Raw genomic sequence first — 57,671 nt, forward strand, 5'->3', positions numbered from 1 at the left:
GCCCACCAGTGGTGGCTCGGACAGCTAGATGATCGGGGTGGCCTCGGTGGCGGTGTCGGTGGGTGGGGTGGCGGTGGACTCGTCGACGGTGATGCGGGTGGTCCAGCGGGCGTCGGGGTCGGGTTGCGGGATGGAGTCGAGCAGGAGGCGGGTGTAGGGGTGGGTCGGGGTGTGCATGACCTCGGTGACCGGGCCGCGCTCGACGATCTCGCCCTTGTTGATGACCATCACCTGGCCGCCGAGGTAGTACACGGTGGACAGGTCGTGGGTGATGAACAGCGTCGTCATGCCGTGGGCGCGCTGGAAGTCGAGCAGGATGTCCAGGAACATCTTGCGGATCTGGGCGTCGAGCATGGAGACCGGCTCGTCGGCGATCACGAAGGCCGGGCGGAGCATGTGGATGCGGGCCAGCATGATCCGTTGCCGCTGCCCGCCGGAGAGCTGGTGCGGGTAGCGGCCCAGCACCCGGTCGGGGTCGAGGCTGACCGCGCGGAGCGACTCCTCGATCAGGGCGAGGCCGGCTTCGCGGGTCGTGGCGAGGGAGAACTTCTTCACCGCTTTCCAGAGCACCCGGTCGACCCGGTAGAACGGGTTGAAGATCGAGTACGGATCCTGGAACACGGGTTGCACGTTGCGGCGGTAGTCGTCGTACTCGCTGCGGCTGAGCTTGAAGATGTCCTTGCCGCCGTACGTGATGGTGCCGTCGGTCGGCTTCTGCAGGCCGAGGATGTTGCGGGCGATCGTGCTCTTCCCGCTGCCGCTCTGGCCGACCAGGCTGACCACCTGCGGCGGGTGCGCGTCGAGCCGGAAGCTCGCGTCCGCGACCGCGGTCAGGTAGCCGTCCGGCGTACCGCGCGCATGGAACCGCTGCTGTACGCCGCGCAGCTCGATCACCTTGTCGGTCGTCATGACGCCCTCCGTCCGAGCCGCGGGATCGACTCGATCAGCTGCCGGGTGTACTCGTGCTGCGGGTCCTTGAAGACCTGGTGGACGCCGCCGACCTCGACCAGCCGGCCTTCGTACATCACCGCGACCCGGTCGACCAGCTGGGCGTGGACTCCCATGTCGTGCGAGATCACCATCAGCGTCACGCCGAAGTCGCGGCGCAGGTCGGCGAGGCTCTGCAGGATCACCCGCTGGATCGTCACGTCCAGCGCGGTGGTCGGTTCGTCGGCGATCACCAGGTCGGGTTCGAGGGCGACGCAGATCGCCATCAGCACGCGCTGCTTCATTCCGCCGGACAGTTCGTGCGGGTACATCCGGGCGACCCGTGGCTCCAGCCCGACCTGCTCGAGCAGGCGGCCGATCAGCTCGGTGAGTCCTTCCTTGCGGCCGGGCGCGTGCTCGAGGATGACGTCCTTGAACTGGTCCTCGACGCGCATGACCGGGTTGAGCGAGCTCTGCGAGCCCTGTGGCAGATAGGAGAGCGCGCTCCAGCGCAGTACCCGGAGCTCCTCGCCTTCGACCTTCATCAGGTCGACCGGTGAGCCGCCCTTGCGGTGGAAGATCGCCGAGCCGGCCGTCACCTTGCCCGGTGGTTTGAGCAGTCGCAGCAGGGCGACCGCCAGGGTCGACTTGCCGCTGCCGGACTCCCCCGCGATCCCGAGGATCTCGCCGCGGCGGACCGACAGGTCGAGGTCCTGCACGGCCTTCACGTCGCCGCGGTTGGTCGAGTAGACGACCTCGAGGCCTTTCACCTCCAGTACGGTCTCCTCACTCACCGGCCACTCCTCTCAGCCGTGGGTTGTAGACCTCTTCGAGGCCGATGTTGATCATGTTCAGCGCCGCGAACAGCAGCGTCAGCAAGACGATCGGCACCACGAACATCGGCCAGGCGCCGAGCGTCAGCGCGCCGGTGTTGATCGCGTTGAAGATGATCTGGCCGAGATCGATCACGCCGCCGGGCCCGAGCCCGATCACCTCCAGCCCGACCAGCCCGAAGATCGCGCCGAGCGCCGACGAGGCGAAGCCGACCCCGATGAACGGGAGCAGGTTCGGCAGCAGCTCGGTGCCGATGATCTCGAGATCTCTCGCCTTGCTGACCCGGGCCAGATCGACGTACGGACGAGAACGCAGGCTCAGCACCTGGGAGCGGATCGTCTTGGCCGCGAACGGCCAGGAGAAGATCGAGATCATCACGCCGACCTGGAACAGACTCACGTTCTTCGCGTACGCCGAGAGCGCGATCAGCAGCGGGAACGTCGGGATCACCAGCAGGATCCCGGTGAACGTCGAGAGAATGTTGTCGATCCAGCCACCCTTGTAGCCGGCCACGAACGCCACGATCACCCCGACGACCGTCGAGATCACCCCGGCGATCGCGCCGATCTGCAGCGACACCGACAACGCCTTCATCACCATCGCCAGCACGTCCCGGCCGAACTGGTCGGTCCCGAGAACGTGCGCCCCCGATGGCACCAGCCACTTCTCGTAGGCCGCCACCTCGACCGGGTCCTTGCCGCCACCGATCGCGTTCACGATCAGCGGGCTCAGGATCGCCAGCAACGCCATCGCGGCGATGATCACCAGGCCGATCGCCAGTCGCCGGCTGTTGCGGACGGTTCGCAGTACCGCGTGCAGGATTCTCATCTTCATTTCCAATACTTGACGCGCGGATCAAGCAGCGGGAGGAGGAGGTCGAGCAGGAGCACGGCGGTCAGGACGGAGAAGATCGCCATGTCCGTGACGCCGAGGATGGTGTTGAAGTCGAGTTGCTGGATGGCGGTCACCAGGGTGGTGCCGAGGCCCGGGTAGTTGAAGAGCTGTTCGACCAGGACGTTGCCGTTGAAGATGAAGCCCAGGGAGATACCGAAGGCGGTCACCTGGGGCAGGTAGCAGTTGCGCAGGGCGTAGCGGGTGAGGATCCGCCAGGGTTTGAGGCCCTTCGCTTCGGCGTACACGAGGTAGTCCTCACCCAGTACCGGGACCATCAGCATCCGGGTGGACAGGATCCAGCCCATCGCACCGATCCCGACAATCGACAAGCCCGGTAAGAACCCGTACTTGAGCACGCTGCCGATGAAGTCGAGGGAGAAGCCGGGATTGATGTTGGAGTCGTACGCCGAGCGCGCCGGCAGCCAGCCAAGGGTGTAGGCGAAGACGTAGACCAGGATCAGTGCGACGAAGAAGAACGGGACATGGGCCAGCGCGATCGACAGGTTGGTGATGATCGCCGAGCCTGCCTTGCCGCGCCGCCAGCCGGCGATCGCGCCGACCACGATGCCGATCAGCCAGGACAGTACGGCGGAGATGCCGAGCAGACCGATTGTCCAGGGCAACGATCGGAGGATCACGTCCTGGGCGGGTGTCGGGTAGTTGATCAGGGATGGGCCGAGATCGCCGTGCAGGATCAGTTTCTCCATGTACTTCAGGTACTGGGAGAAGATGTTCCCGTCGAGGCCGAACTCGTGCTGGTACCGGGCGATGATCTCGGCGCTGGCCTGCGCGTTGTAGATGTAGTTCTGCTGCAGGCTCTGGATCAGAGTGTTGATCGGGTCGCCGGGCATCATCCGGAAGAAGAAGAACGCGATCGTGAGCGCTCCCCACAGCTCGATCAGGTAGAGCCCGAAGCGGCGCAGCGCGTACGCCGCCAGCGGGTGCCGCGATAGCCACGCCCGTGGCCCGGTCCGGGCCACGGCTTCCTCAGGCTTGTCCACGACGGCCACCGGCGGCGCCTCAGCGGTCACGCCGGCCCTTTCTGCCCGGTGGCCTTGATCTTGGCGAGCACGAAGGTGAAGTGCGGCCACCAGTTCAGCGGCACCTCGTACAGGTTGTCGTCGGTCGGCCAGTCGGTCCAGAACGCGGTGTTGAAGAACTGCGGGTAGCCGGTCTGGATCACCGGCAGCAGCGGCAGCTTCTGGAAGTAGATCTCCAAAGCCTGCGCGAGCAGCGGCTTGGCTTCCTCGCTGTCGGGGTCCATCCCGGCCAGCTTCTTGGAGATCTCGTCGAACGCCGGATCGCGGAACCGCATCTTGTTCTTGCCGGCCGCGTTCTTGCCGACCGGTTGCGCGTCGGTGCTCTCCCAGTCGGTATACAGCTGCTCGGGATCGATCGCGAACCCCGCCCAGCTGGAGTCGATGTCGTACTCGCCGCGCTGGAACTTCTCGTCGTGCACGCTGCCGGACAGGCTGCGCAGGGTGCACGGCACGCCGACCTTGGCCAGGTCGGTCTTCAGCACGTTGGCGATCGCGTACTCGTCCTTGTCGACCTGGGCCGGCGTGATGATCTCCAGATTGACCTCTTTGCCCTTGTACGTCCGCTTGCCGGCCGAGTTCTTCGGGCAGACCTCGTCCAGCAGCGCGGTCGCCTTCTCCAGGCTGTACTCGAACTTGTACTTGTTCGCCAGCTCGTCGTTCTTCCACTTGTCGTTGGTCGGATAGTCGGCCCACGGGTAGACCGCGGCCGGAACCTCGACCTGCCAGACCGACTTGCCGATCTTGTCCCGGTCCAGGCAGTAGTTGATCGCCCAATGCATCTTCTCCTCGGCCATCACGCCGCGGACCGGGTCGCAGTTCAGCCACAGCACCCGTGGGTTCGGGTCGTGGAACTGCGTCGTCAGCAGGTTCGGGTAGCCGGAGTTGGCGAGCTGTTTGGCGTGCTGGGCGTCGATCGAGCCGACGTCGAACTCGACCCGCTCGAACGCCAGCGACGCCTGGTCGCCCTGCTTCGACATGCTCTGGAAGATCGCGTACTGCGGCTTCACGTCGAGCTTGTCCTTGTTCCAGTAGTTCGGGTCCTTCTCCCAGACGAACATCTTCTGGTTCCGGATCGCCTGCTTCAGCTTGTACGGGCCGGAGCGGACCGGCGGATTGTCCTTGAACTTGGTCGGGTCCTGCGACTTCCAGATGTGCTCGGGCATCAGGTTGACCGGCGCGCCGGCGATCGCCGCGATGAAGTTGTAGTGCAACCGCGGTGTCGGCTTGAGCAGCTTGACCACCGCGGTGTGGGCGTCGGGGACCTCGACGCTCTTCACGAACTCCTTCAGCTCACCACCGCCGCCGAACAGATCGGGACGGTCCTTCAGCAGCATCACGGTGAACTTGAAGTCGTTGGCGCCCAGCGGCTGGCCGTCGTTCCAATGAGCTTTGGGATCGAACTTCAGCGTCAGCTCGGTGTGGTCGTCGTTGTACTTGTACTCCGTGGCCAGCCACGGCGTCAGCTTGCCGGTGGCGAAACTGAGGAAGAACAACGGCTCGGTGGCCAGCTCGACGCCGGCGCCACCGGGTGAGCCGTTGGGGATCATCCCGTTGAAGCTGTCGAACACGGTGTACTCGACCTGGCCGACGATCACCGACTGGTCCCGTGGGACCGGGATGTTCGCCTTGCCGATCTGGATCGACTTGGTCGCGGCGGGCTTGTTGCCGGCGGGCTTGTCGGAGTACGAGCCACCGCCGCCGGAACAGGCGGCCAGGAACGTGGCCAGTGCCGCCGCTCCCCCTCCCATCACGGATCGTCGGCTCAGCTGGTGGCGGACGACATCGGCGACGTCTTCGAACTGCGGGCGCGGCGCTTCGTTCACGAGATGGTTCCCTTCGATCCGAGTCCTGACCGGACTCTCCTCACCCGGCACCCAGGCCGGACCGATGTGACGGAAGCCACCTCCGTTTCACTTGCCTCAGGGCGGTTGTGACGGTTGGAAACGTTTCTCGGACTATAAGTAGCGTTGACAACGTTGGCAAGACTTTGCGTGTGGCCGACAGCGGACGACCCGAATGCGCTGATCAGTAGATATATCAACCTCTGACAACGAAGGCGCTGTGCTGATTCAGCATCTGCGTCACCTGCTGGACCAGATAGCAGGACCGCAGAATCGCCACCGCCGGCTCGGCACCGGTCGCGTCGCCGGTGGCCGGGTCCGGGAAGATGGCGAAGCCGGCCTCCCGGGCCGCCCGGTGCCGGCTCGCCAGCTCGGCGAGCACGGCGCTCCCGGCTCCAGCACCGGTCCCCCGCTCCGCTCGCCTGACCAGCCATCCGCGCAGCTCTTCGAGAACGGGCGGCAACCATTCCACCGGGACGTCGTCCGCCGGCGGCCTCACCTTGCGACCGGCCGGCTGCTTCGCAGGCGCGACACCGAAGTGAAGTGGATCGACCGCAATACCAGCGGATCGGCCGGGGTGGATCAGGCTCATCGGCTCGCCGGACAGGCCGTTGCGGGCCGGTCGCAGTTGGGCCGTCAGCAGGGTTTCCGGGCCGAGGTCCTCGTCGGTGAGTGCCTCGATCCGGCTGATCGCGTGCGCGTTCTCGGCGGTGTAGGGCAGGACGAGAGTGAGCGTTTCGCCTTGCTCGTCGAGGATTCCCCAGGACAGTGACTGCGAGTTCGGGTCGAAGCGCGGCCGCTGGAAGACGGCGGGGCGTAGTACGAACCAGTCTTCCAACGGCGCCGGTACGTCGAGCAGGCTCCGGGGTTGGCGGGCGAGGTCGGCCCATCGCGTCACCACCGGCAAAGCGGCAGCCAGCGCCTCGCCGGTCAGCGGTACGACGGCTGCCCGGGTCCCCTCCGCGCCCGACAGCCGTCCCGACGAGCTGAGCTTCGCGTCGCTGAGCCGCACCTCGGCGCCGGTGGCGTCGGCCGGCGAGGCCATCCCGTCCCAGTTCGCCACACCCTGGTACCGGCCGCGCGGTTCGAAACCTGGCATCGACTCCGGCCGCGCGTCGGTCCAGGCCACGAAACGGTTCTCGGCCGGCCACCAGAACAGCGCGGTCAGCCCGTGATAGCCAGACGCGGCACGCCATGGATAGGCTCCGAGCCCCAGCAGGTCCATCCGGCGGACCGAGTCATAGCGGCCCCGCGCCTGACCCATGAGCCGCGGCTGCTCCGATCCTTCCAGCGCGCACACCAATGCATACGCGAGCGCGGCCTCGTCGAGCAGGCGGTGCTCGTCGGCGCGGGCGGATCGGTCGAGCAGCATCTCCACGTGATCGGCGATCCTGCTCAGTGCTCGCGCCAACCGGTGGTACTCCGCGCCTTGCGCCCACACAGCAAGTGTTTCGTACCGCTGATGGATCGAAGCCGACGAGTGCGCGATGCCCAGCCGGACCGTGTCCGTCAGCAGTTGCGTGGCCGCCGATCGCAACCGCGCCCGGCTGTCGGTCAACTGGTGTGACGAACGGGCCTGTTCGTCTCGTGCGGCCGGCGGTGGACCTACTCCCGCGAGTCGTTGATACGCGAGCACGACAGCGACCTGGAACCTCTCCGGCGCCGCGAGCTCGGTGTCGGGCATGAGACCGGCCGGCCCGCCGCCCACGTAGCGGTAGGTGACTCGCGGGCTCGACAGCGTCAGGACCACCTGGCGCCCGAGCTCCACCCGGACAGCGGACTCGATCTCATCGACGTACCGCAGGGCCCAGCGATAGCCCGCCTTGCCGGCGTACTCCGTCAACTGCTCGACGGTGATGGCCAGAAGTTCCTGCTCCGGGCCGTCATCGGGCGAGCTGTCGGCAGTTGAGGCCAGCCAGAGTCCGGCGGCGATGATGTGCTGACAGATGCGCCCGCTAGGGCAGTCACATGTTGCCGAGGCCGGGCCACGTTCGTCGAAACGGACCAGCGCTGATCCGACCCGGATCTCCAGTCCTGCCGAGGAATCCGCGACGATCTCCGGTACGCAGGCGGTGAGGTCTTTGCCTGCCCGCCGGAGCAGTCCCCGGTTGGCCAGCGCTGCCCAGGCATCGTCGTCGAACCGGCGGAGTTGAGCGATCAGGCTGCTCTTCAGGCTCACGAGGTCACCTCGACCAGCCAGTTCGCCAGCTCGGCCGGGGTGAGCGCGGCGATCTTCATGTCGTGCTGGGCGAGGCGCTGCGCCAGTGCCCGGTCGTACGACGGGTGCGCGTCGCCGTCGAGCGCGGCCAGGCCGAGCATGGTGACTCGCGCCCCGGCCAGCTCTTCGACCGTCCGGACCAGGTCCGACGGCGAGCCGCCTTCGAAGAAGTCGGTGACGAGCACGAGCACGGTCCGGGCCGGGTTCTCCACCAGCTGGGCGCAGTACTGGACGGCTTTGGCGATGTCCGTGCCGCCACCGAGCTGCACGCTCATCAGCACCTCGACCGGGTCGTCGGCGTACTCGGTGAGGTCGACGATGTCGGTGTCGAAGACGACCAGCCGGATCCGGAACGCGGGCAGACCGGACAGGATTCCGGCCATCACGGCGCTGTGGATCACCGATCCGGCCATGCTGGCGCTCTGGTCGACGCAGACGATGATGTCCCACGGGAGCCGCCGGGTGTTGCGCTCGAAGAACAGCACCCGCTCGAGGATCAGCTTCCCGGTCTCCGGATCGTAGTTCTTCAGGTTGCGGCGAATGGTGCCGACGGCATCGAAGTTCGCGGCGAGCTTCATCGGCGAGTGCCGGTGCAGGCTGCGCCGGCCGGACAGAGCCGGACGCACCTCGGCCTCGAGCCTGCGGCGCAGCTCGTCGACGACCTGCTGGATGATCCGGCGGGCGATCACCAGCACGTCGGGATTGAGCATCCCCTTCAGAGCGAGCAGGGTCTTCAGGAGTTGCTCGTTGGGTTCGAGCCGTTCGAGCGCGCGCGGATCGGTGACCAGCTCGGTCAGGCCGTAGCGGTCGAGGGCGTGCTGCTCGACCCGCTCGGCGGTCTCCCGCGGGAACAGCTCCCGGACCTCACCAAGCCAGTCGACGAGGGTCGGGAGCGAGTCGCCCAGGCCGCCGGAGCGATCCGCGGAGCCGCCGGTCTCCCCGTCCCCGGGACGCACGCCACGGCCGCTGTACTCCCGGCCGTACAGATACTCCAGCGCAGCGTCCATCCGTTCTTCGCTGCTTCCGCCTCTGGGTGAGCCCAATCGCTGGTCGGCGTACCGGCCGAGGACGAGGCGCCAGCGCTCTACCTGGTTCATGTTTGGCTCCAGGCGGCCAGACCGTCACCGGCAAGCAACATGGCCACCTGGGCAGCGACCTCCAGGTTTCGCTGGACCTCGTGGTCGCTGACATCGCGCTTGATCATCGGGCCGAGATCGGCGCGACCGTGCAGGAGCGCGACGGCCGAAGCGACCCGGTCGGTCTCCATCGGGGTCAGCTCGGCGAAGGCGAGGCGGAGCTCCGGGAGATGCGCGACGAACGTCCGCAGGTCCCAGTCGGCCAGCCTGCGATCGAGGCCGGCCAGCAACTCGTCTTCTTGCCAGGCTGCCTCGCGCGCAGTGGAGAGGAGTCCGGTGAGGAAGCCGACCGCATCGGCCGGGGCGACACCGCCGGCCAGATGTCCGGAGACTTGCTCGACCAGTTGTGCCGACCCGATGCGGCCGGCGGAGTACAGCAGGCCGGTCGCTGCGCCGCGGACGAGTGGTACGCCGTACTCATGCTGGAGGCGGTCGACGAGATCCCAGTAGAGGTCCGCGTCAAGATCGGCGCCCAGACCGGAGCCGAGGAGTTCTCTCAACTTGACAAGGGCTTTCACGATCTCGGTCGCCTCGGCCGCCTGACCGCCTTGCAGCTCGCGGCCGAGATAGATGACCCGCCGGTACGCCGTCCGCAGCAGCGCGGGCAGGTCGTCGATGAAGCGGGCTTCGAGTGGTTCACGGGCTTCCCAGAGCAGTGCGAGACGGGCCGTCGCGGTGGCCGTGTTGGTGAAGGACGCGTCTTCGACGATGGTCGTGTGGACCAGGTCGAGGGCGCTGGGGGTCAGGGTGTGAAGGCCGAGAACACAAGCGTGTGAGAGCAGGGCGACCGCGGCGGTGGCGTCGGATCGCCGGCTGGATTCGCGATGGTCCGCGAGGATGCCGGAGAACTTCGCCAGCACGGCCGCCGGGAGGGTCGAGCCGAAAACCGAGGCTTCGACCAGTGCGCCTTCGGTCAGTGGGGACCAGCTGTAGTCCCAGCGCTCGTGGAGGCGGCCGAGACCCGCGCCGCGAACGAAGTCCGGGCCTGCCGTCTTGGTGGCGAAGGGGACGTTCAGCAGGTTCAGACCGTGCAGGAGGCGGCTGGTCCGGCGGTGGGCCGCGCTGCGGTAGATGTCCAGGCTGGTGGTCTGGCGAATGGACGAGTCGACCTTGAGTCGTTGCCGGTGCAGTCGCTCGAAGGTGTCGTTGACCAGGGGTGGCGTACCAGTGCCTGGTGGGAGGGTGCCGATCGCGTCGCCGGTGAGCGTGCGGTTGCAGGCAGCGGTGATGCGTAGACCCTCGACATCGGCGTCGCCTTTGACGAAGCAGCTGGTGACGGCGTCCAGAAGGTCGCTGCGCAGTGGAGCCGGATGGTCGCGCAACTCGGCGAGCCGCAGTGCTTGCTCGAATGCGGCTCCCACCGAGGCGACCGAGAGCGAGAGCTTCTGGTCGACTCGCAGATCGCGGGAGATGTCGAGGAGGGCGGTGAGCAGGGCAGCCGTCCGCGGGTCTTCGTCGTCGGTCTGATCGTCGGTGAGTCGCTCCCACAGATGCTGATGCCAGGCCGGCGAGGTCATGCCGGCGGCGTATCCGTTGAGCCGCTCGAGGCGCTGGAACGAGTACCGGATGAGAGCGGCGTCCGCGGTGATGCCCTTGGCCGGGAACTCCGGTCGCGGTGGTGGAGCTTCGAGCAACTCCGGTACGGCGACCGCGTGGAACCCACCCAGCACAACGAGGACCGGGCCGTCGCCGGGTTTGCGCTCGGCCAGGGCCGCCCCGATGTGCCAGACCATCTCCGCTTCACGCGCCGTCGTGCCGTCGGCCGCCAGCTCGGCCGCCGAACTGTCCGTCCGAGCCAACGAGCAGTAGGCCGCCATCCGCTCGACGTGTTCGATCGTGCTCGTGGTGCCGGCGTCCGCCTCGAACAGCAGCTCCCAGAGATCCTCGTCATCGCGGCATCCCAGCCGCTCCCCCAGCAACCGGAGCGCCGCGCTGTGCCGGTAGTACCGCTCGTCGAGCAACGACTCAGGCTGCCGCTCATCACCTGGCCGCTCGGCCGCTCGGTGCTCAGCGAGTCTTTGTTCGGCCAGATCGAGGTCGATGAACCGGGCCGGAATCCGTTGTTCCACAGCCCCTCTGAGCGCGACCAGCTCCGGTGAATAGTCGCAGAACGGGTAGTACCCGGCCCATCTGTCCTGCTCCTGTCCAGCCTCTCGGCGCGCGTAACTGTAGACAGCCAACGGCATCCTCGCGTCGGCATGGGTGAGCAACGGCACCAACTCGTCGAAGGCCCGCGGCCCCTCCACCAGCACGACACTTGGCCGCTGCTCCGCCAGTACCCGCCGCACCACCAACGCGCAGGCCGGACTGTGATGCCGCACCGGCAGCACCACCAAATCGTCCGTCACCAACGCGCCTGCCAACCCCCGCGCGCCTGCGGAAGTCAGCAACTCACTTGCCCGCGCCAAACCCGGCACCCCCGCTGCAGTCAGCAACTCCGTCGCCTTCGCGTTGCTCATCGATCGGTCAGCGGTCCAGCTCTTGGCGGGCGCCCAGGACCTGCCGCCAGTGGGGGTTGTGGCGTGAGCGCTCCTTGACGACGACGTCGAAGTAGTGGCGGAGCTTCTTGCCGTCGTCCGGGTTGTCCTTCAGGACCGTTCCGATCAGTTGGCGCGCGATGTGGCCGCCGCCGACCTCACCGCCGTCGAAGTAGTGCGCGTCGAGCGTGGCCGCATAGCCGACCGCGACCGCCTCGGCCGAGGACATCACCGCGCTGGTCCGCTCGACCACGGTGCCCTCCGCCGTCACTCCGTCGCGCAGATCATGGAATGCCGTCACCAGCAGCTCGACGACGTCCTCCTTCATCCGGGTCTGGACCCCGGACCGCTCCAGCAACGCCGCTGTCTGCTCCTTGATCAGGCGTGCCTCGAGCCGCCGGTCCGAGATCGGCCGCACCGTCTCGAAGTTGAACCGGCGCTTCAGCGCACTCGACATCTCGTGCACGCCGCGATCACGCAGGTTCGCGGTCGCCAGCACGTTGAAGCCGTGGCCGGCGAACACCGTCGCCTCGTCACCGGCCAGCTCCGGCACCTGCAGCACCTTGTCCGACAGCAACCCGATCAGCACGTCCTGGATCTCCGGCTGCACCCGGGTGACCTCCTCGAACCGGCAGACCAGCCCCTGCTCGATCGCCTGATACATCGGCCCCTTGACGAGAGCCCGCTGCGAGGGCCCTTCGGCGAGTAGCAGCGCGTAGTTCCACGAGTAGGTGATCTGATCCTCGGTCGTTCCCGAGGTCCCTTGCACCGTGCAGGTCGAGCTCCCACCGATCGCCGCTGCGAGCAGTTCCGACAGCATCGACTTCGCCGTACCGGGCTCTCCGACCAGCAGCAGGCCGCGGTTGCTCATCAACGTGACCACACAACGGTCGACCAGTGCGTCGTCGCCGTAGAACTTCTTCCGGACGCCGGCCTCCTCGGCGCCCAGGACGAAGCTCCGCACGGCCCGGGGCGACAGCCGCCATCCGGCCGGCCTCGGATGTCTGTCGGCCGCGGCGAGCCGGCCGAGCTCGTCGGCGTACACCAGCTCGGCCGGCGCGCGGAGGATGCGATCAGCGTCCATCAGTACTCACTCTTCTTCTTCCAGTCGGGGTCGAAGCCGGTCCCGTCCGACGCCATCAACCGCAGGTCGTTGTATGCCTCGGACAGCAACACGGCCGGTACCTGCCCCAGCGGCAGCCGCACGGGCGGACCATCCGGCACGGCCCGGGTGAAGCTGAGCGACTCCAGCGCGACCGTCCGGTTCTCCTCCGGCAGGGTGTTGCCGGTGAAGCTGACGACCGTGGTCAGCCCGAGAGTCGGGAATCGCTTCTCGTACTCGTAGAACCAGCCGGCGTCCTGTGCCTCGCCGCGGGTGTAACCGAGCTTCCCGGCTCTTCCTCGCAAGGCGAACGACTCGAGCAGATGGCCCTCGAAGTCCGGTACGGCGAACTCGGTCGAGGCCTTCGCCGGCAAGACGAACGTCCCCTTGCCGAACTGCTGGAACAACGAGCTGACCTCGTAGTCGACGAGGTGCTGCTGCCAGGCCTTGACGACACCGGGGTCCAGCAGACTGTCGTGCGCGATCGCGATCACCGCGTCCGCGGGCGGTTCGACCTCGTTGTCGTCGACATCAGTGAGTGTCCCGTCGTCCAACGGCCGGAACACGGTCACCTCACCGTCGGCGATCGCCACCCACGCGAGCCGCCCGGTCAGGTACCGGACGACCGGGTGCAGATTGAGGTAGGTCTGCCAGTCGTCCAGCGGCCAGGTCCGTTCCGTGCAGAGCGCTTCGTACAACCGCTGGCTCTGCAGCTGAACGATCGCCTTCAGTTCCTTCTTCGTCAGGGTCAAGGACTTCTTGGCCGCCTTGACCGTCTCCGGGTCCTCCGATTGCCGCGCAGCCGGCAGCGAAGCGATCTTCTTGCCCTCCGGCGAGCGCAGCTCGACGGTGACGTCGGGTCGCAGTACCGCGGTGAAGACCCGCTCGCCGTAGCTGAGCTCGATCACCCCGTCATCGCCGAAACCGGCCGTCGGGATGGTCCGGTCAGCCAGTTCGTTCAAGGACCAGCCCTTGCGCTCGGCCAGCGCCTGGGCCTGCTTGGCCGCCTCCTCCTGGAAGCTCTTGGTCCGGAACCGCGAACCGATCGACAGCATCAACTGGGTCGCGCTGGGATGATCGATCCAGCCGAGCATGGCGATCAACGCCTTGCCCTGCGCGGCCCGCTGGCCGTACCACTCCTTCAGATAGCGAGCCACCGGCTCGGCGGCCCGCTCCCGCGCGCACACCGCGATCAGTGCCAGTAGTCCCTTCGCGCCTGCCACGGACCCGGCCGGTCTGCCCAGATGCCCGGCCAGGTAGTACTCCTCAGCCAGCTCTTCGAGGGTCATGCCGTTCATCGGGTGCCCCGAATACGCCTGCGGGTACTGGGTCATATGGCGATGCAGGCCGGCGGCATCCCGCAGCGCCAGCGCGTGAGCCTCTTCAGGCGTGGCGGTCCGGACGTCCTCGGCCAGCCACGCCTCCAGCAGATACTGACCGAAGACCTCGCGGTCCACCGGATCGAGCATCGAACAGTACTTGCGCAGGATCACGTTGGGCTCAGGTGACCTGGCCTTCACCGCCAGGATCACGAACCAGCGCAGGATGTCGCCCGGAACTGTCTCGCCGGTGTCCGCCCAGCGCACCGCCGGTACCGAATCCCACGGAAGCCAGGTGAGCTCCTTCGGAGTTCCCTTGCCCAACGTCGCCGCGGCGTCCTTCGCCATCGCCTCACGGCTGAGGTACTTCTCCACCGCGAACCCGAAGCTCTCCAGCGCGTCCAGCAGGGCGCCTTTCGGCACGTCGTTCTTCTCCCGCCGCACCGCGGCCTCCAGCGCCGGCACCGCCGTCCGATCCGCCAGCCGGGCCAGCCACTGCGCGGCAGCCACCCGGATCTCTGCCTTGCCGTCCTTGAGGCCGGCCGCTGCTCGTTCGCTGATACCGGGCACTGCGGCCAGCGCCTGCTGAGCTGGTTCGCGGGCGGTCTTGCGGCTGCCCAGCGCAACAGCGACGAGCGCGTCGACAACGGCCGGCGGCAGCTCCGGCAGCGTGGCCAGCGCTCGGTACGGCGCTTCCTCGTCGTGGTTCCACCTGGTCGGCTCGCAGATCACGTCGGTGACGAGCTTCAGGTTGGACCGGACGAAGGGAGCGACGTCCTCGGCCGCCCAGGATCGCCCGAGCTCACCGTCCCACGAGCTGCAGTAGCTCTCGAAGACCAGCTTCGGTCCGTCGAGGCCGAGCTCGTCCAGGATCGTCGATACCTCCAGCAGGCTCGGCTTGCCGGTCCTCGAGTAGAGGCTGTTGTAGACCCTGGCGGCCAGGCCGCTGAGGGATCGGCTGTGGTCGAGCAGGACGCCGAAGTGATTCAGCATGATGGTGGCGCCGGCCGGCCCCAGCTTGGAGAAGGCGAAACCCTCACCATGCTGCATCGAGTGCCACAAGAGGTCGCCTGACCGCGTTGTCCGCGGCTGGGAGAGGGTCGGTCGTTCGCCGGACCGCAGCTCGTCGAACAGCGAGGTCAAGTCCACGGCGGACGGCAGCTCCGACCTGTCCTGGTTGTGCCCTGGCTGCCAGCTCCGCACCAGTTTCCACTGCTCCTGGAGCGACGCGGCCAGTTCGTCGCTCAACGGCACGGCCCAGTCGATCACCGGCTTCTCGATGGCCGCAACCGGCTGCTCCTCAGCAGCGCTGGACCGGCCCCACTCATCCAGGAGCGCGCTCACCTTGGGCGCCCGGTCTGCCGCAGCCAGCTCGCGCAGCCGTGCACGCAACGCAGGGTCCGCATCAGGCCACAGCAACTGCAGAGCGCGCAGACGTTCGTCCGGTTTTCCTGCGGTCGCGATGCGCTTCAACGGCTCGACCGCGTCGACCCTGCCCAGGAGCGGCGCGGCCTTGGCTCGGAGTTGGCTACTGCTCGAGGTCGCCAGCTCCGCCAGTTCTGTGCTGAATACCAGCAGGTCGTCCGCGCCGACCTCCGCCAGCATCTCCAAGGCCACCAACTGCCGCTCGAGGTCACGAGTGCCCAGGAACGGGCGTAGTGACTCGGCGTGCCGGTTGACTGCGGGGCCGAAGCCGGCCAGGAGTCGTACCTTGTCTCTGTTGCTGCTCCCGCCCCACGGAGCACTGTGGCCGAAGGCAGCCACCAACAGATCCGACGGGTCCGCGCCCGCCGCCTCCAGCATTGCCTCGACCGCCACGTGGTCGAAGGGCAGGGATTCGAGAACCGCGTGTGATGCGCCGCCGCCGATGCTGATCAGGTATCCCAGCAGAGCCTCCGCGAGGGGCGCGCCACCGATGGCGTGGAACGCGAAGTAGTTGGAGTTGCCTGCCCGCTGCACCCCCTCCATCAGCCGTGCCCAGCGAACCAGCACCTCGGGTGGCAGTGTTCTCAGCCCTTGCCAGACCTGCCGGTCGACGTCCTCAACACTCACCTGTGTGCGAGTGCTCCAGAGGCGGAATGCCGCAGGTGCCTCGGCACTGCCGATCACCATCGCCAGAGCGGACTGCGGCTCCCCGGTCAGCACGTAGCTCTCAGCTGCGCCGGAGATGCCGGCCGGACCAGCGTCGAGACGCTTCAGCACCACCTTCAACGCCCCGCGCCACTGCGCCGTCACTCCAGCGCCGGCATCATCCCCCTGACGGCCCAGCAGCCGACCGATCACACTCATTCCCCAGCCTCCCCGATCGTCTTCTCCCAGGCCGGATCGAACCCGGTCCCGGCTGCAGCCATCAGCCGCAGGTCGTTGTATGCCTCCGACAACAACACCGCTGGTACGTCGGCCAGCCGCGGCGTCGACTGCGATCCGCCCTCCCCGGCCTGCCGGAACGACAGCGTCGTCAACGCCACCGTCTTGTCCCGCTCCGGCAACTGGTTACCGGTGAACCCGACGATCGCGGTCAGCCCGAGCGTCGGGAACCGCTTCTCGTAGTCCCAGAACGTGGCGCCGTCCTGCCCCTGCCCGCGCGCGTAGCCGAGCTTGCCGGCCTTGGCCCGCAGGGCGAAAGCCGTCAGCAGATGGCCCCCGAAGTCCGTCACCTCCGCCTGCGCCGACAACTCCTCGGGCAGCACGTAGACCCCCTTGCCGAACTGCTGGAACAGCGGCACCACCTCGTAGTCGGCCAGGTGATCCTGCCAGGCCTTGACCGTGCCTTGGTCCAGCAAGCTGTCGTGCGCGATCGCGATGACCGCATCCGCCGGGAGGTCGACCGCGTTGTCGTCGACGTCGGTCAGCGTGCCGTCGTCGAGCGGCCGGAAGACGACGACCAGCTCGCCGGCCGTCGCCACCCAGGCGAGTCGCTGAGTCAGGTACCGGACGACCGGATGTCCGTTGAGATAGCGCTGCCAGTCGTCGGCCGGCCAGGTGCGCTGGGTGCACAGCGCTTCGTACAGGCGCTGTCCCTGGAGCTGGACGATCGCCTTCAGCTCCTTACGGGCCTGGGTCAGTGCTTTCTTGGCCGCCTTGACCAGTTCCTCGTCCTCGGACTGTCGCGCCGCCGGCAGCGAGCTGATCTTCTTGCCCTCGGCTGATCGCAGCTCGATCGTGAGGTCAGGCCGCAGTACCGCGGTGAAGACCCGCTCGCCGTAGCTGAGCTCGATCACTCCGTCGTCCTCGAACCCGGCGGCCGGGATCGTTCGGTCGGCCAGCTCCCCGACCGACCAGCCCTTGCGCTCGGCCAGCGCCTGGGCCTGCTTGGCCGCCTCCTCCTGGAAGCTCTTGGTCCGGAACCGCGAACCGATCGACAGCATCAGCTGCGTCGCGTTCGGCTCGTCGATCCAGCCGAGCATGGCGATCAACGCCTTGCCCTGCGCGGCCCGCTGGCCGTACCACTGCTTGAGGTACGCTCCGGCCAGGCCGGCCAGCTGCTCTCCGCCACACGCCGCCACCACGGCTAGCAGTCCCTTCGTCCCGACCGCGGAACCACCCGGCTGACGCTGGTAGTGCGGTAGGTACTCCGCGGTCAGCTCGGGCAGGCTCGTCCCACCTTGGTAGGACATCGCGTACCGAGCGGCTTCCTCGGCCAGTTCGAGCGCTCGCTCCGGCGAGTTCGGAGCCAGGTCCTCAGCGATCCAGGCCTCGAACAACCGCAGGCCGAGCGCCTCCCGGTCGGTCACGCCGAACAGCGCGCAGTACTTGCGCAGCATGACGTTCGGCTCCGGCGATTTCGCCTTCACTCCTTGCCCGACCAGCCACTTGATCACCTCGACGGGGACCGGATCGCCGGAATCGGCCCACCGCACGGTCGGCAACGCGTCCCAGCGCAGCCAGTCGAGGCTTTTCGGCAGTGCCTTGGCGGCGAGCGCCTGCTCGACGATCGCCGCGTGTCCGAAGTACTTCTCGATCGGCTGGCCAAGAACCTGCATCGCGTCCAGCAGAGCGCCTTTGGTGACGTCGTGTCTCTCCCGCTGCAGGGCAGCCTCGAGAGCAGGCACGACTGCCGGATCCCCCACCCGCCCCAACCACTGCGCCGCCGCGCTGCGAACGTCCGCCTTGCCGTCTTTCAGCGCGGCCACGATCCGGTCGCTCAGGCCGGGCATCTTGGCCAGAGCCTGCTGGGCCGGCTCGTGATCGGTCGTGCGGCTTCCTACGGCCAGCGCGAACAGCTTGTCGACCACGACGGGCGGCATCGGCGACAACGTCCCCAACGCCTGGTACGCCAGCAGAGGATCGCGTTTGTCCAGATAGGAGTGAACGATCGGTACCCCGGTGAGGATCAGATCCAGGTTGGCCAGGACGAAGGGCGCAACACTCTCGTCCGGCCAGGTCACGCCCATCGGCTCTCCCCACCGCTTGGCCAGCCGGTACTGAGCGAACACCAGCTCCGGACCGTCGAAGCCGATCTCGTCGAGCATCGTCGACACCTCGAGCAAGGTCGGGCGGCCGGTCCGACGGTGGCTCTCCTCGTACAGCGGGGCGGCTCGCAGCGGCAGCCACGGCCGATCATCGACCAGCAGGCCGAAATGATGGGCCAGGATGGTGAGTCCGGCCGGACCCAGCTCGGCGAACAGCGAGCCGGCCAGCAGATCCCGCTCGATGATGACCTGCGGCCTTGCGCCTCTACTCGCGGCGCCCCGGCGGATCCTGGCCGGCGGTGTCGCTGCCTCGAAGGCCCGGACCAGCTCGTCCAACTCGTCCGGATCAGCCTGCACCTGATGCCAGAACTCCCGCAGCGCTGTCATCAGCTTGTCGGTGACCGGCACGGCCCAGTCGATCACCGGACGCTCGGATGCCTTGACCGACCGCTGGTACTCCTGGTCGGCGGACTCCGCGTCGGCTGTCTCCGTTTCCCACCGCTCGACCAGCCCCCGGACCCGGGCCGAGCGATCGCCGGCCGCCTGGGCCAAGGCCCATTCGCGGGCTTCGGCGTCGCCGACCGACCAGAGCTGTTCGAGGGCGCGGAACCGCCGAGCCGGATCGCCCTCGGTCACCAACGGCTTGAGCAAGTCGGCCCCGGCGACCCTGGCGAACGGCTTCCTGGCGTGGTTGCGCAACTGCTGGAGAGGTGCCGTGGCCAACCCGGCCAGCTCCGCCGCGAAGGGTCGCAGTACGTCAGCATCGAGCGGCTCCAGCATCTTGAGCGCGACCACCTGCTGCTCGACGTCATCGGCGGTCAATGCGGCATGCACCACCTCGGGGTACCGGCCGATCGCCGCCGGATACCCCTCGAGGGCGCGGACACTGAATCGGCTGAGCCTCGTACTGGACGGGTGGAACGCATCGGCCAGCAGCTGTGCGGGCGGCGCTCCCCCGGCCGCCAGCATCCCCTCCATCAGCTCGTGGTCGACCGGCAGAGCGGCCGTCACAGAGGTCTCCGATCCACCGTTCAGGTGGGTCAGGTGGATCAGCAGGGACTCCGCCACCTGGGTCGCACCCGCTACCTCGAGGTCGAACGGACGCGGGGCGCCAGGCCACAGGAGGGCGTAGGCGAGCAGCGCCCAGCGATAGAGCACCTCCAGAGGCAAGGCGGCCGCGTGAGCCACCAGCGGATGATCGGCGCCCATCAGCGTCGCGCTCGAGAAAGGCATGCCCTGGACGTAGAGAATCTGCCCTGCCCCGGGTTCGGCCACGACCAGGTCGACCGCCGACTCCGGTGAGCCGGTCAGGAGGTACTCCTCGACCGGAACCGCGATGCGTCCGGAACCGCCGTCCAGCCCGGCAAGCAGCTCGCGAAGCGCGGCCAGCCATTTGCCAGGCACCCGCATGGCCGGCTCGGCCACGGTGCCCCCACCGGTGTCGTTCATCCCCAGACCCCTCCCCGATCGCGCCGTCCCCCGGTCCGGAGGCTGGCAGGGAAATAAGTACCAGGAGCGCCGGACAGTTTTTGTGATCGTCCTTTGCCTCAGGGTCACCGGGGGCTTCACACGGGCCGTCACACGGTGGGTTGGTGTGATCGGAGGACACCGCGAAGGGCGGTGGCGTCGCTGGGGGGCGCGGTTTCGTTTTTTCTGAGGAGCTGTGGATGAGTACGGAAGTTTCGGGGACGGCGGTTGATTTCGGGGCGATCAAGGCCAAGCAGCGGGCTGGCTGGGAGACCGGGGACTATCCCCGGGTCGGCAACACGCTGCAGATCATCGCCGAGCTGCTCGTCGAGGCGGCGGACGTGCGGGCCGGTCAGACGGTTCTCGATGTCGCTTGTGGGCAAGGGAATGTGGCGCTCGCGGCGGCCCGGCGGTTCGCTGACGCGACGGGGGTCGACTACGCGGTGAACCTGCTCGAGCAGGGGCGGGAGCGGGCGGAGGCCGAGCACCTGCCGGTGATCTTCCTGGAGGGTGACGCGGAGGAGCTGCCGGTGCCGGACTCGGCGTTCGACCTGGTGGGGAGCACGGTTGGGGTGATGTTCGCGCCGGATCATCAGCGGGCAGCGGACGAGCTGTGCCGGGTGACGAAGCCGGGCGGCAAGATCGCGCTGGCCAGCTGGACGCCGACGGGGATGATCGGGGATCTGTTCCGTACGGTCGGCAAGTGGGCGCCGCCGCCGGCCGGAGTCAAGCCGGCGACGCTGTGGGGTGACGAGGAGTACCTGAGCGGGCTGTTCGGAGATCGGGTCGAGTGGGCCGGGCTGACCAAGCGGTCGTTCGTGTTCCGGTATCACTCGCCTGAGCACTTCTCGGAGTGGTTCCGGCTGTACTACGGCCCGATCACCAAGCTGGCCGGGACGCTGTCCGAAGCCGACCTGGCAGCCTTCGCGGCTGACCTGGCCGAGGTGGCGCGCAAGTTCAACCAGGCCGAGGACGGCACGGTCGCGGCCTACGCGGAGTACCTGGAAGCAGTCGGCATCAGGCACTGAGGTGACTCTTGTGGCGCATCGGCTGGGCACTCGCCCGAGGGCGGCCGGTGCGCCACACTGAGGTTCGGGGAGGGGGTGTGCAGGGATGAGCAAGATCAGGTTGCTGGGGGCACCCGCGATCGAGCAGGCCGGTGGCGTTGTGCGTCCGCCGCGCGGGCGGAAGACCTGGGCTCTGCTTGCCTACCTCCTACTCGCCGACCGGCCGCCGAGCCGCAAGCGGTTGGCGGAGCTGCTGTTCGCTGACGCGGACGACCCGCTCGGCGCCTTGCGCTGGTCGTTGGCGGAGCTGCGGCGAGCACTGGGCGGCGGGGACGTCATCACTGGCGATCCGCTGGTGCTGACGCTCGGACTGGACACATCTGCGGACGTCCTTGTGGTCACTGAGGACTCGGCGGATCCGGCGCCGTTGCTGGACTTCAATGGTGAGCTGCTTGATGGGGTGGAGCTTCCTTCCTGCCCGGAGTTCGAGTCCTGGTTGCTGGTCGAGCGGCACCGGCTCTCTGCTGCGATCGAGGGACGACTGCGGGAGACCGCTGTGTCACTGGTGGCCGGCGGCCGAGCGGGTGACGCCATCGCCTATGCGTCAAAAGCTGTGGCACTGAATCCGCTGGAGCAGGGCAACCACGAACTCCTGGTGCGCAGCCTCGTAATCTCGGGGAACCGGACGGCCGCACTCCGGCAGATCGCCGTCTGCGAAGACCTTCTCCGGCGTGAGCTCGGATTGGAAGCGTCCGCCGCATTGCGAGAGGCGTCCGAGGTCGGGCCCGGCCGGATCGCTGGTCCGGCCCTGGGCGGACGGGCGGCAGCGGCGAGCCAGCTGGAAGCAGGTCGGGCGGCGATCGCTGCAGGGGCGGTAGATGCCGGTATCCAGTGTCTTCGGAGAGCGGTCTCTGAGGCTGAACACTGTCGCGACGACGCCTTGCGAGGTCGCGCTCTCGCGGCACTCGGCGGCGCTCTCGTGCACGCCATCCGCGGCCACGACGAGGAAGGCGCGATCGTCTTGCACGAGGCGATCCTGGTCGCCGAGCAAGCGGGTGACCGGAGTACGTCGGTGCTCGCTCATCGACAGCTCGGGTTCGTCGAAGTACAGGCTGGTCGGCGGCAGACGGCTCGCAGTTGGCTGGCTCGCGCACAGCGGCTGGCTGAGACCGATGAGGAGCACGCGGCGATTCTCGGCGTACTGGGAATGAACTCGTCGGATCAGGGCGACTATCCGGCCGCCTTCGCGCATTTGGGAGAGTCGGTCGAAACGGCCGCGCGGTGTGGGGATCGGCGGCAGCAGGCTTGGTCGTTGTCGATCATGGGCCGGGCGCGGCTGCTGCGCGCGGAGTACAGCCAGGCCGCTTCGATCGTGCAGGAGTCGCTCGACCTGGTCCGGCAGGAACGCTGGATCGCCTTCCTGCCTTGGCCGCAGGCGCTCAACGCCGAACTTGACCTGTACGCCGGTGATCTCGACGCAGCCGCCGATGGGTTCGAGCAGGCGTGGGTGCTCGGGTGCCAGCTCAACGACCCTTGCTGGGAAGGGATGGCGGGGCGCGGACTCGGGCTACTGAGCGCCGATCGTGGCGATCATGCAGGGGCGACCGAGTGGCTCGCGCAGGCGGCGAGCCGGGCGGCACGCGAACCTGATCGCTATCAATGGGTCCATGGCCATGTGCTCGATGCAGCCTGTACGACGGCGTTGGCGCGCGACGATGCCGAGCGTGCCCGGCCGTTGGTGGCGCAACTGGCTGCCCTGGCGGCACGCTGCGATATGCGAGAGCTGATGGTGCGCGCCAAGCTGCACCAGGCCCGACTCGGCGACTCGTCGGCGGCCGCTTCGGCGCGCTTGCTGAGCGCGGAGATCGACAATCCCGCCCTGACTGATCTGCTGATCCACTAGTCGAAGGTTGCGTCGAGGCGGAGTTCGCTGGAGCGGTCCGGTTCGGAGAGGACTGCTCGGATGACGTGGCGTTGGTCCCAGCGGCCGGAGGACCAGGCGAGGGCTTTGGCCAGGCCGTCGAAAGTGGCGGCGTGCGGGTTCTTGTCCTCGTCGACCCACCAGGAGACGTCGACGCCGTCGACGGTCAGCTCCTCGTGTTCCCACCAGGTGTCCGGCGCTTCGGGGACGAGCTCGCGTACGAGGTCCGGTACGTCGGCCTCGGTCCCTTCGCTGTCGATCTTGCCGTCAGCGACCTCGCCGGCCATCGGTACGTCGAGCAGATCGCTCAACCCATCCGCGGCAGCTCCGGAAGCGACCACGAAACCGCCCAGATCCCCACGCTGCAACCACATCGGCGCATCGGCGACGACCGCGTCACCGGCGTTCATCACGGTGGTGACCCCGCTGCCGTCCAGTACGCGAACGTCGTCCGGCGTCTCCCCCGGATAGGCCTCATGAAGGCCAAGCTGACTCCACAGCCGCAAGATCGCGCTCTCTTCGACCTCACGCCCGGGATCCGCGAGCCGGTCCAGCAACAGCTCGACGCCGGCTGCATCCAGGTCACTGACCACGCGGACCAGACCGACCGCGGTCCGCACCTCTGGGTCCAGCCGAGCCGTCCACTCAGGTGCGGCATCGAGGAAGCTCGCGAGGATCGGGTCGGCGGCCGGATCTGCCCGGCCCGCCAATGGCTCGCCGTCTTCGAGCAGAACGCGCTCTCTGATCCACCAGGCCGGGTAGGACAACGCGCCATGCGGGCGATCGTCCGGTCCGACGACACGCACCGTCTCGACCAGTGCGCGGCGAAGGCCGGGCGACGAGCCGAAGAGTTCGAGCACGCGCGGCCAGGCATCGTCGACGATCCAGTCCAGGTCGCGTACCGCGAGCAACTCCCCCACAGTCGCCCCGAATCGCGAGCCGTCCGGCGCCACGTCGTCGGCCCAGTCCTCGATCCCGTCGAGATCGGCCAGCGCCTCGGGCAGCTCGTCGAGCGTGACGTCGGCGGCCGAGACGGTCCCGAGCGAACTCAAGACGCCGATCGCCTGCAACGCGGGCAGTCCGAAACGCTCGACGAGCGCGTTGTCGATCGGTGCGACCTCTTCGTCGTCGAGTACTGCGGCCGCGTCGGAGCCGGCGACGACGAGCGCGTTGGCGGGGACCAGCTCGCCGGTGGCGTCTCGTAGTACGAGGTCGGACAGCCACCACAGGCCCTCGGCCTGCGAGACGTCTGCCGCGACGACGGTGAGCACGGCCTCGGCGATGACGTCGGGGTCATCGGCTTCGGCGGAGTGTTCGACGGCGGCTCGGACGGCGTTGTCCTCCAGCAGGGCGCGCGGCGACATGGACAGCGCTCCGAGGCGTTCCAGCGACGGGTGCACTGCCTCGGGGTGCACGACGCGTACGCCGTACTCGCCGAAGATCGCCAGTACGTCGGCCGTCAGCTCGTTGCCGGGCAGGAGCAGGCCGCGGACTCCGCGGACCAATCGACCGTCGGCCAGTGGGACGGGAAGGGTGCCGAGGGACTCGCGGAGCAACGGCTCGGTGACCATCGCGGAGAGCGCTCCATAGACGTTGTGCCACCACGCCGGAGACTCCGTCGCAGCAGCCGAGCCGAGCTGGTCGACGAGATCGGCGAGGTCGAGCCGACGAACACCGAGGGCGTCGAGTGCGGCCCGGTCCTGACGCGGTGCGGCGATCAGGCCGGGCACGATCGGCGCGAGCACGACATTGAAGGCATCGTCCGAGCCCTCGACGACGACGGCTTCGCGAGGTTGCAGCAAAGTGCCGTCCTCGACGGCGCGGACGAGCGGCGTGCCGGGCAGAGCCTTGAGGATCGCCTCCCGGACAGCGCGGTCCAGCGCTCCGGCGGCAAGGCCGATCGGGACCAGCGGGAGGACGTTCGCTCCGTCCTCGGCGCGGGCGCGGAGGAGTTCCGCGTAGGCCGTCGCTGCCTCCGCCACGAGGCGGTCGGTCAACGGACCGGCGGCAACGTGCCGTCGCGAGGGGTCCAGCGGAAAGGTTGCCAACAGCAACGCAGGAAGAGAGAGCGCTTCATCCGTCGGGGTCGGCGCATGCACGACACCAGGTAGTTCAGCAGCCTCCCTCGGCAGCGCCCAGAGGACTGACCAGTACGGGCGGGAGCGTTCCTCGGTGGGGCGGTCCGCGAGTAAGCGCTCTCTGTCCTCGTCACCGAGGACACCGGATGCTCGCTGGACGTGCCAGCGGGACTCGGCGTCGGTGAGGACGCGGACCGAGCCTTCGATGTCGAGTTCGATCCGTTCCAGGCCGGGCAAGGCGAGCAGCAGGGCATCGTCGGCTTCGCCGAGCAGGCGGCGTACGAGTTCGATCGCTGCTTCGTCGCGGAGCGGGAGGATTACGGCGGTGTCGTAGCCCGCGGGCGGTTCGCCTTCCGCTTCGAACGGCAGCCGCAGTACGGGCACTTGACCATCGCGCCGGCGGACCTCGGTCGCCAATCCGGGCTCACCGGTCGCGGCGACGGCGGCCGCGGTGTAGGCGCGGGAGAAACGGACGCCGCCGGTGCGCGACAGGATCACCGGCTCGTCGGTCACCGCCAGGACGGCCGAGAAGCCGACTCCGAACCGCCCGACAGCGCTGTCCGAGTCGTCCCTCTTGGCCGACGCGCGCAGGGTCGCCAGCGACTCGACACCTTCGGCGCTCAACGGCGTACCGGTGTTGGAAACGACCAGCGTCCCAGCACTCAGAGAGAACTGAACTCGCCCCGGCACACCCGCCCGGGCCGCCGCATCCGCCGCGTTCTGGGCGAGCTCGACCACCACTCGATCGAGGTATCCGCCGAGCGCCAGATCCTCCTCGGCGTTGGCATCCTCCCTGAACCGAACCGGTGCCGCCGCCCACGCAGCCAGCACGCGCTCTCTGATCCCGCCAACCCCGAACTCGTCATTCACCCGGAGGAGTATGCCGGTGGACAATCCCGTCGCAGCAGCGGGACCGGGCCACTGGGTTCGCTGGATGGAATTTCAAGAGGTGGTCAGGCGGCGGATGGTCCGGCGGTACGACGGGAGCGGCCGGTTCGACAACTGCCCGGGCGGATCGCGAAAAGGTCCCGGAAGGGCAGGGATCGCCTGCCCTTCCGGGTCACCTAGCTAGAAGTCGCAGCCCGGGTCGGGGGCGTCTTCGGAGAGCGGAGCGCCGTGCGGGAGGACGTACAGGACCTCCAGGACGACGGGCTTCTTGCCGAGGTTCAGGCCGATGTGGGTGTGGTCCGCACCGCTGGGTTCGACGAAGGCGGCGCCGGTCTTGTAGACGGTCGGCGCACAGGACGCGTCCGGGTGAGTGAGCGTGCCCTGGGCAACGAAGGCGTACAGCGTGCCGTCGTGGAAGTGCCAGCCCGTCTTGCCGCCGGGCTGAATGGTGACCTCACGCAGGATGTAGTCGGTGTCGCCGACCGTGGTCTGGCTGATGATCTTGCCGGTCACGCCCGAGCCGGGGGTGGCGTCCGCGACGGCGGGCACCAGGGCCAGGCCGGCCGCGGCGATGCCGGCCAGCGCGGTCCGGCGGATTCCCCGAGTGGCTCCACGCATGGGTGTGTTTCCTTTCTTCGCAGGGGTTGGTCACAACAGTGACAGCACAGCCGGACAGGCTGTGACAATTCATCGTGCCAGGTATCGTCGGCGCGTGATCACCGCTGGCAGTCGCTATGTCGCTTTGGGCAGTTCGTTCGCCGCCGGCCCCGGAATCAAGCCGATCGTGGACAAAGCTGCTGGGCGTTCCGGCCGGAACTACCCGCAGCTGGTGGCCGAGGCGCTGGGTCTGGAGCTGACCGACGTCACCTACTCCGGCGCGACGACGGCGCACATCCTGCGCGAACGGCAGGACGAGGCGCCGCCGCAGATCGATGCCGTCGGCCCCGATACGGCACTCGTCACGATCACGGCCGGAGGCAATGATCTGGAGTACATCGGTACCTTCATCCGGGGCAGCATGATGAACACGCTGGCCAAGCCGGCGACCCTGCTCGGCCGGCGAGTGGCCAACCGGATCCGGGCGCGGGTCAGCTACCTCAAGGAGCCGGGCGAGTACGCCGCGGTCGCCGCGTCGCTCACCGAGATCGTCAACACGGTCCGGGAACGCGCTCCCCGGAGTCGCGTCGTGCTGGTCGACTACCTGACCGTGGTCGGACCGGGTACGCGGGCGCGTCTCGACGTACCGCTGAATGAAGAGCAGTTGCCGAGCATCGTGATGATGGCGGACGGGCTGGCTGGTGCGTTCGCGACCGCCGCGGAGGCGACCGGCGCCGACCTCGTCGAGGCGTCGGCGGCCGGGCGCTCACATGCGGTGGGATCGGCGGAGCCGTGGACCACCGGCTTTCGCTTCGGCCCGGGCAGGGGTGTCCCCTACCACCCGACGGCGGCCGGCATGGCCGACGTCGCCGACCTGGTCGTCGCCAAACTCCGCTGACCTTCGGCAACTCCGCTGCCTCTGGGCCAACTCCGCTGCCGCTCGGTCAGCCCAGGGTGCAGGCGGCGCCGGTCACGCCGGGGCGACGCCCTCGGGGTGGATCTCCACTGCCTGGTAGACCGGTAGGCCGCCCGGGCCGGGGCAGACGGAGATGCGATCGACGATCTCCAGCAGGCGCTCGTCGGTGGCCATGTCGACGACCCAGTAGCCCGCCAGCACCTCCTTCGTCTCGCTGAAGGGACCGTCGGTGATGATCGGCTCGCCGTCCGGCTGCGCTTGATAGGTCCGCATCTTGTCCGGACCCTCGAGCCCGCGCGCCTCGACCAGTTCGCCGGCTGCCTGCAGCTCCCGGTTCAGCTCGTGCATGTACTCGACCATCACCTTGAGGTCGTCCTGCGACCAGGTCTTCGGCATGTCGTCCCAGCCCTGCTTGTTCGAGTGCATCAGCAGCATGTACTTCATCGGTCCCACTCCTTGTCGTCCGTCCCCGTACCGGGGTCGCTCAGCAGCTACGTCGGAACCGATCTCGCGTTCTCGACAGGGTTCTGGTCCAGACAGGTTTCCGGCCTAGAGAAGTTTCCGGGCTAGAGAAGTTTCTGGCGCGACGCCTGTACGCCGAGCTGGAACCGGGTCTGTGCTCCCAGCGTCTCCTGGAGCCGGCTGATCCGGCGAGCGATGGTTCTCTCGCTGACGCCGAACTCGCGAGCGATCGACTCGTCGGTGAGACCAGCGCTCAGATACGTGAGCAACCGTTTCGTCTCCAGCGACGGCGCTCCGACCGCGTCGCTCGTGTCGGTCCCGCTGGTGATCGGCACCGCCATCCGCCAGAACGCGTCGAACACCCCGACCAGACCGGTCAGGAACGGCGAGTGATGCACGACCATCGCCGCGGTACTCGTGATCTCGCCGGCCGTGGTCCGCGCCGAGAGCAGCGCCCAGCGGTCGTCGACGATGGTCAGATTGAGCGGCACCTGCGGAAACACCCGCGCCTGCTCGCCCGCGTCGACGCACAGCTGGACCATCCGGAGCGCGGCCGGATCCTGCAGCACCCGCGTCCCGTAGATCACCTCGTACGAGACTCCGCGCCCGAGCGCATCGAAGAGCCCGTCGACGATCTGATGATCCGGCGACGCGAGATTGCCCACGGTCATCGCCCGGACCTGCTGCTGGACGTCGACCTGCACGTGGTTGAGCACGGCCCGCGCAGTCTCGGCAGACGGCAGCAACTCGACGTACGTCTGCTGCCCGATCCCCGCGGTCCACAGGTCGGAGAGCAAGGCGGCGCTCTCGCGCGCGAGATCCGCCTCTCTCGTACGCCGCTGCGCCAGCGCCTCCATCGCGAGGTGCGGCGGTTGCGGCAACACCTTGCCATCGGCCCGCTCGATCAGCCCGATCGCGGCCAGCTCCCCCAACGGCCCTTCCACCGCCGCGCAATCGCCACCCGGGGTGAGCTCCTCGACACTCAACGCACCACGCGTCATCAGATCGAGGTAGATCGCCTCGGCCTCGGCGGAGATGCCCAATGCGCGAAGTTGGTGCATCCCTCCTGTGTATCAGTTCTTCGCGGTATAGACGTACGGAGTCGTGGTGGTGACCGCGAGGAATCCGAGTCGCTGGAGGATCGGGGAGCTGTCGTCGGAGGCGTCGACCTGGAGGTAGCGGTAGCCGAGTTCGACCGCCCGGGCGGCGCGGACGGCGACGAGTGCCTTGTAGATGCCCCTGCCCCGCCACTCGGCGAGCGTCGAGCCACCCCAGAGACCGGTGAAGTCGGTGTTCTTCTTGTAGACCGCCCAGGCTGCCGAGACGACCTCGCCGGTCGTGTCCGCTTCCGCTACGAAGATGTCGGTCAGTCCGGTGGCGTGCCGGCGTACCAGGTCGTCGGTGAGCCAGGACCAGTCCTGGTCCCAGACGGTCGACTCCATCGCGGCGATCCGCTCGAAGTCGGCCTTGTCCTCGGTACGCCGAATCGTCACGCCGTCGACCGTGTCACGACCCGACAGCCGCTCGACGATGTCGGCGCTCTCGGCGATGACGACGGTCTCGCGCTCCTCCGGCACGAACCCCGCCGCGGTCAGTCGCTCGGTCAGGTCGGCCGGCAGGTCGTGCCCGCGGGTCTTCCACTCGACGGGCTGGCCCTTCGCGGCGAAGTACTCGCGCTGGCGGGCGATCAGCGCATCCAGCTCGGCGCCGTCGAGCCCGGCGAGGGAGCGGTAGCTGACGAATCCGCGGTTCGGGTACTCGACCCGGATGACGGGTCCGTCCGTGCTCGTCGGTACGTCGGCCGACTCGGCGCCGCCGCGCAGCTGGTCGTCGTACGCCGCCAGCAGCTTCGCGGCCCGGTCCGTCTTGAGTTCAGCGTTGATTCCTTCAGTCACCCGAGGACTGTGCCACGAGACGAGGTCCACGCGTGGACACATTGCGCCAAACTGCACTCCACAGTCGCCGGCGAACCGGGCGGACCCGCAGCGCTTCCTCCGCAGTACGCCGTACTTCGTCATACCCGCTCGTAGAACACCGCACATCGTCGGCGATGATCTTGCTGTTCACGACCAGACTCAACGCTTCCATCTCTTCACGCTCCTGCTCCGGGCTCCCTGTTCGGGTGCCTTCACAACACAGGTCGGAGCCGTCGCGTGGATCTATACATTTTCTTGCTGCTCAGTTGAGAGAACGAGAATCCGGAGCAAGCCGGTCAACTGATCTTGGTCGGCCGGGGACAGCTGGTTGACCAGATCGACCTCGACCTGGGTGATGTCACCGAGGGCCTGTTGCCAGATCTTGAGCCCGGAGTCGGTGAGGGTGGCGACGACCTTGCGGCGGTCGTCGCGGTCGTGGTGGCGGGCGACGTACGTCATCCGCTCGAGCGCATCCAGCCGGTTCGTCATCGCGGCCGGGGACAGGCCGAGCTGGGTGGCCAGTCGTCCGGGCGTCGATTGGTACGGCGCTCCGCCGCGGCGCAGCATGTGGAGTGTCTTGAAGCCCCACCACTGCAGGCCGTGCTCAGCCAGTACTGCGTCGCGCCGGCGGTCGAGGTAGCGCCCGAGCGCCTGCAACCGGGTGGCGATCCCCTCCACTCGGAGGTCCATGTCCGGGAGCTCTCGGCTCCACAACTCCACGTGCGTGTCGATCGAGTCCTTCACCAGCCGAATGATTCAGCGACTGAAGCTCTGTTGTCAAACCTTTTGATGTCGAAATACTCTCCGTCGCATGACACAGATCGCGCTCTCTCCGCTCATCCGGTCCGGTCTCTGCCTGATGCGGGCAGGACGCTGGGACGACGCCACCCAACTCCTCGCGGCCGCTCGAGCGGACACCGGCGAGGAACGCCTCGCGCTGGCGGCCGCCTTGGCCGAGGTGGCGGTCGACCAGGACTTCGCTCAGCAGACCGACGACGCCGGCGCGCGTCTCGTAGTACTGGCGGAAGCGCTCTCCGAGACGCCGGATGCCTTTATTGCTTGGGATTTCGCGTTCCTGCAGCTGCGGAAGGAGTACGGCGTAGCTCTCTTGGCTACTGACCGCGACTCCGGCGCCGACCTCGCGGAGCGAGCCGCTCACCTCGCCAAAACCGCTCCCGACGACAGCCGCTCCGGCCACGCCCACTTCTATGCAGGCGTCATCGCCGACAACCTCCTGGAACAACCCGAGGCCGCCTTCGCCGCCTACACAACCGCACTCGACCTGGGCGAGCGCTCCGCCGACGACCTCCTGATCTCCCTGGCCCTCCGTCACCTGGGCGACCACGCCCACACCGCCGGCGACCTCCCGTTGGCCCGAATCCACTGGGAGCGCTCAACCGAACTCCGCCAGAAGATCGGCCACCTCCTCGGCACCCTCGCCCAGCAGACCCTCCTAGCAGTACTAGCCCGCGACGAAGGCAACCCAGCCGCCTCCAAGGCCCTAGCCACCGAGGTAAACCGCTGGTCCCACCAAGCATCCCTCCCCTGGCTCCAAGCCCAATCCGCCGCCCTCACCAACGATCAGAAGCGTTCGAGTTCGTAGAGTTTCCGGCCGGCGGAGTCGAAGACCGTGGCGTGGTCCTTGGAGTCGAAGCGGAGTTTGTAGGTGGCCTTGTTCATGCTCTGGGTCACCCGCAGGGTGTAGAGGCCGTTGCTGTCCGGTTTCTCGGACAGGGCGCAGGACATCGGTCCGCCGATGTCGAGCGGCTTGCCCTGGTCGTAGAAGACGCCGTCGCACTGACCGTCCGCGCTGAAGGATTTGTTGCCGGTACCGTCGGACGCGGTCCAGTTGCCGACGACCGTGCTCGCGTCAGCCTGGGCAGGTCCGCCGAACGCCGACGAGAGTCCCCAGACGACCAGGGCAAGCACCGCCAGCGCGAGGATGGCGTAGAACGGGTTCTGCCGGACCTTGTTGACGAACGTACTGCTGTTGTCGATCTTCAGGTTCCGGCCGACTGTGTTACCCGTCGCGATGACGCCGGAGTGCGACGGCGTGCTCGCAGAGCGCTCCGCCGCCGGCAACGCGGCTGCCAACTCGGCCGCGAAGTGCGGGTCGGCAGCAGCTGCCGCCTGCAACGCCCGTACTGCGTCCGCGCGGGCGCCCGGCGTCGCCTCGCCCGCGTCGCGCGCCTCGGCAGTGAGTCGCTGGATCGACGGATCGACACCCAACTTGGGTGCCACCACCTTCCAGACCCGTTCGCCCGCCGCGTCCAGCGCGTCGTCGGTCAACCCGTCGACGATCTTCGCCACCCGCCGCGCCTTTCCCGCCGCCCAGGCAACGAGAAAGCCAACCACTACATCCATTCCCAACCCCATCTCTCTGCTCATGAACGCCCCGGCAAGGCAGGTCGTCGGGGGACCTGCCTTGCCTCCCCCCGGGTCTCCAGGGTGAAGGGGGCGACAGGTCGGCTGGGGTGGTTGTGCGTGGGCGGCTGGTTGCGCACAGGCCGTTGCAGAACGTTATGGGACGTGCTAGTCCTTAGGCTGGTTTACGAGGGGGCCTCTATGCCGAGCGACCGATCCGCTGGATCTGCGCCGACTCCGCGACTGACACTGCGTCATCGGCTTGCCTGGCTTCTGCGGGTCAATCGCTTGCTGGGTACGCAGCAGGAGTTCACCGTACGGACCAAGTTCGCCGCTGCCTGGCCGAGTGGCCGGGATCCGCGATCGATCAACCCGTCGACCATCTACCGGTGGGAAGCCGGCGGCTCGGCGATCCCGCACTCGGCCGTTCGGCGGTACGAGGAGTTACTGGAGCTCTCCCCAGGCCGCCTGGTCGCCGCCTTCGACTACGAGATCCGGGCGAACCGGCCGGTGATCGAGTCCGCTCCGGCGCTGACCCGGGACCATCGCGTCGAGCCCCGCACCCTCGATCGGCGGCTGGACGCCTACCTGGATCGCGTCTGCGCCCCGGCCGTGATGAGTGGCTCCGACTGGGACGGCTTCACCGAACTGCTGGCGACGCGGCCGGCGGCGTACCTGCCTGGCCGCACCTGGCGGGAGATCGCCCAGCGCCTGCTCGCAGAGATGCTCGTCGCCTGTGGGCAGTCATGGCTACAGCGGTACGAAGCGGTGAACCGGCTTCTTGCTCATCCGGCGGCGCAGGGCGAACTGATCGACGCCTGCGCGGTCGCAGCGGCCGATCGCAACAACCAGGTGATGATCTCGACCGTGGCCGCGCTGGGGCATAGCAATCACCGCGACTCCATCTCCGTCCTCCTGCGCCAGTTGGCGAATCCGACCGATGATCGCGCGCTGTGGGGCACCTTGTCCGCACTCTTCGAGGCCGCCACCCTGAAGCAGCTCAACCCCGATCAACGCCATCAAGCCACCCGGACGCTGCGCGAGATCGCTGCCGCCGGTGGCCCGCTCGGGTTGATGGCGGAAGACATCCTGCAGGCGTTGTGGACGCTGGCCGGGCCGGTCGCGATCGGCTACGGCGGTCGGCAGTACGGCATCCGCGAACCTGTTTCGCTGGCGGCTCAGCGCGTCGCGCATGCGTCCGCGGCGGCCCTGCCGACTGCTCCTGAGAGCTTTACCGATGACGTGTTTCCGCAGCTGGTCGAGGAGTTGCTGTTCGACCCGTCGGAGGAGGCCCGGCTCGAAGTCTCCATGCTGATCGCCGCCAGTCCTTATCGCGCGGGGATCGCTCGAGCCCTGTCGGCGGAACTCAGGCGCGGCCGTACGCTCACGGGCGACCCTGAGCGGTCCGGCACGCTGCTGTCCGCGCTACGCATGATGGGCGGCCGCCCGGAACGCGGGCTGATCGAACGAATCGTGCTGGCCGATGGCCTGCCCGGACCGACAGTCTCCGCTGCCGCTTACGCCCTCGGCCACCTGGCCGGTCTCCCACCGAACTCCTGGTGGGACAGCGCCATCAGTAAGCACCTGGCCGACTGGCGCCGCACCAGAAGCAAGACCAGCGTCGCCGCCCTCCGCGGCCTCGCCTACAGCGCCGGCGTCACCGGAAACCAATCCCCCCTCCGCCGCCTGAAAACCGACCCCACCACCCCGTCCCCCGTCCGAGCCGCCGCCACCTGGTGGCAGAACCAACCAGCTCACATCACCGCCAGCGCCCAACTCTGAGAGCACTCAGGCTGATTCTCGGGGGACGAGGTGGGGGTCGAAGATCACGGAGGTCGGCGGGAGGGTTGGGTCTTCGATGTGGGTCAGGAGGATTCGGGCCATTTCGGCGGCCATTTCTTCTACTGGTTGGGCGACTGTGGTCAGTTGGGGGCGGGTGGAGTGGGCTGGTTCGCTGTCGTCGAAGCCGACTACGGCTACGTCGGCGGGGATGGAGCGGTGGTGGGACTGGAGGATCTTCAGGGCGCCGGTGGCCATCAGGTCGTTGGCGGCGAAGACTCCGTCGAGGTCGGGGTGGGCGGCCAGGAGTTCCAGCATTGCCTGTTCGCCGCTTTCGCGGGTGAAGTTGCCTTTGGCAACGGGGACGTAGGCCTGGCCGTGCCGGGCCATGGCGTGGCGGAAGCCGGTGAGGCGGTCTTGCGCGGCGGGGACGTCGCTGGGACCGGCGATGGTGGCTACTCGGCGGCAGCCACGGGCGACCAGGTGGTCGGCGGCCAGTGCGGCGCCGCGCTCGTGGGCTAGGTCTACATAGCTGATCGGTACGTCACGGCCGGGGCGGGCGAAGAGGACGGCTGGGATGCCGGCGTCGACGAACAGGCCGGGCAGGGTGTCGTCGGAGTGGGTGGAGACGAGCAGGGCGCCATCGGCCTTGCCCTGGCGGACGTAGGCGACCGCGTCCGCGCGAGCCGCGTCCGAGTCGGCAAGTACCAGCGTCGGGTGGACCTTCTGCGGCAGCAAACTCTTCACCACCCCAGACGTGATCCGGCCGAAGAACGGGTCGCCCAGGACCTGTTCGGCCGAGCCGTCCGAGCCGGAGATCACCAGGGCGATCGCGCCTGCCTTCCGGGTGACCAGCGACCGGGCCGCGGTGTTCGGGACGTACCCGGTGGTCCGCACCGCCGCCTCGACCTTCGACTGCATCGCGGGATCGACGGTCAGCACGCCGTTGATCACCCGCGACGCGGTGGCACGGGAGACGCCTGCCGCCTTGGCGACGTCTTCCAGAGTCGGCCGATTGCTGTTCATGGCACCGGATCGTAGCTGCGTCAAGCTCTCCCCCTCATCGAGATATCCACAGGTACGGCGGCCCGCTGCCCACAGGCCGCCGTACCCGAGCCAATCGGTCAGTTGCGATAGATCCCGAACTCGAACAACGAGTAGCCCCAGCCGGTACCACGCTGGGTCCCGGTCATCCGGACATACCGCCCGGACCCACCGGAGGCGATGCTGTCGACATCGCCGTTGCCGTCACCTGTCGCATAGACCTGACGCCAGTTGTTGCCGTCGTCGGAGGCCTCGATCCGGTACGCCCGGGCGAAGCTCGCCTCCCAGATCAGCTGGATCCGGTCGAACGACTGCACCGACCCGAGATCCACCTGCACCCACTGCGGATCCGACCAGTCACTCGCCCAGCGGGTCGTGTTGTTCCCGTCCGTCACGTTCGACGGCGGGTACGGCGCGCCGTTCCCGACCTGCTGGTACGACGAAGCCGTCGCCGGCTTGCCCCGCGCGATGTTCGTGCCCTGGACCGGCGGAGCGACCACCCGGAAGGACCTCGTCTCGATCCCGACGTTGCCCTTGCCGTCGCGGACATAGTCGTACAGCTTCCACACCCCGAGCCGCTCGGGCACCGTGACGGTGAACGGCCCGTTCCCGCTGAACGGCGTACCGACCAGAGCGCCGCTGCCGTCGATGTACTTGCCGCCGACCTTGAACTCGTGCGTCAGCGCGTCCCCGTCAGGGTCGGACACGTTCACGGTCACCGAGATCGTGCCGCCGGCCGGGACGTCCGTCGTACGGCTCAGCGTCATGTTGCTGATCACCGGAGCCGTGTTGCCACCACCGGCACCGCCGAAGGCCTGCCGCACGGCGTAGTACGAGAGCCGCTTCTCACCACCAGGCGTCAGGTTGAACCACACGGCGCCGAAGTCGTTCTCAACCCCGTAGTGGAACAGGGTGGCGCCCAGCGCGACCCCGCTGTGCCCGGTGATGCAGTTCCACGCCTGCAGATACCCGTCACGCTTCTGGATGTCAGTGGGCTCGTTCGGTACGCCGTTCGCGTCGTTCGGCACCTCCCACTCACCAGCGGGCCCGGCCTCGGTCACGATGTACGGCTTGTTGTAGCCGCCGTTGATCCAGTCCTGCTTGACCTGGCAGATGTGCCCGTACGAGTTGACCGCGAGCAGATCCAGGTCAGGCGTGTACTGCTTGAAGTACGGCCAGGCACCTGTCCACGCGTCGGTCGAGGTGACCGGGTGGTTGGGGTCGATCGCGTGGATCGCCTGCGTCGCCTCGTTCACGAAGCGCGCATACGCGATCCGCTGGTTCTCCAGCTCCGTACCGGAGAAGCAGTTCTGCATGCCGAGCACGGACTCGTTGCCGACGTTCCACATCAGCACGCCCTGGTTGTCCTTGTACTCCGTCGTCCAGCGGCGGATCTCGGCGAGCATGTTCGCCTTGTACGTCCCGTCCGTCACGTAGTTGACGCAACCGCCGCTGCCGGGTCCACCACCAGGTTGGAGCCAGTAGCCGGCGATGACTCGCATGCCGTTCGCGGCTGCCGCGTCGAAGAGCGGCTTGGAGGAGGCGTCGGTCCCCCAGGTACGCACGGTGTTGACGCCGATCGCCTTCAACGCAGGCAGTCGGGCACCGGCCTCCGAGGCGGGCGGACCCCAGGTCAGGCCCTTGACCTGCCAGGGCGCGTTGTTGACGACCAGCTGCCAGTTCCCTTGGCTACCAGAGACATGGACGGTGCCAGTGCCTTGCGGCGGACCGTTGTCCCCGCCGGTACCGAGCACCTGGAACTCGTACAGGGACATGCCGTAGCCGTTGGCGCGCTTGACGCCGTACATCCGGACGTACCGGCCACTGCCGTTGACGTTGAGGGTCTCGTTGCCGCCGGGGCCGGCGACCGTGCTGTAGATCGGGTTCCAGTCCTGGCCGTTGCCGGAGACCTCGATCCGGTACTCCTTCGCGTAGGCCGCTTCCCAGCGCAGTACGACCTGGCTGATGCTCGCGGTGGCGCCGAGGTCGACCTGGAGCCACTGGTTGTCCTGCCAGACGCTGGACCATCTGCTGTTCAGGTCGCCGTCCACTGCGGCGGTGGCCGGCGTACCGGCGCCTTCCGATGACGAGGCCGTCACCGGGCGCCCTTGGGACAGCAGGGTGGCCGCTTGCGCGGGTTGAGCCAGTAGTACGACGTTGCCGAGCAGCACAACGGCTGCTGCGACAGTGGCGGCGATCGCCGATCGGCCGCGATGGCTGCGCCGGGAGGGCTGCAGCCGCACGCGGCGGGTCGCGAAGTCCATTCGGGTACTCCTTCGCTGGAGTGCGAGAGCGGGGCGGGTGGTATCAGAGAGCGCTCTCTCGCGGTCCGATGGTTGCCCGCGTGTTAGCGCCTTGTCAACGGCTCGTCACGCTCAGGCGGTTCCGGAACCAACAAGCACTTGACAGCTGGACAGCCCCGGCAGAGGCTGTCTCAGAGAGCGCTCTCCCGCGATGTCCCACCGCGGGTTGCCTGAACTACCGCCCCCGCGGAATCCCCCGACCAGGAGGAGATCCGTGTTCACCAGAAGAAAAACAGCCCTGTCCGCAGGCGGCATCGCCGCCGTCCTGATCGCCTCGGCGCTCGCTGCCGTGGCCGGTTCCGAGGCCCAGGCCGACGATCTGGTCACCCACCACGAGTTCCAGGTCAACTGCAACGTGCACCACCGCGCCACCAACGACCCGATCGTGTTCCCGAACATGCCGGGCGCGTCCCACGAGCACAGCTTCGTCGGCAACACCACGACGAACGCGGCCACCACCCTCAACAGCCTCCAGGCGGCCGGCGCGGGTCAGACCACCTGCCTCAACCCCGACGACCTGTCGGCGTACTGGTGGCCGACGATGTTCCGCAACAACGACCCGGTGCCGCAGACCTGGCGGCAGACCATCTACTACAAGTCGGGCATCCTGCGGTACCAGGACGTCCGTCCGTTCCCGCCGGGCATCCGGTTCGTCGTCGGCAGCCCGAGCGCCACGCTGGACCAGTTCAAGAACTCCCCCGGCGCGGTCGAGGGCTTCGAGTGCGGCGACATCTCGAAGAGCTGGGACATTCCGGCGTACTGCACCCCCGGCACCCAGGTCAACGTCCGGTACCAGGCCCCGAGCTGCTGGGACGGCGTGAACCTGGACTCGGCCGACCACAAGAGCCACATGGCCTACCCGGTCAACCTGGTCTGCCCGGCCGACCACCCGGTCGCCGTACCGATGCTCGAGTTCAAGATCTCGTTCGAGGCCAGTGGTGACATGGCCGGAACCAGGTTCGCCAGCGGTCGGGGCTACACCTGGCACTACGACTTCTTCAACGCGTGGGACCCGCCCACGCTGGCTGCCCTGGTGAGCCACTGCATCAACGGTGGCCTGCAGTGCAACGGCAAGGGCTTCGACCTCTACAAGCCCGACCGCGGCCAGGTCCTCGGCGACAACTACCGCCTCCCCGGCCGCCCAACCATCCCGACCGTCTAACCCCGAAACTCCCTGCGGTGCCGGCGACTGGGGAAAGGGACCGGCGCCGCAGGGTACGGCGGGCGACTGCCCGAAGAGGCAATTGGTTGCCTTGACGCCGTACCAGGCCTTGACAGCCCTGGGGAGTGCGAGCACCGTCGAAAACATCTGAGTCTGGGGGACCCGGGGAACAGGTGCTTGGGGAAGCACAGGGGCTGGAGACACAGGGGGAAAAACCGATGAGCTACTACAGTCATGCCCGGACGCGACGAGCAGTCGCCGCGACCGGGCTCTTCGCATTCATGATCCTCGGATCGGGCACTGCGCTGGCTCAGCCCTCCGCGACCGCCGCGCCGAGCGGTACGGCGGCCGCGCCCGCCTCGAAGATTCCGTCGATCGTCAGTCAGCGGATCGCCAGTGTCGGCAAGGCCGCTGGCGGCTCCCATCGGCTCGATGCCGGCCAGCGCGCCAAACTCAGCGACCCGCTGATGACCGTGGACACCGACGCGAACCTCGACCTCGAGGTCCACGCGATGGGCCGGGTGAGCGGGAACGAACGCGCTGAGCTACAGCGGCTGGGCGTACGCATCCTCAGCGGCTCCGACCAGTGGGTCAAACCCCAGCGAATGAAGGCACTTCTCAACGCCGGTGTCTTCCGTGCCCTGGTCCCCTACGACCGGGTGGACCAGGTCGCGGCTCTCGGCTGGGTCGCCGCGATCCGGCCGACGGAGAGCCTGCCGCCCGACGCGGGCAGCTTCCTCAGCGAAGGCGTCGCGCTGCACCGCGCGGACGCCACCCAGGCGCTCGGATTCGACGGCGGCGGGATCTCCGTCGGTGTCATCTCGGACGGTGTCAGCAACCTCGCCGCTGCCCAGGCGCTCGGCGACCTTCCGGCCGGCGTCACCGTACAGGCCGTCGGTTCCGGCGACGAGGGCACCTCGATGCTGGAGATCGTGCACGACATGGCGCCCGGCGCCGACCTGTTCTTCCGCGCCACCGGTGGCGGCGTGACCAACCACGTCGCGGCCCAGAACGCGCTGGCCGCGGCCGGGATCGACATCCTGACCGAGGACATCCCGTTCGACAGCGAGCCCGCCTTCCAGAAGGGCATCGCCGCGGTGAACGGTGAGATCCTCGCCGCTTCGGGCGTCTGGGTCAGCTCGTCGGCCGGAAACCTGAACAGCACGCACGCTCCGCGGGTCCTCGCGACCGGTACCGGCACCGGGCCGGACGGCGGATCGCCCACCGGCTGCGGCGTGGCACCGACGAACACCGTCGCCTTCAACGGCGCGGACACCACCTTCGACGTCACGGTCGGCGCCGGCGCGACCATCGGCACGACGCTGCAATGGAGCGAGCCGCGGGCGATCTTCCCGACCGCCGGCGCCGGCGGCTTCACGAATCTCGATCTGTACATCCTCAACGCGGCCGGCACGAACTGCCTGGCCACCAGCACCGGCGCACAGGGCGGCGGTAGCGGTGACACGATCGAGCAAGCGTCCTGGACGAACCCCAGCGCCACCACCGCCGCCACCGTCAAGCTGGCCGTCAACGTGACCGGCTCGGCCGGCGCCAAGGGCACGCCCACGATCGACCTCCGCTGGCGTGGCGCCGGCGCCGTCGACGCCACCGGGAACGCCGGATCGCTCAACCCCGACAGCAACTACACCGATCTGGCCACCTCGGCCGGCGCAGTCAACGCTGGTGCGGACCAGAACCCGACCACCGTCGGCCTGGAGAACTTCAGCGGTCAAGGCCCGGTGTCGCTGGTCAGTACGACGGTCTGCTCGACCTCGTACCCGTGTCCCGCATCCGGTCCGCCCGGCAGCAACCAGAGTGTGGCCGGTGGCGGTGGCCGGACAGCGATCGCACCGACCTACTCCGCGGGTGACGGTGTCTCCGTCAGCGGCGTCGGAAACTTCGGCGCCGGAAGTTGCCCGGCCACGACCCAGGGCGACTGCAGGTTCTTCGGAACCTCGGCGGCCACGCCGAGCTCGGCAGGTGTCGCCGCTCTGGTACTCGACGCGGCCGGCGGACCCGGCACGCTGACGCCCTCCGCGCTGACCGCCGTACTCAACGCCAATGCCACCGACCGGGCAGCCCCCGGTCCTGACAACGCCTTCGGTTCTGGGGTTCTGGACGCCTTCTCCTCGGCGACCGGACGTGCTGACCTGGCGGTGACGAAGAACTGTCTGCCGGACGGCCCGGCAGCCGCCGGTACGTCGTACCCGTGCACCATCACCGTGACGAACAACGGTCCGGCCATCGCTCGGGCGGTCAAGGTGACCGACACCGTGACGTCGAGCGGGACGTTCCAGCTGTCCACCACCTCGCCCGGCTGCACCGCGCCCGCGGGCGACCAGGCGGGCAACGCCCAAGCCACCTGTACGCTCGGCGACCTCACTTCGGGTCAGCAGGTCAGTGTCGTGGTGCGCGAGGGTGCGAACGAGGCGCAGGACATCGCCGACACCGCGACTGTCAGCGGTGGCACGGTCGATCCCAACGGCTCCAACAACTCCGCCTCCGACACGCTGCACCTGGTCGGCTCGGCGGACGTGAGCATCGACAAGACCGCTCCGGCCACGGCGACCGCGGGTGGCCAGATCACCTGGTCGAGCACGATCTCCAACTCGGGCCCGTCCACGGCGGCCGGCGTGGTCGTCCGGGACGTGCTGCCGGCCCAGGTCACGGTGGTCTCCGTCACCGCCACCGGCGGCAGCTGTACTGCGGGAGTACCAGGCAACCCGTCCCTGCCCACCACCTGCTCGCTGGGCAATCTCGCGGCCGGCGGCAACCGGACGATGACGGTCGTCGCCACGATCGACTCCTCGTTCACCGGCGCGATGCACAACGACGCGAGTGTGTCCTCCGCGACGGCTGATCCGGATCTGGGCAACAACACCGACACCGTCACCACCCAGGTCGGAGCACAGGCCGATCTGTCGGTCACCTCGACCGACAGCCCGGACCCGGTACTGGCCGGGCGGCCGTTGACCTACACGGTCAGGGTCAGCAATGCGGGACCATCCACGGCGACCGGGGTCAAGCTGGTCGACGTACTGCCGGGCGCGGTCGACTTCACCTCCGCAACGGTGACGACAGGATCCGGTAGTTGTGTGCTGGTGACGATTCCGGTGGATCCGCCGTCCAAGCAGGTCGAGTGTGAGCTGGGCACGATGGCTCCGGCCGGCGGTCCGACCACCGTGGTCATCCTGACCCGGGTGTCGTCCGGTACTCCGGCCGGCTCCATCTCGGACAACGCGACGGTGACGTCGCCGACCTCCGACCCGGTACCGGCCAACAACACCGCGTCGGCCTCGACCACGGTCGGCACCTCGGCCGATCTGCGGATGGCGCTGGTGGCCGACAAGGACGTCTACAAGCCGTCGGCGACGATCATCTACACGGCGACGGTGACCGACCTCGGTCCGTCCGACGCCCAGCCGCCGAAGGTGACGATCGGGCTGCCGGACATCAAGGCGGCGGTGTACGTGTTCGACACGGCCGGCTGCAGCAAGGTGGGCCAGGCGCTGACCTGCCAACGGCCGACGTCTCTGGCCTCCGGAGCGGCTTGGTCGTTCAACGTCCACCTGCTGGTGAAGGGCAACAAGGGCGTGGTCACCACGTCAGCGGCAGTCAGTTCGACCACCGCTGATCCGGTGGCTGCCAACAACAGCACCACCTTGTCGGTCAAGATCGGCAAGTAGCGGACAGCACTGCGCGCCGTGGCCCGGGACGCCGGCCACGGCGCGCAGTACTGCTCGGTCAGGAAGAGAAGGCCGCGTCGAAAGAAGCGGTCGGTGGGTCGAAGGCCAGGGACTTCACGAACTGGAGGGCTTCGGCGGCGCCGACGAGGCGGTCCATGCCGGCGTCTTCCCATTCGACTGAGATGGGGCCGGTGTAGCCGATCGTGTTGAGCATGCGGAAGCAGGCTTCCCAGGGGACGTCGCCGTGGCCGGTGGAGACGAAGTCCCAGCCTCGGCGGGGGTCGCCCCAAGCGAGGTGGGAGCCCATTCGGCCGTTGCGGCCGTTGCCGACCTGGCGCTTCGCGTCCTTGCAGTCGACGTGGTAGATGCGGTCCTTGAAGTCCCAGAGGAAGCCGACCGGGTCGAGGTCCTGCCAGACGAAGTGCGACGGGTCCCAGTTGAGGCCGAAGGCTTCGCGGTGGCCGATCGCTTCCAGGGTCGCGGTCGTCGACCAGTAGTCGTAGGCGATCTCGGACGGATGTACTTCGTGCGCGAACTTGACGCCCACCTCGTCGAACACGTCGAGGATCGGGTTCCAGCGATCGGCGAAGTCCCGGTAGCCGGCGTCGACCATCGACTGCGGCACCGGCGGGAACATCGCCACGGTCTTCCAGATCGACGACCCGGTGAAGCCGACCACTACGTCGACGCCCAGCGCGCGAGCCGCCCGTGCGGTGGTGGCCATCTCCTCGGCCGCCCGCTGCCGGACGCCCTCGGGATCGCCGTCGCCCCAGATGTGTCCGGGCAGGATCGCCTGGTGGCGCTGGTCGATCGGGTCGTCGCAGACCGCCTGGCCGAGCAGGTGGTTCGAGATCGTCCAGACCTTCAGGTTGTACTTCTCCAGGATGTCCAGCCGGTTGCGGACGTAGCCGTCGTCCTCGGCCGCCTTGCGGACGTCCAGGTGGTCGCCCCAGCAAGCGATCTCGAGTCCTTCGTAGCCCCACTCGGAGGCAAGCCGAGCCACTTCTTCGAACGGCAAGTCGGCCCACTGGCCGGTGAACAAGGTGATCGGTCGAGCCATCACAAACTCCTTAAAACACTACGGATATTGGAGGGGTGTCCCGCGGCGCCGCGGCCGGAGCGCTGGTCGCGGCGCCGGGGACAGGAACCGGACGAGCCGGTCCCCCGCCGACCGTGCGGCACCGCTCCCCCGCGACCCGGGACGGGGCCGAACCACCCCGGGTCGTGAGAGTTCCTGTCCGCCTCTCCGCGTCGGACAGGGTGCGGTGCCACACGGCGACGAGCATGGGGTCAGATCCTCCGCTTGAGGTCCTGGCCGATGGCGACGAGCAGCGTCCTGGCCGGTACGTCGGCGACCTGGGCCGCCTCCGCCAGGTAGTTGTCCATCGCCGTACGTGCGGCGTCGAGCCGGCCCTTGCTGTGTTCACGCTGGGCCGCCCGCAACTGCACCTTCATCACCACGGTCGGGTCCAACGGCAGCGTCCTGACGTCGCGGTACCGCTTGACCACCTCGATGGCCTCGTCGTACGTCGCGATCACCGTGAACGGAACCTTCGTCACCGACACGTTGCCGGCCTTGTCGGTGGCCCGGGCGATCACCTCGTGCGCGCCCAGACCGAGCAGCATGCCGTCGATCTTGCCGCCGGCCGCCAACGGTTGCCCGTCGATGGTCAGCGTCACGCCTACCAGACCGGAGAGCGCGTCGGTCGCCGTCGCCCCGATCGTGGCCAGCTTCGACACCCCGAGCTCAGCACCCGCCGCCAGGCCCGTGACCGTCGTCGCCGGAGCGGTCTTGTCGATCTTGACCGTCACCGACTTCGGCTCGGACACGTTGCCCGCGGTGTCGCTGGCCCGCACCTGGACGGTGTGGGTGCCATCGGCGGTCAGGTTGATCGCGTGGGTGTACTCGGCCCAGGCGCCGTCATCGACCTTCTGTTCGATGTACAGCTGGCCCGGCTGGTTGTCGGTCGCCATCGCGGTGGCGACGACCGCGTCGTTCCACCACCCGTTGTCTCCCGAGGGAGTGGACGGGTTGACTGAGAGGGTGACCTCCGGCGCGACGTTGTCTTTGACCAGCTTGAAGTAGTCGAACTTCGCCGTCTTCGACGCGACCTGGTCGACCCCGAAGGCGTAGATCCCGAAGCTCGCCGAGCTCAGCGCGGTGTTGGTGACGGGCGGCAGTGCCGTCCACTCCAGTCCGTCCGAGCTGTACGAACCGGTGTACTTCGTCCCGGCCTTGGCCAGCCGCAGGTACCAGACACCCTGGGTGGGTGCCGGCGATGCGTTCGGCTGCGGATCGAGGACGACGTTGTTCGCCTCGCTGCGCAGCTCGATCCCCCGGGTCACCGTGCCGCCCGAGGCGTTGCTGGTCAGGAAGTCGAACTTCACGTAGTTCGCGTCGTCGCCGTAGACCATCAGGCCGCCCTGCTGGTAGGCCTCGTTGAACGCGGACCCGTCCACCTTGGTCTCGATCGTCCAGTCACCGTCGGGAGCCGGCTGCAGCAGCAGGTTCTTCGGGTTCGTGGCGGTCGTACCGTAGATGTCGCCCTTGCTCGTGTCGATCTCGAGGTTGCCACCGGTCACCCGGTACGCCGCGGCGTCCGGCCGCACGCTCGCCGTCCAGCGGCAGGCGTTCAGGGTGGATCCGTCGAACGCGTCGTCCGGGGTGGGTACCTCGGCGGTGTCGTCCGGCGTGATGGTGAAGTAGTCGAACTGCGCGGTGATCGGCAGCGCGGCCGCCTGGTTGGCGAGGCCGAACAGCCCGATCTTCGGGTTGTTGATGCCGGCCAGCAGCTTGGTCTCCGGCATGTCCACGAACGTCGCGCCGTCAGCGCTGTACGACGCCCGCAGGTTCTGGCCGTTGCTGGTGAACCGGACCCAGACCGTGTCCGGGTACGCCGCACCCAGGTTGGCCGTGTTCGATGCCGCTACCTCGTTCGGCGCACCGGCTTCTTCGCGGATGAACTGGAAGATCCGGTCCGCCGCCGAAGGCCCGCTCGTGTTGCGGCCCTGCAGCACCATCTTCGCGTAGTTGTCGTCGTCTCCGTAGATGATCAACCCGGCCTGCTGGTAGGCACGTCGGGCCGGCAACGTCATCTTGGCGGTCGCCTGCCACGCGCCGGCCGGCAACGGCTGGAGCACGATGTTCGGCGTACCGGTGTTCCCGGTGCCGTAGATGTCGGTCGCCGTCAGCGGGATCTGCAGGTTGCCGTTGCTCACGGCAAGTTCCTGGTTGCCTCTGACAATGGAGTTCCAGCGGCCGGTGTCGACGGTGGTGCCGTCGAAGCCGTCCGAGCGACCGGTCAGACAGGTCGGCGGAGCGCTCGCGTCCACCTTGACCTGTACGTGCGACGTACCGGCCGCGCCCTTGGCGTCCGTCACCGTGACGGTCGCGTCGAAGGTGCCGGAGGTCGTGTAGGTGTGGCTGATCGTCGCGCCGGTGCCGGTCGAACCGTCACCGAAGCTCCACTCGTACGACAGCGGCAGGTCCCCTTCGGGGTCGGTCGCGGTCGCCGTGAAGTCGACCTTCAGCGGCGCCTTGCCCTGCAGGGTGGACGCGCCGATCGACACGCTCGGGCGCTGGTTCTCGGTGACGCCCTTGCCGATGAACTTCACCCAGTTGACGTTCAGCTGACCCGTTGTCTTGACGAAGTACAGCGGACCGCTGGTCAGCGACGCCCCGGACACGTCCGCGGTGAAGTTGCCGTAGGTCTGCCAGGCACCGGTCGGCGTCACCGTGATGGTGGCGACGATCGGGCCGTCCGTCGGTGAGCCCTGCCGGACCTGGACCGTCGCGCCCGCGTCCGGAGACGCCGCCCGCAACTGGATCTGGTTGATCCCGGTCAGGTTGGTCGGCTTCCAGCCCCACCAGTCACCGTCTTCGATGAAGCCGATGTTCTTGCCGCCACCGGCGACGTCACCGGTGTCCTCGGTCTGCACACCACCGCTGGACCCCGGACCGCCGGTCTCGTCGAAGTACTCCGCCTCACGCGTCTTCGGCTGGAGCTGGACCACCTTCTGGGTGGTGATCCGGCCGGTGCCCGGCGCGCCCTTGTCGGTGTACGTCACCGTCACGATGCCGAAGATGTTCGCCCCGACGTGCCCGTCGTCACCCGGCAGCGGGAAGGTTCCGGTGCAGCCGTGGTACTGCTCGTACGGGTGGGCGTGCTCGTCATGCCCGAGGGCCGGCTGGGTGATCACGTCGTTGCAGTCGATCGTGCCGTCTTCGGGATCGGTGACGGTGACCTTGTACTTGATCGTGTCGCCGAAGTCGAAGAACCCACCGTCGACCGGCCCCTCCACGGTGATCGTCGGCGCCGTGTTGCCCGCCGTGATCGTCTTGTTGGAGACCGCCGACCGGCCGTCCGGATCCGTCACCGTCAACCGGGCGGTGAAGACGCCGGCCGTGGTGTAGGTGTACGACGGCTTGGCCTCGGTGCTGTCCGTCGTCCCGTTGCCGTCGAAGTCCCAGGCGAGCGTGACCGCCTGGCCGTCCGGATCACGCGACCCGGTCGAGTCGAACGCGACCGTCAGCGGCACCGGCCCGGACGTCTTGTCCGTCGTGAACTGAGCGAGTGGCGCCCGGTTGCCTTGCACGTAGTCGATCCGGTAGATGCCGGAGTCGGCGTTGTTGCCACCGAACCCGCTACCCCACTCGATCACATAGAGCGCGCCGTCCGGTCCGAACTGCAACGCGTGCGGCCGGATGAAGTTCAGCTTCGACAGCATCCGCGACACGTCCGCGACACCAGCGCGGTCGTCCTTCAGCTGGACCGAGAACAACCGGCTGTCGTTCCAGTCGGCGAACACGGCCTTGCCGTCGAAGTACTTCGGCCACTTGCGCGGCGAGTCGCTGTCCGGGTCGAACTTGTACGCGCCGCTCGTCATCGGCGCGCCGCTGCCGCCGATCTCCGGTACGCCGGTGGTCGACTTGCCCATCCACATCGTCGCCGGAATCGCAGCGGGCAACTGAGCGATACCCGTGTTGTTCGGCGAGTTGTTGACCGGGGCCGCGCAGTTGAAGACGGGTCCCGAAGTGTTGGTGGCGAAGTCGAAGTCGTTGTACGGCGTGTTGTTGCCCACGCAGTACGGCCAGCCGTAGAAGCCCGGCTTGTCGAGGATGTTCCACTCCACCCGGCCGTCCGGACCGCGGGTCGGCGAGGTCTGGCCGGCGTCCGGGCCGTAGTCGGCGACGAAGAGGTGGTTGGTGGTCGGGTCGATGCCGATCCGGAAGGGGTTCCGGAAGCCCATCGCGTAGATCTCCGGCCGCGTCTTCGCGGTACCGGCCGGGAACAGGTTGCCGGCCGGGATCGTGTAGCTGCCGTCGGCCTCCGGGTGGATCTTGAGTACCTTGCCGTTCAGGGCGTTGCTGTTGGCCGCGCTGCCCTGGGAGTCCCAGGCCGACCGGCCGGCCCGCTCGTCGATCGGCGAGTAGCCGTCGGAGTCGAACGGGTTCCGGTTGTCACCGGTGGCGATGTAGAGGTTGCCGTCGCCGTCGAACTCGAGCGCTCCACCGGCATGGCAGCACTCGTTGCGTTGCGTGTTGATCTGGAGCACCTGTTTGGCGCTCGACATGTCGAGCGAGTCGCCGGTGACCTTGTAGCGCGAGACCTGGTCGAAGGACCCACTGCCGGCCGGTGAGTTGTAGAGATAGATGAAGCCGTTCTGGTCGAAGGCCGGGTCGAGCGCGATGCCCAGCAACCCGAACTCTTGTCCGGTGTAGACGTCGAGGGTTCCCGCGGTGACCACCGAGCCGTCGGTCTTGATGATCTTCACGGCGCCGTTGCGGTCGATGTAGAAGACCCGGCCGTCCTTGGCGATCGACAGCTCCATCGGGTTGGCGGTGTCGTCGTCGAGAGTGACCTTCTCGTAGCTGTTGCTCAGCGACGCACCACAGTCCGCGGGCTGCACACCGGCCGCGGTCTTGATGCCGCCGAGCAGTTCCTTGCGGAAGGTCGGGTCGGCGTACGACTCGATCGTGTGACCCATACCGGTGTACCAGGCACGACCACCGTCGTAGTCCTGACACCACACGATCGGGTGCTCGACGCCCATGTTGCCGCCGGTGTACGACGTCTCGTCGAGCGAGGCGAGCACATGCACGGTGTCGCGCGGATTGGTCCGGTAGTTGTACCACTCGTCCGTGCGAGGCCACAGCGTCGGAGCGTCAGCCGTCGACGGGTGCGCGTGGTCCTCCACCTTCACGGTCGCGTTCGGCGTACCGGCCGGGTGGCTGTCGAAGTACGCGCCGACCAGCTTGCCGTACCAGGGCCAGTCGTACTCCGTGTCCGACGCCGCGTGGATGCCGGCGTAGCCGCCTCCGTTGCGGATGTACCGCTCGAAGGCGGCCTGCTGGTCCGCGTTCAGCACGTCGCCGGTGGTCGACAGCCAGATGACGACCTCGTACTTCGCCAGCTCGGTGTCGTTGAACATCGCCGCATCCTCGGTCGCGGTGACGGTGAAGCCGTTCTCCGTCGCGAGGTCCTTGATCGCCTGGATCCCGGCCGGGATCGAGTCGTGCCGGAACCCGGCCGTCTTGCTGAAGATCAACGCGTTGAAGGTGTCGTCGCCGTGCCCCGGATGGGCTTGGGCGGTGATCGCCGACAACGGGATCGCCACCGCGGCGATCAGGGCGAGCACGAGGGCACGCACAAGCGTGCCGTGCCTGCGTAGCTGGATCATGGGTGTGCTCCTCATGGGTCGGATAAGGCGCGCGCTCCATCTGGTTCCAAGGCGGGTCCCTGGATTTTTCGGCCCTGGTACTACGGAAGTTCAGCTACTGCTTTCCCCGTGCTCAGCCCTGCGCTTCTCAGCGAACGCCGAGCAGATGATCCATCGCGAGCTGGTCGAGCTTCTCGAAACCGAGCCCACGCTGAGCCAGCGCGTCCGGATCGAAGGTTGCCTTCCGCAACTCGGCCAGCGACTCGCCCTCACCGAGGGTCGGCTGGGTGATCTCGGTGATCCGCGCCTCGGCCAGCACCGCGGCGACCTCGGGGTCGGCGCGGAAGGCCTGCACCTTCTCCCGCAGGATCAGGTAGTTGCGCATGCAGCCGCGTGCGGTCTCCCAGACGCCTTCGAGGTCCTCGGTACGCGGCGGCTTGTAGTCGAAGTGGACATAACCGTCGTACCCAGGTCCGCCGGCCGTGCCCTGCAGGACATCGACCGTCCAGAAGGCCTCGCGCAGGTTGCCGGCGCCGAAACGCAGGTCCTGGTCGAAGCGCGGACCGTGCTGGCCGTTGAGGTCGATGTGGTAGAGCTTGCCGTGCCACAGCGCCTGGGCGATGCCGTGCGCGTAGTTGAGCCCGGCCATCTGCTCATGGCCGACCTCGGGGTTGATGCCGACCAGGTCAGGGTGCTCCAGGTCGTTGATGAAGGCGAGCGCGTGGCCGATCGTCGGCAGCAAGATGTCACCGCGCGGCTCGTTCGGCTTCGGCTCGAGGGCGAACCGGATGTCGTAGCCCTGCTCCTGCACATAGCTGGTGAGCAGGTCCATCGATTCCTTGTACCGGTCCAGCGCGGCGTGGACGTCCTTGGAGCCGCCGGACTCGGCGCCTTCCCGGCCACCCCACAACACGTAGGTCTTCGCGCCGAGCTCGGCCGCGAGGTCGACGTTGCGCAGGATCTTGGCCAGCGCGTACCGGCGTACGTCGCGGTCGTTGGCGGTGAGGCCGCCGTCCTTGAAGACCGGGTGGCTGAACAGGTTGGTGGTGGCCATCTCGACGACCATGTCGTGGTCGGCCAATGCCTTGGTGAACCGCTCGAGCACCTGCTGGCGGGTGCTGTCGTCGGGGACCAGGTCGTCGTCGTGGAAGGACACCGCGGAGGCGCCCAGCTCGGCGAGCTTCTCGACCGCGAGCACCGGGTCGAGCGGGGCGCGGACGGCGGTACCGAAGACGTCCACGCCCTCCCAGCCGACGGTCCACAGGCCGAACGAGAACTTGTCGTCCTTGGAGGGGGTATATGAGGTCATGAGGGGATCTCCTGCCATTGTCGGGAGGCCGAGCTGTCCTCGACCGCGGCCAGCACACGCTGGACCTGCAGGCCGTCCGCGAACGAGGGCGCGGGGTCGGTGCCCTCGGCGATCGCGGTGATCAGATCGACCACTTGGTGGGTGAAACCGTGTTCGTAACCGAGCAGGTGACCCGGCGGCCACCAGGCCGCGACGTACGGGTGCACCGGCTCGGTGACCAGGATGCGGCGGAAGCCGGCGGTCTCGGCCGGCTCGGTCGCATCGTAGAAGTGCAGCTCGTTGAGGTCCTCGAAGTCGAAGGCCAGACTGCCGTTGCTGCCATTGATCTCGATCCGGATCGCGTTCTTCCGGCCGGTCGCGAACCTGGTCGCCTCGAAGACGCCGAGGGCGCCTTCGGTGAAGCGGGCCAGGAAGATCGCGGCGTCGTCGACGGTGACCGGGCCGCGCTCGACGCCTGCGGTTCCGGCCAGTCCGCTGTGCTCGGCCGCGACCGGGCGCTCCTTGACGAAGGTCTCCAGCTGCCCGCTCACCTCGGTGATCAGGTCGCCGGTGATGTACTGCGTCAGGTCGACGATGTGCGCCCCGATGTCGCCGAGCGCACCTGAGCCGGCTTTCTCCTTGTCGAGCCGCCAGGACAACGGCGCCTCGGGGTCGGCGATCCAGTCCTGCAGGTACTGCGCCCGCACGTGCCGGATCGTACCGAGCTTGCCCTCAGCAACGAGTTTGCGGGCCAGCCCGATGGCCGGAACCCGGCGATAGGTGAACCCGACCATCGACCTGATCCCGTTGGCCGCTGCCTCGGCGGCCGCGGCAGCCATCTGCTCGGCCTCCGCGACGGTGTTGGCCAGCGGCTTCTCACAGAGCACGTGCTTGCCCGCCTGCAGCGCGGCGATCGCGATCTCGGCGTGGCTGTCGCCCGGAGTACAGACGTCGATCAGCTGCACGTCGTCTCGGGTCAGCAGCTTGCGCCAGTCCGTCTCGGTCTGGTTCCAGCCGAGCTTGGTCGCGGCCTTGTTCAGTGCTTCCGCGTTGCGGCCGCACAGAACCGTCATCTCCGGCTGCAGTGGCAGGTCGAAGAAGCGTGGTGCGCTGCGCCAGGCCTGTGAGTGGGCGGCGCCCATGAAGGCGTACCCGACCAGGCCGATGCCCAGGTTCGTCATTCTTGGTGCTCCTAATCAGCTTTCGAAGGCGGTCGGCAGGTACTGGTCGACGTTGTCCTTGGTGACGACCGGGGCGTACAGCTGGACGACGCGCGGCACCTCGACCTCCACCAGGTCGCCGAGGGCCTTCTTCTGGACCAGCAGGCGGGCCAGCCGGATGCCGTCCGCGCCCTGGGTGGACGGGTAGATAACGGTGGCCTTCAGCAACGAGTTGCCGGACTTGATGTCCCGCATCACGTTCGCCGAGCCGGCGCCGCCGACGACGAAGAACTCCTTGCGGCCGGAGTTCTTGATCGCGGCCATCACGCCGACACCCTGGTCGTCGTCGTGGTTCCAGATCGCGTCGATCTTCGGGGCCGCCTGCAGCAGGTTGGTGGCCGCCTTCTCGCCGGACTCGACGGTGAACTCGGCCGCGACCCGGTTGTTGACCTTCAGCCCGCAGTCGGCGAGTGCTTCCTTGAAGCCCTTGCTGCGTTCCTGGGTCAGCGGCAGCGAGTCGATGCCGGCGATCTCCGCGACCACGGCGTCCTTCTTGCCCTTGAGCTGCTCGCAGATGTAGGTGCCGGCCGACACACCCATGCCGTGGTTGTCACCGAGCACCGTGGTCCGGGCGGCGAACGAGCTGTCGAACTCGCGGTCCACGTTGATCACGGTGATCCCGGCCTGCATCGCCTTCGTGGCCACCGCGGTCAGCGCGGCGCCGTCGAACGGCAGCAGCACGATCGCGTCGACCTTCTGGTTGATGAAGGTCTCCACCTGGCTGATCTGCAGGTTCACGTCGTTGGTGCCCTCGGCGACCTGCAGGTCGACATCGGGGTACTTCTTCGCCTCGGCCTGGGTGGCCTTGGTGATCGCACCCATCCAGCCGTGGTCGGCGGCCGGGGCGGAGAAGCCGATCTTGACCTTCTTACCGGGCTCGTCGTTGCCCTTGGCCGCGACCTGCTGGGTCCCGGTCGTGGTGGTCTTCTCGGCCTCGGGCGTGTTGCTCGTACACGCGATCAGTGCCATCGAGCTGAGCCCGACCAGGCCGGCGGTGACTGCTAATCGGGCGGTCCGTACAGACATCTTGTCCTCCAGAAGATGGTGCTGCTCTTACAGGGGTTCTGTGGTGCTTTGTGGAGCTAAGGCGCGGTGGCGCGGGCGGCCAGGCGTTGCTGGAGGAGGACCGCGATCACGATGATCAGGCCCTTCGCCACCGACTGGGCGGAGATACTCAGGTTGTTCAGGGTGAAGACGTTGTTCAGGGTGGTGAAGATCAGTACGCCGAACACGGTGCCGACGATCGTGCCGCGGCCACCGGACAGCAGCGTGCCGCCGATCACCACCGCCGCGATGGCGTCGAGTTCGTAGAGCTGACCGTGGGTGGAGCTACCGGTCGTGGTCCGGGCCATCAGCATCACGGCCGCGATGCCACAGCACAGACCGGCCAGCACGTAGAGCGCGACCGTGTGCCGCTGCACCTTGATACCGGCGAGGCGGGCGGCCTCGGCGTTGCCACCGACCGCGAAGGTCCGGCGGCCGAAGGTGGTCCGGTTGAGCAGCACCCAGCCGGCCGCGGCGACGAGCAGGAACATCCAGACCAGCACCGGGATGCCGATCAGGTTGCCGCCGAAGAAGTCGACGAACGAGTTCACGCTGATGATCTGGGTCTTGCGGTCGGACAGGATCTCCGCCAGTCCGCGGGCTCCGGCGAGCATCGCCAGGGTCGCTATGAACGGGACTATCTTGCCGTAGGCAACCAGTACTCCGTTGACCAGGCCACACGCCGCGCCGACCAGGAGGGCGGTGCTGACCATGAAGATCCAGCCGTAGTCGGCGGCCATCTGCTGGGTCGCCAGGGTGGTCGCCCAGACACTCGCCAGCGCCACCATCGCGCCGACCGACAAGTCGATGCCGCCGCCGGTGATGACGAACGTCATTCCGATGCTGACCACGCCGATCACCGCTGCCAGCCGCAGGATCGTCAGCAGGTTGGCGGTACTCGCGAACCGGTCCCCCGCGGTCGCGACACCGACGATGCAGAGCAGCACCAGCGCGATCACCAGCCCGATGTTGCGGCCGGCCCCGCTCTTCAGCAGATTGCCGACGACGCTGCTCGTCGCCGTACCACCGCCGCGTCCGCTCCGTACCGCTGTCGGGTCGACCTCGACCATCGCCTGGCCCTGGGCCGGCGCGTCTTGCTTGGTTGCCTCCGGTCGTGCGACTTCCTCACTCATCACACGGCACTTCCTTCCATCACCAGGTCGAGGACCCGGTGTTCGTCGATGTCCTGCGCGGGGCCCGTGTGCACGGCCCGCCCCTCCCGCATCACGATCACCCGGTCGGCCAGACCGAGCACTTCCTCGACCTCGCTGGAGACCAGCACGATCGCCACCCCGTTGGCCGCCAGCTTGCGGACGAGCGCGTAGATCTCGGAGCGCGCCCCGACGTCCACACCCCGGGTCGGCTCGTCCAGCAGCAGTACCCGGCAGTCCCTCATCAACCAGCGAGCCAGGACGACCTTCTGCTGGTTGCCGCCCGACAGGTTGCGGACGGGAATGTCCACTGCCGCCGGCCGGACGTCCAGCGCCTTGGTCAACTCTTCGGCGGCCTGCTTCTCGGCGTGACCACTGAGGAATCCGGCGCTGGCGAAGCGCCCCAGACTCGACACGGTGATGTTCTTGTAGACGGCCTCATCGAGCAGCAGCGCCTGGCTCTTGCGCTCCTCGGGGGCGAGTCCGACGCCGGCCTTGACGGCCTGCTGCACCTTGCCCGCACCGAGCACCTTGCCGTCCACCCGGACGACACCGGTCGCCGCCTTGCGAGCGCCGTACACGGTCTCCAGTACTTCGGAACGCCCCGACCCGACCAGGCCCGCCAGACCGAGGATCTCGCCGGCCCGGACCGAGAAGCCGATGCCGGCGAACTCGCGGGGGCGGGACAGGTTCTCCACCTCGAGCACGACCGGCGCGGTGCTCACGACCTCGGTGCGCGGCGGGAAGACGTACTCGATCGAACGGCCGGTCATCAGCCGGATCAGCTCGGCGGTCGGGGTCTCCCGGGCGTCGAGGCCGGTCGCGACGGTGGCGCCGTCCTTGAGCACGGTGACCCGGTCGCCGATCTCGCGGATCTCCTCGAGCCGGTGCGAGATGTAGACGATCGCGACGCCCTGCGAGGTCAGGTCGCGGATCACCCGGAAGAGGTTGTCGACCTCCTCGGAGTCGAGCACCGCGGACGGCTCGTCCATCACGATCAGCCGGGCCTTGCGCGAGAGTGCCCGCGCCATGCTCACCACCTGCTGGCCGGCCGCGGACAGCAGGCCGACGGTCCGGCCGGGCGGGATCTCGCCGTGGCCGAGGCCTTTGAGCAGCTCGCGTGCCTTGGTGTTCGCCTCGTGCCGGCGGGTCAGGCCGAAGCGGGCGGGTTCGTGGCCGAGGAAGACGTTCTCGGCGACGGTGAGGTCGGGGACGAGGTCGAGTTCTTGGTAGATGGCGGCGATGCCGAGTGCCATCGAGTCGGCCGGGGTGTGCAGCGAGACGAGCTCGCCGTTCACGTGGATCGTGCCGGCGTCCGGTTTGTGCGCGCCGGTGAGGACGCGGATCAGGGTCGACTTGCCGGCGCCGTTCTGGCCGAGCAGGCAGTGCACCTCGCCCCGGCGGATGTCGAGGTCGACGCCGTCGAGGGCCCGGACTCCGGGGAACTCCTTGACGATGCCGGTCATCCGAAGCAGGTCTTCGCCGGCTGCGGGTACGTCGTACTCGGTCATTGGGCTACTCCTGCGGTGTCGCGCCCGACGAGCGTCGGGTCGAGGAAGACCTGGTCGAGCGAGATCTGCGCGCCGCCGCGGACGGCGGCGGTGAAACCGAGCTGGGACTGGACGACGCGGCAGCCGCCGCCTTCCGGTGCGATCACGCGGTCGCGGATCGCACTCTCCAGCGGCTCTTTCAGCCACGGCCCGAGGACGGCGAAGTACCCGCCGAGCACTAGTACGTCCGGGTTCAGGATGTTGACGAGAATCGCCCCGCCGACGCCCAGCCAGGTGCCAACATCGGCCAGCGCCTTGAGCGTCCTGGCGCTGCCACCCTCGGCGCGCTGGGTGATCTCGGCCAGCCGCTGCTCGACGTCCAGCGACGGGTCGCGGACCGGGTCGTCCGAATCAGTTGCCTTGTTCAGCAAAGCGGTCAGGCCGACGACGGTCTCCCAGCAGCCGGTCCGGCCACAGCCGCAGGTGCCACCGGCCGGCGCGACGGGCATGTGCCCGACCTCGCCGCTGAACCCGTGACCGCCGCGCAGCAGATGCCCACCGGTGACCATGCCGCCACCAACACCGACCGCACCGGTCAGCAACACGATGTCCTGCACCTGGTCGGCGTCCGGTTCGGTCGCCGCCTTGATCTCCGAGTACGCCGCGAGCGCGGCAAGGTTCGCCTCGTTGTCCACCCGCACCGGGTACGCCGGGCTGCCGAGGCGCTCGCGCATCTCGTCGACGACGGGGACCTCTGCCCAGCCGAGGTTCGGGGCGAGCTTGAGCAGTCCGGTCGCACTCTGGACCAGGCCGGGCACCGCCAGCGTGACGCCGGCGATCTGACCGCCACGGCCGACGACGGCTGTCACGGAGTCGCGGATCAGCTCGGCGAGCTGGTCCAGCGTCGCGGCCGGGTCGAGGTGCGCGACGTCGAGCGGGACGCGTCGTTCGGTGACGGTCTCGCCGCTCAGGTCGAGGGCGGTGACGGCGAGGTAGTCGACGTTGATCTCGGCGCCGACGCCACAGACGCCGCTGCCGTCGAGCTCGACGAGCTGACCCGGGCGACCGAGCGCGCCGGCCTCGGCCTGGCCCTCGCGGAGCAGGCCACGATCGACGAGTTCGGCAACCAGGCTGCTGACGGTGGCCTTGTTCAGTCCGGTGTCGGCGGCGATCCGGGCGCGGGAGCGAGAACCCGCCGCACGGACGTGCCGGAGTACGACCGACAGGTTGTTGCGCCGGAGCGAGACGTGATCGGCGGCGACCACACCGCTGCCAGGCCGGCTGCTTTCGGACAGCGTCATGAGTCCCACCCCTTCTCCCCCGACAGGAGAATTTCGCGGCTGTTGTGACGCCGCTCACAGACTTTGTCTGTTGAGCCAACAAACTAAGTACAGGCGCGGTGGGCGTCAAGATGTTGCGGCGAAGTTTCTTCAGGACGTCAGTTCTGTGTCAGTCTGAAAATTGCAAGTAGTTCTTCAAATTTTGCATGCGGTCTTGCGCACTGAAGCGCTCGTTTGTACGCTCGCGCCACTCTCCGCAGTCCTGTCCGCCCCCTTTCAGGAGCCTGCAATGCCTTTGACACGCCGTACTTTCCTGGCTGCTTCCGCAGCCACCGCCGCAGCCGCCGGAACCACCATCGGCACCGCTCTGCCCTCTTCCGCGACCACCGCGACCCCGGTCGCCAGTGGACCTGGTGACGTGGTCGGCAAGATCACCGTCGGCTACCAGGGCTGGTTCGCCTGTATCGGCGACGGTGCCCCGATCAACAGCTGGTGGCACTACAGCCGCAACGCCGGTCAGCCGCCGTCGCCGACCAACACCACGATCGTCAGCTGGCCGGACGTCCGTGAGTACACGGCGACGTACCAGACGGCGTACGCGAATCTCGGCAACGGCCAGCCGGCCAAGCTGTTCTCGTCGTACGACCAGCAGACCGTCAACACGCACTTCCAGTGGATGCAGCAGAACGGCTGCGACACGGCTGCCCTGCAACGCTTCAACCCCACTGGCGGCGAAGGCCCGACCCGGGACGCGATGGCGGCCAAGGTGCGGCAGGCAGCCGAGCAGTACGGGCGCAAGTTCTACATCATGTACGACGCGACCGACTGGACGAACATGCAGTCGGAGATGAAGACCGACTGGACCAACAAGATGAAGGCGTACACGTCGTCACCGGCGTACGCCAAGCAGAACGGCAAGCCGGTCGTCTGCATCTGGGGCTTCGGCTTCAACGAGGCCAACAAGGCCTTCCCTGCTTCGGCTTGTCTCGATGTCATCAACTGGTTCAAGGGCCAGGGCTGCTACGTGATCGGCGGGGTGCCGACGCACTGGCTGCCCGGTAACGAGGACTCGCGGCCGGGCTATCTCGAGGTGTACCACGCGTTCAACATGATCTCGCCGTGGATGGTCGGCCGGATCCAGGACGTCGCCGGCGCGGATCACTACTACAACAACGTGAACCAGCAGGACCAGGCCGACTGCAACGCGCACGGCATCGACTACCAGCCCTGTGTCATTCCGGGCGATCTGCAGTCCGGGCACCGCGCCCATGGCGAGCTGATGTGGCGGCAGTTCTACAACCTCACCCGGGTCGGCGTGCAGGGCATGTACATCTCGATGTTCGACGAGTACAACGAGGGCAACCAGATCGCCAAGACGGCCGAGACGCAGGCCTGGATCCCCAACGGGTCAGGGATTCGCGCCCTCGACGAGGACGGCACGGCGTGCTCGTCGGACTACTACCTGCGGCTCACCAACGACGGCGGGCGGATGTTCAAGGGGCAGATCCCGCTGACCGCGACGCGGCCGACCCAGCCGATGCCCAACCAGGGCAGCGGTGGCGTGATCTTCTACCAGCACATCGACTACGGCGGTACGGCCGGACAGGCGCTTGCCAAGGGCAACTACACCCGGGCGCAGCTGGCGGCGGCCGGCGTACAGGACAACTGGGCCTCGTCGGTGAAGGTGCCGGCCGGCTGGACGGTGACGATCTACGCCGAGGACAACTTCACCGGACAGACCTGGACCC

At 67.9% G+C, this 57,671-nt stretch carries 36 protein-coding genes (1 of these 36 running past the window's edge); 8 read left to right on the plus strand and 28 right to left on the minus strand.

Going from position 1 to position 57,671, the window contains the following annotated elements:
• Positions 1-24 precede the first annotated feature (24 nt).
• The 11 genes from ABD116_RS05945 to ABD116_RS05995 form a co-directional block, all read right to left on the minus strand.
• Positions 25-909 (minus strand): ABC transporter ATP-binding protein, encoded by an 885-nt coding sequence (locus ABD116_RS05945; RefSeq protein ID WP_343965648.1) that lies wholly within the window; start codon positions 907-909, stop codon positions 25-27.
• Positions 906-1,721: an ABC transporter ATP-binding protein gene (locus ABD116_RS05950; protein ID WP_343965650.1), complete on the minus strand. Its 816-nt coding sequence runs from the start codon at positions 1,719-1,721 to the stop codon at positions 906-908. The genes ABD116_RS05945 and ABD116_RS05950 overlap by 4 nt, the downstream gene beginning before the upstream one ends.
• Positions 1,714-2,595, minus strand: a complete 882-nt coding sequence (locus tag ABD116_RS05955; RefSeq protein WP_343965652.1) for an ABC transporter permease — start codon at positions 2,593-2,595, stop codon at positions 1,714-1,716. The genes ABD116_RS05950 and ABD116_RS05955 overlap by 8 nt, the downstream gene beginning before the upstream one ends.
• A complete protein-coding gene (locus ABD116_RS05960) occupies positions 2,592-3,686 on the minus strand; it encodes an ABC transporter permease (protein WP_343965654.1) in 1,095 nt (364 codons plus the stop codon). The genes ABD116_RS05955 and ABD116_RS05960 overlap by 4 nt, the downstream gene beginning before the upstream one ends.
• A complete protein-coding gene (locus tag ABD116_RS05965; protein ID WP_343965656.1) occupies positions 3,683-5,518 on the minus strand; it encodes an ABC transporter substrate-binding protein in 1,836 nt (611 codons plus the stop codon). Before ABD116_RS05965 ends, ABD116_RS05960 begins: the two co-directional genes overlap by 4 nt.
• A gap of 214 nt (positions 5,519-5,732) precedes the next feature.
• Positions 5,733-7,715 (minus strand): SWIM zinc finger family protein, encoded by a 1,983-nt coding sequence (locus ABD116_RS05970; protein ID WP_343965658.1) that lies wholly within the window; start codon positions 7,713-7,715, stop codon positions 5,733-5,735.
• Entirely contained in the window at positions 7,712-8,851 is a 1,140-nt protein-coding gene (locus ABD116_RS05975; protein ID WP_343965660.1) for a VWA domain-containing protein, read from the minus strand. The genes ABD116_RS05970 and ABD116_RS05975 overlap by 4 nt, the downstream gene beginning before the upstream one ends.
• The gene (locus ABD116_RS05980; RefSeq protein ID WP_343965662.1) at positions 8,848-11,349 is read right to left on the minus strand and encodes a DUF5682 family protein; all 2,502 of its coding nucleotides are present in this window, start codon (positions 11,347-11,349) and stop codon (positions 8,848-8,850) included. The genes ABD116_RS05975 and ABD116_RS05980 overlap by 4 nt, the downstream gene beginning before the upstream one ends.
• A gap of 7 nt (positions 11,350-11,356) precedes the next feature.
• A complete protein-coding gene (locus tag ABD116_RS05985) occupies positions 11,357-12,451 on the minus strand; it encodes an ATP-binding protein (protein ID WP_343965664.1) in 1,095 nt (364 codons plus the stop codon).
• Positions 12,451-16,077, minus strand: a complete 3,627-nt coding sequence (locus tag ABD116_RS05990; protein ID WP_343965666.1) for a DUF4132 domain-containing protein — start codon at positions 16,075-16,077, stop codon at positions 12,451-12,453. The genes ABD116_RS05985 and ABD116_RS05990 overlap by 1 nt, the downstream gene beginning before the upstream one ends.
• On the minus strand, positions 16,074-19,649 hold the full coding sequence (locus ABD116_RS05995) for a DUF4132 domain-containing protein (RefSeq protein ID WP_343965668.1): 3,576 nt from the start codon (positions 19,647-19,649) through the stop codon (positions 16,074-16,076). Before ABD116_RS05995 ends, ABD116_RS05990 begins: the two co-directional genes overlap by 4 nt.
• Before the next feature lie 218 nt (positions 19,650-19,867).
• Here ABD116_RS05995 and ABD116_RS06000 point away from each other — a divergent pair, with 218 nt between their 5' ends.
• Positions 19,868-20,695 (plus strand): class I SAM-dependent methyltransferase, encoded by an 828-nt coding sequence (locus ABD116_RS06000; protein ID WP_343965670.1) that lies wholly within the window; start codon positions 19,868-19,870, stop codon positions 20,693-20,695.
• A gap of 85 nt (positions 20,696-20,780) precedes the next feature.
• Positions 20,781-22,577, plus strand: coding sequence for an AfsR/SARP family transcriptional regulator (locus tag ABD116_RS06005; protein WP_343965672.1), 1,797 nt, complete (start codon positions 20,781-20,783; stop codon positions 22,575-22,577).
• Here ABD116_RS06005 and ABD116_RS06010 read toward each other — a convergent pair.
• Both ABD116_RS06010 and ABD116_RS06015 read right to left on the minus strand, forming a co-directional pair.
• Positions 22,574-25,543 carry a sacsin N-terminal ATP-binding-like domain-containing protein gene (locus ABD116_RS06010; protein WP_343965674.1) on the minus strand — a complete coding sequence of 990 codons (2,970 nt, stop codon included), beginning with the start codon at positions 25,541-25,543 and terminating at the stop codon, positions 22,574-22,576. The two genes, ABD116_RS06005 and ABD116_RS06010, sit on opposite strands and share 4 nt — an antisense overlap.
• Before the next feature lie 198 nt (positions 25,544-25,741).
• Complete coding sequence (locus ABD116_RS06015; RefSeq protein WP_343965676.1) at positions 25,742-26,179, minus strand: cupin domain-containing protein; 438 nt, start codon at positions 26,177-26,179, stop codon at positions 25,742-25,744.
• Between the two features lie 94 nt (positions 26,180-26,273).
• Here ABD116_RS06015 and ABD116_RS06020 point away from each other — a divergent pair, with 94 nt between their 5' ends.
• Positions 26,274-27,056 (plus strand): SGNH/GDSL hydrolase family protein, encoded by a 783-nt coding sequence (locus ABD116_RS06020; RefSeq protein ID WP_343965678.1) that lies wholly within the window; start codon positions 26,274-26,276, stop codon positions 27,054-27,056.
• 72 nt (positions 27,057-27,128) lie between these two features.
• Here ABD116_RS06020 and ABD116_RS06025 read toward each other — a convergent pair whose 3' ends face one another.
• The 4 genes from ABD116_RS06025 to ABD116_RS06040 all read right to left on the minus strand — a co-directional run bounded on the left by ABD116_RS06025 (position 27,129) and on the right by ABD116_RS06040 (position 30,196).
• Entirely contained in the window at positions 27,129-27,518 is a 390-nt protein-coding gene (locus ABD116_RS06025; protein ID WP_343965680.1) for a YciI family protein, read from the minus strand.
• 122 nt (positions 27,519-27,640) lie between these two features.
• The gene (locus tag ABD116_RS06030) at positions 27,641-28,597 is read right to left on the minus strand and encodes a LuxR C-terminal-related transcriptional regulator (protein WP_343965682.1); all 957 of its coding nucleotides are present in this window, start codon (positions 28,595-28,597) and stop codon (positions 27,641-27,643) included.
• 12 nt (positions 28,598-28,609) lie between these two features.
• A complete protein-coding gene (locus tag ABD116_RS06035) occupies positions 28,610-29,431 on the minus strand; it encodes a GNAT family N-acetyltransferase (protein WP_343965684.1) in 822 nt (273 codons plus the stop codon).
• A 264-nt stretch (positions 29,432-29,695) separates the two neighbouring features.
• Entirely contained in the window at positions 29,696-30,196 is a 501-nt protein-coding gene (locus tag ABD116_RS06040) for a MarR family winged helix-turn-helix transcriptional regulator (protein ID WP_343965686.1), read from the minus strand.
• Between the two features lie 67 nt (positions 30,197-30,263).
• Here ABD116_RS06040 and ABD116_RS06045 point away from each other — a divergent pair, with 67 nt between their 5' ends.
• Positions 30,264-31,055: a hypothetical protein gene (locus ABD116_RS06045; RefSeq protein ID WP_343965689.1), complete on the plus strand. Its 792-nt coding sequence runs from the start codon at positions 30,264-30,266 to the stop codon at positions 31,053-31,055.
• Here ABD116_RS06045 and ABD116_RS06050 read toward each other — a convergent pair.
• Positions 31,034-31,816 (minus strand): hypothetical protein, encoded by a 783-nt coding sequence (locus tag ABD116_RS06050; RefSeq protein WP_343965691.1) that lies wholly within the window; start codon positions 31,814-31,816, stop codon positions 31,034-31,036. The genes ABD116_RS06045 and ABD116_RS06050 overlap by 22 nt on opposite strands.
• 288 nt (positions 31,817-32,104) lie before the next feature.
• On the opposite strand from ABD116_RS06050, the gene ABD116_RS06055 reads away from it, so the two are divergent.
• On the plus strand, positions 32,105-33,598 hold the full coding sequence (locus tag ABD116_RS06055) for a hypothetical protein (protein WP_343965693.1): 1,494 nt from the start codon (positions 32,105-32,107) through the stop codon (positions 33,596-33,598).
• 6 nt (positions 33,599-33,604) lie between these two features.
• Here ABD116_RS06055 and ABD116_RS06060 read toward each other — a convergent pair whose 3' ends face one another.
• Together ABD116_RS06060 and ABD116_RS06065 are read right to left on the minus strand one after the other, a co-directional pair.
• On the minus strand, positions 33,605-34,621 hold the full coding sequence (locus ABD116_RS06060; RefSeq protein WP_343965695.1) for a LacI family DNA-binding transcriptional regulator: 1,017 nt from the start codon (positions 34,619-34,621) through the stop codon (positions 33,605-33,607).
• A gap of 98 nt (positions 34,622-34,719) precedes the next feature.
• Entirely contained in the window at positions 34,720-36,903 is a 2,184-nt protein-coding gene (locus ABD116_RS06065) for a discoidin domain-containing protein (protein ID WP_343965697.1), read from the minus strand.
• 253 nt (positions 36,904-37,156) lie between these two features.
• Between ABD116_RS06065 and ABD116_RS06070 the strand changes: the two genes are divergently transcribed.
• Positions 37,157-38,104, plus strand: coding sequence for a DUF1996 domain-containing protein (locus ABD116_RS06070; protein ID WP_343965699.1), 948 nt, complete (start codon positions 37,157-37,159; stop codon positions 38,102-38,104).
• A gap of 218 nt (positions 38,105-38,322) precedes the next feature.
• Positions 38,323-41,790 (plus strand): hypothetical protein, encoded by a 3,468-nt coding sequence (locus ABD116_RS06075; RefSeq protein ID WP_343965701.1) that lies wholly within the window; start codon positions 38,323-38,325, stop codon positions 41,788-41,790.
• A 58-nt stretch (positions 41,791-41,848) separates the two neighbouring features.
• Here ABD116_RS06075 and ABD116_RS06080 read toward each other — a convergent pair whose 3' ends face one another.
• From ABD116_RS06080 to ABD116_RS06115, 8 genes are all read right to left on the minus strand, one after another.
• Positions 41,849-42,850, minus strand: a complete 1,002-nt coding sequence (locus ABD116_RS06080; RefSeq protein WP_343965702.1) for a sugar phosphate isomerase/epimerase family protein — start codon at positions 42,848-42,850, stop codon at positions 41,849-41,851.
• A 230-nt stretch (positions 42,851-43,080) separates the two neighbouring features.
• Complete coding sequence (locus tag ABD116_RS06085; protein WP_343965704.1) at positions 43,081-48,471, minus strand: ThuA domain-containing protein; 5,391 nt, start codon at positions 48,469-48,471, stop codon at positions 43,081-43,083.
• A gap of 127 nt (positions 48,472-48,598) precedes the next feature.
• Positions 48,599-49,759: a xylose isomerase gene (gene xylA / locus ABD116_RS06090; RefSeq protein ID WP_343965706.1), complete on the minus strand. Its 1,161-nt coding sequence runs from the start codon at positions 49,757-49,759 to the stop codon at positions 48,599-48,601.
• Positions 49,756-50,919, minus strand: a complete 1,164-nt coding sequence (locus tag ABD116_RS06095) for a Gfo/Idh/MocA family protein (RefSeq protein ID WP_343965708.1) — start codon at positions 50,917-50,919, stop codon at positions 49,756-49,758. Before ABD116_RS06095 ends, xylA begins: the two co-directional genes overlap by 4 nt.
• Positions 50,920-50,934: 15 nt before the next feature.
• Complete coding sequence (locus ABD116_RS06100; RefSeq protein ID WP_343965710.1) at positions 50,935-51,984, minus strand: substrate-binding domain-containing protein; 1,050 nt, start codon at positions 51,982-51,984, stop codon at positions 50,935-50,937.
• Positions 51,985-52,040: 56 nt separating this feature from the next.
• Positions 52,041-53,135 carry an ABC transporter permease gene (locus ABD116_RS06105; protein ID WP_343965712.1) on the minus strand — a complete coding sequence of 365 codons (1,095 nt, stop codon included), beginning with the start codon at positions 53,133-53,135 and terminating at the stop codon, positions 52,041-52,043.
• Positions 53,135-54,664: a sugar ABC transporter ATP-binding protein gene (locus ABD116_RS06110; protein WP_343965714.1), complete on the minus strand. Its 1,530-nt coding sequence runs from the start codon at positions 54,662-54,664 to the stop codon at positions 53,135-53,137. Before ABD116_RS06110 ends, ABD116_RS06105 begins: the two co-directional genes overlap by 1 nt.
• Positions 54,661-55,944: an ROK family protein gene (locus ABD116_RS06115; protein WP_343965716.1), complete on the minus strand. Its 1,284-nt coding sequence runs from the start codon at positions 55,942-55,944 to the stop codon at positions 54,661-54,663. Before ABD116_RS06115 ends, ABD116_RS06110 begins: the two co-directional genes overlap by 4 nt.
• Positions 55,945-56,212: 268 nt before the next feature.
• Between ABD116_RS06115 and ABD116_RS06120 the strand changes: the two genes are divergently transcribed.
• Positions 56,213-57,671: the 5' portion of a glycoside hydrolase family 99 protein gene (locus tag ABD116_RS06120; protein WP_343965718.1), read on the plus strand. Its footprint extends 77 nt past the window's final position; 1,459 of the gene's 1,536 nt are visible here — the first part of the coding sequence; it begins with the start codon at positions 56,213-56,215; its stop codon lies beyond the right edge, outside the window.

Origin of the sequence: Kribbella koreensis (assembly GCF_039525325.1) — a bacterium.
In the GTDB taxonomy this organism is placed as follows: Bacteria; Actinomycetota; Actinomycetes; order Propionibacteriales; family Kribbellaceae; genus Kribbella; species Kribbella koreensis.

Coding starts and splice junctions, on each gene's coding strand:
- ABD116_RS05945 (WP_343965648.1), bottom strand. CDS start 909: ATGACGACCGACAAGGTGATCGAGCTGCGCGGCGTACAGCAGCGGTTC.
- ABD116_RS05955 (WP_343965652.1), bottom strand. CDS start 2,595: ATGAAGATGAGAATCCTGCACGCGGTACTGCGAACCGTCCGCAACAGC.
- ABD116_RS05975 (WP_343965660.1), bottom strand. CDS start 8,851: ATGAACCAGGTAGAGCGCTGGCGCCTCGTCCTCGGCCGGTACGCCGAC.
- ABD116_RS05980 (WP_343965662.1), bottom strand. CDS start 11,349: ATGAGCAACGCGAAGGCGACGGAGTTGCTGACTGCAGCGGGGGTGCCG.
- ABD116_RS05985 (WP_343965664.1), bottom strand. CDS start 12,451: ATGGACGCTGATCGCATCCTCCGCGCGCCGGCCGAGCTGGTGTACGCC.
- ABD116_RS05990 (WP_343965666.1), bottom strand. CDS start 16,077: ATGAGTGTGATCGGTCGGCTGCTGGGCCGTCAGGGGGATGATGCCGGC.
- ABD116_RS05995 (WP_343965668.1), bottom strand. CDS start 19,649: ATGAACGACACCGGTGGGGGCACCGTGGCCGAGCCGGCCATGCGGGTG.
- ABD116_RS06000 (WP_343965670.1), top strand. CDS start 19,868: ATGAGTACGGAAGTTTCGGGGACGGCGGTTGATTTCGGGGCGATCAAG.
- ABD116_RS06005 (WP_343965672.1), top strand. CDS start 20,781: ATGAGCAAGATCAGGTTGCTGGGGGCACCCGCGATCGAGCAGGCCGGT.
- ABD116_RS06015 (WP_343965676.1), bottom strand. CDS start 26,179: ATGCGTGGAGCCACTCGGGGAATCCGCCGGACCGCGCTGGCCGGCATC.
- ABD116_RS06025 (WP_343965680.1), bottom strand. CDS start 27,518: ATGAAGTACATGCTGCTGATGCACTCGAACAAGCAGGGCTGGGACGAC.
- ABD116_RS06030 (WP_343965682.1), bottom strand. CDS start 28,597: ATGCACCAACTTCGCGCATTGGGCATCTCCGCCGAGGCCGAGGCGATC.
- ABD116_RS06045 (WP_343965689.1), top strand. CDS start 30,264: ATGACACAGATCGCGCTCTCTCCGCTCATCCGGTCCGGTCTCTGCCTG.
- ABD116_RS06050 (WP_343965691.1), bottom strand. CDS start 31,816: ATGGATGTAGTGGTTGGCTTTCTCGTTGCCTGGGCGGCGGGAAAGGCG.
- ABD116_RS06060 (WP_343965695.1), bottom strand. CDS start 34,621: ATGAACAGCAATCGGCCGACTCTGGAAGACGTCGCCAAGGCGGCAGGC.
- ABD116_RS06065 (WP_343965697.1), bottom strand. CDS start 36,903: ATGGACTTCGCGACCCGCCGCGTGCGGCTGCAGCCCTCCCGGCGCAGC.
- ABD116_RS06075 (WP_343965701.1), top strand. CDS start 38,323: ATGAGCTACTACAGTCATGCCCGGACGCGACGAGCAGTCGCCGCGACC.
- ABD116_RS06080 (WP_343965702.1), bottom strand. CDS start 42,850: ATGGCTCGACCGATCACCTTGTTCACCGGCCAGTGGGCCGACTTGCCG.
- ABD116_RS06085 (WP_343965704.1), bottom strand. CDS start 48,471: ATGATCCAGCTACGCAGGCACGGCACGCTTGTGCGTGCCCTCGTGCTC.
- xylA (WP_343965706.1), bottom strand. CDS start 49,759: ATGACCTCATATACCCCCTCCAAGGACGACAAGTTCTCGTTCGGCCTG.
- ABD116_RS06095 (WP_343965708.1), bottom strand. CDS start 50,919: ATGACGAACCTGGGCATCGGCCTGGTCGGGTACGCCTTCATGGGCGCC.
- ABD116_RS06100 (WP_343965710.1), bottom strand. CDS start 51,984: ATGTCTGTACGGACCGCCCGATTAGCAGTCACCGCCGGCCTGGTCGGG.
- ABD116_RS06105 (WP_343965712.1), bottom strand. CDS start 53,135: ATGAGTGAGGAAGTCGCACGACCGGAGGCAACCAAGCAAGACGCGCCG.
- ABD116_RS06110 (WP_343965714.1), bottom strand. CDS start 54,664: ATGACCGAGTACGACGTACCCGCAGCCGGCGAAGACCTGCTTCGGATG.
- ABD116_RS06115 (WP_343965716.1), bottom strand. CDS start 55,944: ATGACGCTGTCCGAAAGCAGCCGGCCTGGCAGCGGTGTGGTCGCCGCC.